At 37.8% G+C, this 57671-nt stretch carries 50 protein-coding genes and 1 CRISPR repeat array (1 of these 51 running past the window's edge); of the genes, 41 read left to right on the forward strand and 9 right to left on the reverse strand.

The window, feature by feature from the left end:
• A partial coding sequence (locus tag B0I26_RS09600; RefSeq protein WP_146612804.1) for a HAMP domain-containing protein occupies positions 1-329 on the reverse strand: 329 nt, incomplete at its 3' end.
• 1048 nt (positions 330-1377) lie between these two features.
• On the opposite strand from B0I26_RS09600, the gene B0I26_RS18845 reads away from it, so the two are divergent.
• The gene (locus tag B0I26_RS18845; RefSeq protein ID WP_281268698.1) at positions 1378-3033 is read left to right on the forward strand and encodes a LuxR C-terminal-related transcriptional regulator; all 1656 of its coding nucleotides are present in this window, start codon (positions 1378-1380) and stop codon (positions 3031-3033) included.
• A 488-nt stretch (positions 3034-3521) separates the two neighbouring features.
• On the opposite strand, the gene B0I26_RS09610 is transcribed toward B0I26_RS18845, so the two are convergent.
• Positions 3522-3863: an STAS domain-containing protein gene (locus tag B0I26_RS09610; protein WP_111645238.1), complete on the reverse strand. Its 342-nt coding sequence runs from the start codon at positions 3861-3863 to the stop codon at positions 3522-3524.
• Between the two features lie 1779 nt (positions 3864-5642).
• Here B0I26_RS09610 and B0I26_RS09620 point away from each other — a divergent pair.
• From B0I26_RS09620 to B0I26_RS09635, 4 genes are all read left to right on the forward strand, one after another.
• The gene (locus B0I26_RS09620) at positions 5643-6836 is read left to right on the forward strand and encodes an MFS transporter (RefSeq protein ID WP_111645240.1); all 1194 of its coding nucleotides are present in this window, start codon (positions 5643-5645) and stop codon (positions 6834-6836) included.
• A gap of 25 nt (positions 6837-6861) precedes the next feature.
• Positions 6862-7248 carry a YvaD family protein gene (locus B0I26_RS09625; RefSeq protein ID WP_111645241.1) on the forward strand — a complete coding sequence of 129 codons (387 nt, stop codon included), beginning with the start codon at positions 6862-6864 and terminating at the stop codon, positions 7246-7248.
• A 61-nt stretch (positions 7249-7309) separates the two neighbouring features.
• The gene (locus tag B0I26_RS09630) at positions 7310-7675 is read left to right on the forward strand and encodes a DUF5367 domain-containing protein (RefSeq protein WP_111645242.1); all 366 of its coding nucleotides are present in this window, start codon (positions 7310-7312) and stop codon (positions 7673-7675) included.
• 11 nt (positions 7676-7686) lie between these two features.
• Complete coding sequence (locus tag B0I26_RS09635; protein WP_146612805.1) at positions 7687-8208, forward strand: HXXEE domain-containing protein; 522 nt, start codon at positions 7687-7689, stop codon at positions 8206-8208.
• Positions 8209-8479: 271 nt separating this feature from the next.
• Here the strand turns inward: B0I26_RS09635 and B0I26_RS09640 are convergent, their stop codons facing one another.
• Complete coding sequence (locus B0I26_RS09640; protein WP_111645244.1) at positions 8480-9265, reverse strand: VOC family protein; 786 nt, start codon at positions 9263-9265, stop codon at positions 8480-8482.
• A gap of 204 nt (positions 9266-9469) precedes the next feature.
• Between B0I26_RS09640 and gatC the strand changes: the two genes are divergently transcribed.
• Genes gatC through gatB form a run of 3 tightly spaced genes read left to right on the forward strand, consistent with a single transcriptional unit; the run spans position 9470 to position 12674 of the window.
• On the forward strand, positions 9470-9760 hold the full coding sequence (gene gatC / locus B0I26_RS09645) for an Asp-tRNA(Asn)/Glu-tRNA(Gln) amidotransferase subunit GatC (RefSeq protein WP_111645245.1): 291 nt from the start codon (positions 9470-9472) through the stop codon (positions 9758-9760).
• 12 nt (positions 9761-9772) lie between these two features.
• Positions 9773-11230, forward strand: a complete 1458-nt coding sequence (gene gatA / locus B0I26_RS09650; RefSeq protein WP_111645246.1) for an Asp-tRNA(Asn)/Glu-tRNA(Gln) amidotransferase subunit GatA — start codon at positions 9773-9775, stop codon at positions 11228-11230.
• Positions 11231-11243: 13 nt separating this feature from the next.
• A complete protein-coding gene (gene gatB / locus B0I26_RS09655) occupies positions 11244-12674 on the forward strand; it encodes an Asp-tRNA(Asn)/Glu-tRNA(Gln) amidotransferase subunit GatB (protein WP_111645247.1) in 1431 nt (476 codons plus the stop codon).
• Between the two features lie 129 nt (positions 12675-12803).
• Here the strand turns inward: gatB and B0I26_RS09660 are convergent, their stop codons facing one another.
• On the reverse strand, positions 12804-13373 hold the full coding sequence (locus B0I26_RS09660) for a Uma2 family endonuclease (protein ID WP_111645248.1): 570 nt from the start codon (positions 13371-13373) through the stop codon (positions 12804-12806).
• Positions 13374-13591: 218 nt separating this feature from the next.
• Positions 13592-13870, reverse strand: coding sequence for a hypothetical protein (locus B0I26_RS09665; RefSeq protein WP_245934752.1), 279 nt, complete (start codon positions 13868-13870; stop codon positions 13592-13594).
• A gap of 264 nt (positions 13871-14134) precedes the next feature.
• On the opposite strand from B0I26_RS09665, the gene B0I26_RS09670 reads away from it, so the two are divergent.
• From B0I26_RS09670 to B0I26_RS09735, 14 genes are all read left to right on the forward strand, one after another.
• Positions 14135-15241, forward strand: coding sequence for an ABC transporter ATP-binding protein (locus tag B0I26_RS09670; protein WP_111645249.1), 1107 nt, complete (start codon positions 14135-14137; stop codon positions 15239-15241).
• Positions 15231-16031 carry an ABC transporter permease gene (locus B0I26_RS09675; protein ID WP_111645250.1) on the forward strand — a complete coding sequence of 267 codons (801 nt, stop codon included), beginning with the start codon at positions 15231-15233 and terminating at the stop codon, positions 16029-16031. The genes B0I26_RS09670 and B0I26_RS09675 overlap by 11 nt, the downstream gene beginning before the upstream one ends.
• On the forward strand, positions 16028-16831 hold the full coding sequence (locus B0I26_RS09680) for an ABC transporter permease (RefSeq protein ID WP_111645251.1): 804 nt from the start codon (positions 16028-16030) through the stop codon (positions 16829-16831). The genes B0I26_RS09675 and B0I26_RS09680 overlap by 4 nt, the downstream gene beginning before the upstream one ends.
• Positions 16828-17901 (forward strand): ABC transporter substrate-binding protein, encoded by a 1074-nt coding sequence (locus B0I26_RS09685; protein WP_111645252.1) that lies wholly within the window; start codon positions 16828-16830, stop codon positions 17899-17901. The genes B0I26_RS09680 and B0I26_RS09685 overlap by 4 nt, the downstream gene beginning before the upstream one ends.
• A gap of 481 nt (positions 17902-18382) precedes the next feature.
• Positions 18383-18829, forward strand: coding sequence for an aminoacyl-tRNA deacylase (locus B0I26_RS09690; RefSeq protein ID WP_111645253.1), 447 nt, complete (start codon positions 18383-18385; stop codon positions 18827-18829).
• A gap of 1043 nt (positions 18830-19872) precedes the next feature.
• Positions 19873-21603, forward strand: coding sequence for a TIGR02556 family CRISPR-associated protein (locus B0I26_RS09695; protein WP_111645254.1), 1731 nt, complete (start codon positions 19873-19875; stop codon positions 21601-21603).
• Positions 21593-22555, forward strand: a complete 963-nt coding sequence (gene cas7b / locus B0I26_RS09700) for a type I-B CRISPR-associated protein Cas7/Csh2 (protein WP_111645255.1) — start codon at positions 21593-21595, stop codon at positions 22553-22555. Before B0I26_RS09695 ends, cas7b begins: the two co-directional genes overlap by 11 nt.
• Before the next feature lie 11 nt (positions 22556-22566).
• Positions 22567-23286 (forward strand): type I-B CRISPR-associated protein Cas5b, encoded by a 720-nt coding sequence (gene cas5b / locus B0I26_RS09705; protein ID WP_111645256.1) that lies wholly within the window; start codon positions 22567-22569, stop codon positions 23284-23286.
• Positions 23287-23340: 54 nt separating this feature from the next.
• Positions 23341-25680 carry a CRISPR-associated helicase Cas3' gene (gene cas3, locus B0I26_RS09710; protein WP_111645257.1) on the forward strand — a complete coding sequence of 780 codons (2340 nt, stop codon included), beginning with the start codon at positions 23341-23343 and terminating at the stop codon, positions 25678-25680.
• A gap of 9 nt (positions 25681-25689) precedes the next feature.
• The gene (cas4, locus tag B0I26_RS09715) at positions 25690-26199 is read left to right on the forward strand and encodes a CRISPR-associated protein Cas4 (protein ID WP_111645258.1); all 510 of its coding nucleotides are present in this window, start codon (positions 25690-25692) and stop codon (positions 26197-26199) included.
• Between the two features lie 2 nt (positions 26200-26201).
• Entirely contained in the window at positions 26202-27203 is a 1002-nt protein-coding gene (gene cas1b / locus B0I26_RS09720) for a type I-B CRISPR-associated endonuclease Cas1b (protein WP_111645259.1), read from the forward strand.
• A 9-nt stretch (positions 27204-27212) separates the two neighbouring features.
• The gene (gene cas2 / locus B0I26_RS09725) at positions 27213-27476 is read left to right on the forward strand and encodes a CRISPR-associated endonuclease Cas2 (RefSeq protein ID WP_044895084.1); all 264 of its coding nucleotides are present in this window, start codon (positions 27213-27215) and stop codon (positions 27474-27476) included.
• A 15-nt stretch (positions 27477-27491) separates the two neighbouring features.
• Positions 27492-28241 carry a CRISPR-associated endoribonuclease Cas6 gene (cas6, locus tag B0I26_RS09730; RefSeq protein WP_111645260.1) on the forward strand — a complete coding sequence of 250 codons (750 nt, stop codon included), beginning with the start codon at positions 27492-27494 and terminating at the stop codon, positions 28239-28241.
• 204 nt (positions 28242-28445) lie between these two features.
• A CRISPR array of direct repeats spans positions 28446-32688; the repeat unit is 30 nt; unit sequence GTTTTTATCTTAACTATGAGGAATTGAAAC.
• A gap of 235 nt (positions 32689-32923) precedes the next feature.
• Positions 32924-33442, forward strand: coding sequence for an IS630 family transposase (locus B0I26_RS09735; protein WP_111645261.1), 519 nt, complete (start codon positions 32924-32926; stop codon positions 33440-33442).
• A 27-nt stretch (positions 33443-33469) separates the two neighbouring features.
• Here the strand turns inward: B0I26_RS09735 and B0I26_RS09740 are convergent, their stop codons facing one another.
• Both B0I26_RS09740 and B0I26_RS09745 read right to left on the reverse strand, forming a co-directional pair.
• Positions 33470-34120 carry a PspA/IM30 family protein gene (locus tag B0I26_RS09740; RefSeq protein ID WP_111645262.1) on the reverse strand — a complete coding sequence of 217 codons (651 nt, stop codon included), beginning with the start codon at positions 34118-34120 and terminating at the stop codon, positions 33470-33472.
• A 3-nt stretch (positions 34121-34123) separates the two neighbouring features.
• Positions 34124-34636, reverse strand: a complete 513-nt coding sequence (locus B0I26_RS09745) for a hypothetical protein (RefSeq protein ID WP_245934753.1) — start codon at positions 34634-34636, stop codon at positions 34124-34126.
• Positions 34637-34830: 194 nt separating this feature from the next.
• Between B0I26_RS09745 and B0I26_RS09750 the strand changes: the two genes are divergently transcribed.
• Positions 34831-35394, forward strand: coding sequence for a Uma2 family endonuclease (locus B0I26_RS09750; protein ID WP_111645264.1), 564 nt, complete (start codon positions 34831-34833; stop codon positions 35392-35394).
• 278 nt (positions 35395-35672) lie between these two features.
• On the opposite strand, the gene B0I26_RS09755 is transcribed toward B0I26_RS09750, so the two are convergent.
• The gene (locus tag B0I26_RS09755; RefSeq protein ID WP_409991423.1) at positions 35673-37010 is read right to left on the reverse strand and encodes a sensor histidine kinase; all 1338 of its coding nucleotides are present in this window, start codon (positions 37008-37010) and stop codon (positions 35673-35675) included.
• 34 nt (positions 37011-37044) lie between these two features.
• Complete coding sequence (locus B0I26_RS09760) at positions 37045-37707, reverse strand: response regulator transcription factor (RefSeq protein WP_111645266.1); 663 nt, start codon at positions 37705-37707, stop codon at positions 37045-37047.
• A gap of 150 nt (positions 37708-37857) precedes the next feature.
• On the opposite strand from B0I26_RS09760, the gene B0I26_RS09765 reads away from it, so the two are divergent.
• From B0I26_RS09765 to B0I26_RS09845, 18 genes are all read left to right on the forward strand, one after another.
• Complete coding sequence (locus tag B0I26_RS09765) at positions 37858-38343, forward strand: PepSY-associated TM helix domain-containing protein (RefSeq protein ID WP_111645267.1); 486 nt, start codon at positions 37858-37860, stop codon at positions 38341-38343.
• Between the two features lie 112 nt (positions 38344-38455).
• Entirely contained in the window at positions 38456-39667 is a 1212-nt protein-coding gene (locus tag B0I26_RS09770) for a S1C family serine protease (RefSeq protein ID WP_111645268.1), read from the forward strand.
• Positions 39668-39996: 329 nt separating this feature from the next.
• On the forward strand, positions 39997-40545 hold the full coding sequence (locus tag B0I26_RS09775) for an NfeD family protein (RefSeq protein ID WP_111645269.1): 549 nt from the start codon (positions 39997-39999) through the stop codon (positions 40543-40545).
• Entirely contained in the window at positions 40542-42068 is a 1527-nt protein-coding gene (locus B0I26_RS09780; protein WP_111645270.1) for a flotillin family protein, read from the forward strand. Before B0I26_RS09775 ends, B0I26_RS09780 begins: the two co-directional genes overlap by 4 nt.
• Positions 42069-42375: 307 nt before the next feature.
• Positions 42376-42645, forward strand: a complete 270-nt coding sequence (locus B0I26_RS09785; RefSeq protein WP_062679305.1) for a hypothetical protein — start codon at positions 42376-42378, stop codon at positions 42643-42645.
• Positions 42646-42792: 147 nt separating this feature from the next.
• Positions 42793-43356, forward strand: a complete 564-nt coding sequence (locus tag B0I26_RS09790; protein WP_111645271.1) for a sigma-70 family RNA polymerase sigma factor — start codon at positions 42793-42795, stop codon at positions 43354-43356.
• Entirely contained in the window at positions 43353-43805 is a 453-nt protein-coding gene (locus tag B0I26_RS09795; protein ID WP_111645272.1) for a hypothetical protein, read from the forward strand. The genes B0I26_RS09790 and B0I26_RS09795 overlap by 4 nt, the downstream gene beginning before the upstream one ends.
• Positions 43802-44875 (forward strand): hypothetical protein, encoded by a 1074-nt coding sequence (locus B0I26_RS09800; RefSeq protein ID WP_111645273.1) that lies wholly within the window; start codon positions 43802-43804, stop codon positions 44873-44875. The genes B0I26_RS09795 and B0I26_RS09800 overlap by 4 nt, the downstream gene beginning before the upstream one ends.
• On the forward strand, positions 44872-45039 hold the full coding sequence (locus B0I26_RS18270) for a LiaF transmembrane domain-containing protein (protein ID WP_181502824.1): 168 nt from the start codon (positions 44872-44874) through the stop codon (positions 45037-45039). Before B0I26_RS09800 ends, B0I26_RS18270 begins: the two co-directional genes overlap by 4 nt.
• A gap of 271 nt (positions 45040-45310) precedes the next feature.
• On the forward strand, positions 45311-46237 hold the full coding sequence (locus tag B0I26_RS09805; RefSeq protein ID WP_111645274.1) for a diacylglycerol kinase: 927 nt from the start codon (positions 45311-45313) through the stop codon (positions 46235-46237).
• 212 nt (positions 46238-46449) lie between these two features.
• A complete protein-coding gene (gene rlmD, locus B0I26_RS09810; RefSeq protein WP_111645275.1) occupies positions 46450-47826 on the forward strand; it encodes a 23S rRNA (uracil(1939)-C(5))-methyltransferase RlmD in 1377 nt (458 codons plus the stop codon).
• Between the two features lie 829 nt (positions 47827-48655).
• Positions 48656-49297, forward strand: coding sequence for a hypothetical protein (locus B0I26_RS09815; protein WP_245934754.1), 642 nt, complete (start codon positions 48656-48658; stop codon positions 49295-49297).
• A gap of 183 nt (positions 49298-49480) precedes the next feature.
• The gene (locus B0I26_RS09820) at positions 49481-50449 is read left to right on the forward strand and encodes a helix-turn-helix transcriptional regulator (RefSeq protein WP_049625163.1); all 969 of its coding nucleotides are present in this window, start codon (positions 49481-49483) and stop codon (positions 50447-50449) included.
• A gap of 17 nt (positions 50450-50466) precedes the next feature.
• Positions 50467-52245: a hypothetical protein gene (locus B0I26_RS09825; protein WP_111645276.1), complete on the forward strand. Its 1779-nt coding sequence runs from the start codon at positions 50467-50469 to the stop codon at positions 52243-52245.
• A gap of 14 nt (positions 52246-52259) precedes the next feature.
• Positions 52260-53759 (forward strand): AAA family ATPase, encoded by a 1500-nt coding sequence (locus tag B0I26_RS09830; RefSeq protein WP_111645277.1) that lies wholly within the window; start codon positions 52260-52262, stop codon positions 53757-53759.
• Positions 53760-53773: 14 nt separating this feature from the next.
• A complete protein-coding gene (locus tag B0I26_RS09835; protein WP_111645278.1) occupies positions 53774-55246 on the forward strand; it encodes a hypothetical protein in 1473 nt (490 codons plus the stop codon).
• A 580-nt stretch (positions 55247-55826) separates the two neighbouring features.
• Entirely contained in the window at positions 55827-56024 is a 198-nt protein-coding gene (locus B0I26_RS09840; protein ID WP_240672282.1) for a hypothetical protein, read from the forward strand.
• A gap of 341 nt (positions 56025-56365) precedes the next feature.
• Positions 56366-57671, forward strand: partial view of a hypothetical protein gene (locus B0I26_RS09845; protein WP_111645279.1) — the 5' portion only. Its footprint extends 446 nt past the window's final position; only the first 1306 of its 1752 coding nucleotides appear in the window; the start codon lies at positions 56366-56368; the stop codon falls past the right edge of the window.

Below are 57671 nucleotides of genomic sequence, written 5' to 3' on the forward strand. Positions count from 1 at the left end.
TTTTGCAGCTTGATAATGAGATTTCGTAAGCTTTCAGTCATATTATTGATGGTTCTCGCCAGCACTTCAAGCTCACCTTTGGCTTCGACTTGCACTGTTTGGCTTACATCCCCATCCATAATCGCTTGCGCCCGTTCCGTTAGTTCGGCAATCGGCTTGACTAAAAAATAACGGAGAATCATAAAGGATATCATGATTGATACCACAGACGTAACGAAAGAAATCATCCTATTGTCCTGAAGAAAGTAATCAAGAAGATAGGAAACGATTTCAAAACCGATTAGCGTGAGCAAAATCACCCAGCTTAAGTATGACATTCTTAATTTCAATTTAATCCTTCCTTTCTAAGCTGTATTAGTTTAGATGTTTTATTTCAGTAATAACAAGTACATCTTGTGTGTTAAATTGTCTTTCGCAAAATAAAAATTGCAGAAAATTGCAAAAAGAATATACATAGAGGCTTTACATGGAGTTGCAGCCATGATAGCCTTTTTTAGTTTTGCCAAAACTGTTGCGGCTGGTGCTTGGCAAAAGAGAACTATAGCAGCTCTATAGCTAAATTCTTAACTGTATTTTTATACAAAATTTTAAGGTTTTTTTATATTTCTTGTAGAAAACATGTTAAATCCCTGCTAAAAAACGGCTTGAGAGAGAATAAAGTAAACATAATAAAACCAACAATCGATAGTATAATAATTAACGAAAATCTATCACTCGATTTGTGACAAATATTTCAACAAATACTGGGATTATAAGAGTTATTTCCTGCGTCATACTCCTGGACACATTTATTTGAATAAACTCATTTTTAACGAAGATCATTGTAATATTAAAAACGAACGAAAATATATCACCTCTTATTCCTATTTATTATGAATATTAGTTGAACAGACGAACAGGCATAGTAATGATGGGATGTGCAAAACGTTTTGAAAAATATAACTTTTTTACGCATCATATATGTATTTAGCCGTTGTCTCACATTAACTCCTAAGGAATTTAGGCAGATATATATAAAGCGGAGAAAATATTCCAATGAAATTGATACTGCAAGCGGTGAAAAAGTATCGAAGTTGAGAATAAAGCATTAGTGGCTAGAGGATATAACCTTGGTTCAAATCTCGTGCAAAAATGGGGAAAGTTTACGAAGAAGGGAAGCAAGGTCATGAATCGTGTAGCAGAAATAAGCTTGAAACTTTAGTTTCATTGCTATTTTTTTGTAAAATACATTATTGAAAAAGTTGAAATCGGAAAATTAAAATAAATGGGAAACAAAATCACGATTGTGCGATTTTTTAATAGTACGTATAACTTTAGGAGGGGGCTAACTCAATTGAGGATGTAATGAATTATAAATGGCAAAGTGAGTGAGTGTCAATGGAGTTAGAAAAATTTCTACAAAGTGTTCAAGAAGCGTATGCTTCATTATTAAAGTCTACACTTGTTATTTTTGATCAATCGTTTATACCGGTTACTAAAATATCAAGAATAAATGATTTAACAGAATTTATATTGTCTACTTTTCGTCTTCCAAGTGATCTTATTTATTTACGCCGCGCCATGTGGGTGGATACGGGGGTGGTTGGCCTCAAAGCTTTGATTGCTCCTGTTGCTGTTCAAAATGAATCCCGTCTCTTTATTTGGGCAGGGGTATTCATTGAAAAAGGAATGAAGCGATGGGCGGAAGTTTCTCTCAGAGAGAACCATTGTTCTCATCTTCTTCATTTGGCAGAAGAAATTTCATTAGAGAGTATGCAAGAAAAGCTTGAATATATAGAACAAATGGCAAATATATGTAAACAATTTCTTCAATCGCATCAATATGAACGTGAATATATTAACCATCTCCAATGGCTAAATGACGCAATACAATCAATTTCTAAAAAACAAACGGATATAGAAAATGGTTTAAAAATGTTTCAAAAAATCGACTCTTCGATTGAATTTGTAGCGTATGCAAAGAAGGTAAATGAACATAAATTTTTAATTCAACATACCGTCGGTGAAGAAATAAAGCGATGGCGTCAATTATCGTTGCATAGTGATGATCCGTTCATTAAATTTTTATCGAAAAATAAACAACCACTTATTATAGAAAATGCAGCAACTCATTTGCTTTTGCCATCGTTTTTTAAACATCCATTTAGGCCTTTACTTTTTTTGGCTTATCCTTTAATGGTCGATAATGAGTTACATGGAATTTTATTTGCCGGCAGTTTCCACAACAAGTATTTTTCTGCGTCTACGGTTAAAGAAATCATGCAGGTAGCTGTTAACGTAACAACTCTTCATTTACAATACGAAAAAATCATATCTTCGATTGATCGGCATTTGATGCGTCTTTCAATTTTAAATGATATGAGTAAAGTCATAGGAACTGTTAACAATATTGAAGAGATGCTCCATATTATTACCGATTTAGTGCAGCATCTTATATCAAGTAGATTAGTTGTTATCTTTATTGGAAAACAATATAGTCATATAAAAAATAATCACTTACTTTCTGAAGAGCAGCTGGAAGACTATATAAAGCATTTAAGAGCTCGTTATGTCCAAGAAAAGAATGAGGGGGAAGGTTTTCTTTTAAAGTTATTTAAAGCACCGTTTGGTTTAATGGTTGAGGCGTTTTTTTCGTTATCCGAAAAAATAAGAGGAGTATTAGCTGTTCATGTTGAAAAAGAGGAGGATTTGAAGGAAGCGGAAGTGTATGTAACTACATTGTTTACTATTAGCCAAGAAAGGTTGAAACAATTATTCATTGCAAATGTCGATGAATTTCTGTTACCTAATGAAGGAAGAGAGCATCTGTCATTACTTGAACGATTAACCAAAAGGGAAATCGAAGTATTAAAGCAGTTAATGCAAGGATATAGTAATCGTGAAATTGCAAAAAATTTATTTATTAGCATTCATACGGTTAAAAATCATGTTACAAACATTTTTCAAAAATTAGGTGTAACCGATCGGGCACAATTGATTGCAATGGTATATAAACTTGATTATATGAATAGTCGAAATAAAGAAGAGCATTAAATGTGTGTAAGGAAATTTATACTTTCGGAATGATGTAGTACCTGATTACTATTTTTGTTTAAAAAATATACGAATAGGAATAAAAGGTGATATATTTATCGCCATTTTTTCATATATAATCGTCTATGGTATAAATCTTCGTTCACAAATAAGAGGGAAGAACATAACGAAGAGGAGAAACATAAACGAGATGTAATTGTTTAAAACGTTTATTTGTTGAATGTAATTCAGGTATTGTCGCAAAAGTAGCAAAAACTTAGATAATCGAACAAAGGAAGTCCTGTTTTGTTATTATATTAATTATATAGTAGATTGATTTTCCAGCATATATAGAACGTCTCAATTGCTCTTTTGCCTGAACCTAAACGCCTTATTTATGCCGGTTTTTCAATCTTCTGAGAATCATTTAAAATAAACATGGAGAATTAGCTCTTAATGTTTGAGGGAGACAGACTCTTATGAGTCAGCCTCACGTTTATCTTAAATGATTATTTCACTTCTAAAGTGTCGTCATTTTTGTTGAAATAGTCAATTGCTTCTTTATCGGAATCGAATAGTTTTGTAAAGATGGGAAGTTTTATGGTCTGAAAAATTTCTTTCAGCGGGCTTCCGATGTTCGTAATCACTATTTCTTTTTTTCGTTCTTTTGCGATTATTGCACATTTAGCGATAATTTCTAAACCTATGCTGTTAATGTATCGTACTTTTTCCATATTTAAAATAATATACTCGTTGTTCCCGTTTATTAATTTAGTCATTGTTCTTTTAAGATATTCAACATTTTTTAATGTAATATCTTCCTTTAAATATAAAATTTTGAATTTTCTCATTGCCCATCTCCTACCTCATTTTGTTATAGTTTTTGCGTTTTGTGTAAACTTTTGTTTCTTTACAGAAAATTATGCTTAAGTAAATTATCTTGCACAATTTTACAAAAGTAAATGACATAAACCGTTTCTTTGGGAGCAATGAAATGCATAAACGAACGAATGTTCTTGTTTCTTTCAGCATAAACATTGCGTTGCTTACCATCCCTTTTAAGGGCTTTATAACGTGTAAAATGAAAGGTTAGTTCAAACTAATTTCAATGATTTTTAACATGACTTAGTGAATTCGATAAGTGATAAATTTCTGTCAAGGAGATGGGCTGTGCAAGAATAGGTGTTCATTAAATATTTATTCATGCGAATAGATTATCTTCATAAATGCAAAAAGTCTAGATTGTCAGGAGCTTTTTTGTATTCGTTTACATGCACGGCTGACTCGAGGCTGTAGCTGTGGGGGGGGTTAGACAGATAAATCTTTTGCAAGGTAATAATCAAATTTAATAATATCGGTTCAATTTTTAATAAAAAATAAAAGAAGTATGCAGCGAGTGTTCTTCTATCCCGGCTCCCTTTTCTGTTTAAAATAAAATAGCGATCTTTTAAATCTTTCCATGGCGTCAACAACGATTTAAAATTCCCTAATTTCATTCAACAAAATGAAATTCCCCGTGATAACTAGGTAGGATGATCCCATAACCATCAAGTTAAGAAAAACTCTTTTCATCATCAGCGATCTTTCATATCCTTTTGCGTTTCAATTTCTTCTCCTAAATTCTAAAAGTTATTTCACTAACTTGAAGTGTATGAGGATAAACCCCTTGCTTTTTGCCTTTCTTGTAGCTTGATTCGCTTTAAATGAGTTAGAGGTGAAAACGATTAGAATGACATGCTCCATCAAGTTTTGCCATCGTTTGTCCATATCACCAAGTTGATGTCAGACGTTTTTGATAGTCTCCTCTTGCCAGTGAGCCGAATAAAACGATTGTCATTTGTCGAACAAGCTCACCGATCAATTTTTGAAATTCCTGTTGAATTCCAATCAGAAGTCATACTTGAACAACCTAGTTTGTCATTAGTACTATCTTCATTTTAGCAGAAATCCTGAATCTGCAGTCACGTGACAATAATTGTGAAAAAATGCATGACACGTTTATTTTATTCAAAATAACAATCTATTGGCTCCCGCACTTCAACACTATCATTCCACCCTCTATGTTTATCCGGTTAAGAACATCTGTAAGCTGACGTCAGTACTCAACAGGCGCCAGTTTGTTTATACGTTACCTATTTCTGTGATTTTTACTCGATTCTAGAAATATGCTAGCTGGATAAAACATGTTCATCACACAGTACATTGTGAAGCTTTTGTTACAGCAAAGGGGTTTTGTTTTAGAGTTTTTATCAATGTGAAGAAGGAATTTTTGGGATTTTGTTAAAATTTATCTATAAGGTGTTGTTGAAATGCTCGAAAAAGAAACAGTGAAGATGCAAATGAAAGAGATCGACGAAGTAAGCAACAAATGCTAAATTCACTTCGGTTGTTTGTTTGCTGGCAGTTTTGAATACCGTACTTGAAGTTGTAAGGTATTGGGCAGGCAAATTACCAAGATGGATTTCTATTGGTGGGACAATCGTTTTTTAAGCAATTGCTATTATTTGTTTGATACATATTTCATTCTTATCATAGTCGATAACAACAATACGAAAAGAACTATTAAAACAGAGCTATAGGCAAAATTTTAGCGTGGTCAACGGTGGTAGAACAAGAAGAGAGGTGAACTTATGGTAAAGCTTAAAGCTATGAGAAAAAAGCCGTTAACGGGATTGATTGTCATTGCGATGGCCGTATTTATTGATATGCTTTTGTACAGTATTGTTGTTCCTATCGTGCCTTTTTACATTTCTAAATTTAGTGCTTCGCAAACAGTTATTGGCATACTGATCAGTTGCTATGCTTTTTCTTTTTTGGTTGCTACTCCTATATTAGGGGGAATCTCTGACAAGTTTGGCAGACGAGGAGTCATGCTATGGGGGATGGCCGTTCTTTTAGCAAGTACTTTCCTATTTGCTTTTGCAAACAGTATGATGCTGTTAATTGTTGCTAGATTGCTGCAAGGGGTGGCAGCAGCGGCGACATGGACGGCGGGATTGGCGCTCATTATGGATATGTATCCGCCTGCTAAAAGGGGAAAGGCTTTAGGAACCGTACTGACTTTTATGTCTGCAGGGACTCTTTTAGGTGCACCTGTAGGTGGGATGTTGTTTGAATGGGGAGGTTATCAGCTGCCGTTTTGGTTTGTTTCATGTTTTATTCTTTTAGATGGTTTCGCGAGGATATTTTTATTAGAGGATCCGCCAAAGGATACAGGTGCTAATAGCGCCGGAATGAAAATTTTCCGGGACCGTATCGTATTAAAAATTTTTGGTGTAGTTTTACTTGGAGCTTCTGCAATAAGCATTTTGGAACCTATTTTACCTATTTATCTTGAAAAACATTTAGAGGCTAATTCCGTGCATATAGGAATTCTATTCGGCATTACAACTCTTTCTTATGGAATGATCAGTCCTTTAGCTGGTTGGTTATCTGATCGATGCGGAACGTTTGTTGTGATGATGTCAGGTCTGCTTATTTTAGCCGTTTCTCTTCCATTGGTTATAATCCCTAAATCGTTAATATTAGCAGGAGCTGTACTTTTTTTGGTAGGGGCAGCTGCTGGTTTTGCCTTAACACCAACCTTGCCGGAATTAGCGAATTCCGTTGATCGGTTGGGAGGTGGTGCGTATGCCGCTGCATTTGCTGTTTTTAATATGGCCTACTCCTTAGGAATGATCCTTGGGCCGATTGCAGGAGGAGGGCTGGCCGATTTATTTGGCATATCAACAGCTCTTTATATCATGTGTTTTGTTTTAATATGTTACAGTCTGTCTTCTCGATTGATGAAACATGAACGAAACGCTACATATGTTAAACAATAGAATAATGAGTGACGTTGGAGGAAAAATGAAGTATTTAAAACCGTTTTTTTTAGTAACTGATATTGGATTTATTGTATACTGGTTCATTACCTTTTTCCATCTTATACCTGAAAGTGTAGCGTTTAAAGACTATGATAATCCAATCATTATAGCATGGAACTGGTCGTTTTTTCCGTTAGATATTTTCATTTCGATAACCGGTCTTTACAGTATATATCAATATAATAAAAATAACCCAGCGTGGATGAATTATGCTTTGATTTCTCTTGTTTTGACTTTTTGTTCGGGCTTACAAGCCATTGCATTTTGGACTTTCAGCAAAGATTTTGACATAACTTGGTGGGCTGTCAACTTGTATTTAATGATTTACCCATTATTTTTTATTAGAACTTTCATTGCCGCAAAGAAATAAGGACAGTTTGTCAAGGGTTGTGATCATCAAGATTGTATCTTTGGAAAGGAGAGAGATGTTCGTGCATTTTCTTATTTGGGGCTTTCTTGTTTGGCTAGGAGCCACCCTCATTTTTCGATTTCTTGGACATTTTTTCTTCAACCCAGAAAATGCTTTACTTCTTCTACTTTCCTATTTGCTTGTTGTTCCGGTCATTTTTTTATTAACCTATCCGCTATACAAGCTTAAAGGTTTAACAAAGGATGAACGCTTAAAAGCTGCTATGTTTATCGCGCTTCCCGGCATGTTCATTGATACGATTGTATTAGTTATCTTTCCAGATGTGTTTACGAATTTATCTGTAGAATCTGATCGATATTTTGGCTCTTGGCTGTTATGGGCATACAGTTTGATTTTAATGACAGGGATTTTCCCTAGAAAAAAGTAGACGCGAAAGTGATGATGAAACGAGAAAAGAAGAAAAGCATCCATCCTTATCAAATTTTATGGCTCCTGCCGGTTGTATTTGCGATTCATAATATAGAGGAGCTTCCATTTCTTCAACGATGGGCGAATGAGTTTTTAGATAAGCGGCCATTTATGTTTTTGGTACGATTATATGAATTTAAGAATCTAGCCATTGCAATGATATTGCTTACTTTAACCGCTAGTATCATTGTCTGGATGGAATATAAGAAACGCAATCGGCTCACGCTTCATCTCACCGTTTTTTGTATCTGTTTATTGCTGGTGAATGGGGTGGTTCATGCCGGTCAGTTTTTTGTGTACAGACATTATGTTCCAGGGCTTATTTCTGCTGTTTTGCTAATGATTCCTTATATGACGTATATCCTTTATCTATTCGTTCAAAACAATCGCATTCAAACGAGGGGAGTCATGAAGTATTTGGTACTTAGTGTGATTGTGATGAATCCTCTTATTGTGATTTTCTTGTTCATATCGAGCTTATTGGCAAGATAGGAGATATATGAAAATAACAAAGAGGCCTCCATTTTTTATGAAGTGATACGGATTTTTGATCCATCACTTGAGGAGATAAGGAACCGGCCAAGCTGACGTACCTGCGGATGCGTAAGCAAGAAATAGTAGATGGGTTGCTCCGCCCGATCGATAGAAAACCGGTATTGTTTACTATATCCACTAAGAAGACAGCCCTCTTCTGCGCTGTCGCTTCTTTGATGGAGTTGGTAAGAAGCCTCCCATCTCTAAACAACGTGTAGGTGGAAGAGGTTCATACGGTAAACTGATATATTCCGTTTTTTACCTGGATGGTCTTATTTTCCGGCATTTTGGTTATTCCGCATAAAAACGGACGATTGATAAGAGCATGGCCGATTGGAGCGGTCTCATACAAGCGGACCGAGATGTTTCCGATAAAAAGCTCGGAATAGGGGCCAAATTCATCCTTGTTTTGCGTTACAGACTGACGAGGCATATCGAATAAATGGCAATATTTTTGCAATGACTTGTCAAGGTCGCTTACATGCATCCCAATATATGAAAGAGACGGCGAGCCGATGCTGTGCTGCATAAGCGGTTCCATTTCCTTCATGCGGGCTTCTTCTGGTTCGCCCCATTGGATGAAAAACGGATAGCGGCATGTATCATCTTGTTCTTCCTCGATAAATAGCATCGACCAACTTAATACTTTACCATCTTCACGTTTTCGGCTTCCAGTAAACGGACCAATCGGCTTTCTCCCTTTTGCCTGAACGTGGTTAATGACAGCATCCATATCATTTGTGCGGAATGCTAATTGCGAAAAGCCTTCCTCTTTATGGAAGTCTGTGACGATTTGCTGGATTAATACGTTGTCAGAAGTTTTCGCTTTATCAAAGTCCGTAAAGCCAATCCATTCAATGTAGCGCAATCCGGTAAAGTAGTTTAGGCAGTTATATGTGCCCCAAGAAGGATGTTTCCCTCCGTCTATCGCATGAAATCCGATAAGCTGAAACGCGGTTTTTGCTTCTTCAGGACTTTTTGTAAAATGAACGAGATGGTCAAATGTAATATTCATTTTTTCATTCCCTCTCCCCTAAAGGTGGTTTAAATAACTATTTATTCCAATTCTAGTCTGCCTGTTCGGATGGATCAAGTAAATGGTTAGTGTGAGAATGTTAGTTTTTGTATTATTAAAGCATGACAAATATTGCTTCAACGGGCGAAAGTTTGGTATCATCATTATATTGTGAAAGGTCGAAACTTTCGGAGGTGAAAGGGAATGTCAAGAATTTCTATTGAACAAGTAAAACACGTGGCGCATTTGGCACGTTTAGCGATTACCGATGAAGAAGCAGAAATGTTTACGAAGCAGTTAGATGCGATTATTACATTTGCCGAGCAATTAAACGAATTAGATACAGAAAACGTTCCGCCAACGTCGCACGTGCTTGATATGAAAAACGTTATGCGCGAGGATATACCGACACCGGGGCTTCCGCGTGAGGAAGTCTTGAAAAATGCTCCAGACCATCAAGACGGGCAATTCCGCGTACCAGCGATTATAGAGTAAGGAGGGAAGACGATGTCATTATTTGACCATAAAATTTCTGAACTACATAACATGCTGCATAAAAAAGAAATCTCTGTTTCTGATTTAGTCAATGAATCATTTAAACGCATTTCTGAAGTAGAAGAAAAAGTGCAAGCGTTTTTAACATTAGACGAAGAAAATGCCCGCGCAAAAGCGAAAGAGCTCGATGAAAAGTTAGCGACAGAAAAAGAATTTGGTTTACTTTTTGGCATGCCGATTGGAATTAAAGACAATATCGTAACAAAAGGGCTGCGCACAACATGCGCAAGTAAAATCCTTTATAACTTTGACCCAATTTACGATGCGACAGTCATGCAGCGCCTGCATGAAGCGGATGCGATTACGATTGGTAAATTAAATATGGACGAGTTTGCGATGGGTTCTTCTACAGAGAACTCCGGCTTTCAATTAACACGCAACCCTTGGGACCTTGAGCGCGTACCGGGCGGTTCAAGCGGCGGTTCCGCAGCAGCCGTTGCCGCAGGGGAAGTACCGTTTGCGTTAGGTTCTGACACAGGCGGTTCGATTCGCCAGCCGGCAGCGTTCTGCGGTGTCGTCGGCTTGAAACCTACATATGGGCGTGTATCCCGCTTTGGTCTTGTCGCCTTCGCGTCTTCACTTGACCAAATTGGACCGATTACGCGCACAGTCGAAGATAACGCTTATCTTTTACAAGTGATCGCAGGCCTTGACCCGATGGATTCTACCTCTGCAAATGTCGATGTTCCTGATTATGTATCGGCATTAACAGGCGATATTAAGGGGTTAAAAATTGCTGTGCCAAAAGAATATTTAGGCGAAGGTGTATCTGAGGAAGTCCGCCAGTCTGTATTAGATGCCTTAAAAGTGTTAGAAGGCCTTGGAGCAACATGGGAAGAAGTTTCGCTTCCGCATTCAAAATATGCGCTTGCAACTTACTATTTACTATCATCTTCAGAAGCATCAGCGAACCTTGCCCGTTTTGACGGTGTCCGCTACGGCTATCGCACCGACAATGCGAAAAATTTAATTGATATGTACAAGCAAACGCGCAGCGAAGGCTTCGGTAACGAAGTAAAACGCCGCATTATGCTTGGCACATTCGCGTTAAGCTCCGGCTATTATGATGCTTACTATAAAAAAGCGCAAAAAGTGCGGACATTAATTAAACAAGACTTTGAAAACGTGTTTGAAAAATACGATGTGATTATCGGGCCAACAACGCCAACGCCTGCGTTTAAAATCGGAGAGAAAACAAGCGATCCGTTAACGATGTATGCAAACGACATTTTAACGATTCCGGTCAACCTTGCCGGCGTACCGGGAATTTCTGTTCCGTGCGGATTCTCTAACGGTTTGCCGCTAGGATTGCAAATCATCGGCAAACACTTCGACGAGAGCACGATTTACCGCGTTGCTCACGCGTTTGAGCAGGCAACCGACTATCATAAACAAAAGCCAGCATTGTAAGGGGGTAAGAAGGATGAACTTTGAAATGGTCATCGGACTTGAAGTCCATGTTGAATTAAAAACAAAGTCGAAAATTTTCTCAAGCAGTCCAACCGACTTCGGAGCACCCCCAAACACACAAACGAGCGTGATTGACTTAGGTTATCCAGGGGTTCTCCCTGTTTTAAACAAACAAGCGGTGGATTTTGCGATGAAAGCAGCGATGGCATTAAACTGTGAAATCGCAACATATACAAAGTTTGACCGTAAAAACTATTTCTATCCAGACAATCCGAAAGCGTACCAAATTTCGCAATATGACCAGCCAATCGGCAAAAACGGCTGGATTGAAATTGAAGTAAACGGCAAAAAGAAAAAAATCGGCATTACGCGCATTCACCTTGAAGAAGATGCCGGCAAGTTAATGCATACAGGTGACGGTTATTCACTAGTCGATTTTAACCGTCAAGGTACACCATTAATCGAGATTGTATCGGAGCCGGATATCCGCTCACCGGAAGAAGCATATGCGTACCTTGAAAAGTTAAAATCGATCATCCAATATACAGGCGTATCCGATTGTAAAATGGAAGAAGGTTCGCTTCGCTGCGACGCAAACATCTCGCTTCGTCCAATCGGTTCGGACAAGTTCGGTACAAAAACAGAGTTGAAAAACTTAAACTCGTTCAACTTCGTACGTGCCGGTCTTGAATATGAAGCAAAGCGTCAAGAGAAAATTCTTCTTTCCGGCGGAGTGATTCAACAAGAAACGCGACGCTTTGATGAAGCAACAAAAACAACGATCTTAATGCGTGTTAAAGAAGGTTCAGAAGACTATCGCTACTTCCCGGAACCGGACCTTGTCGCACTTTACATCGATGATGAGTGGAAAGAGCGCGTCCGCGCGACGATTCCAGAACTGCCGGACCAACGGAAAAAACGCTATGTTGAAGAGCTTGGTCTGCCTGAATATGATGCAAAAGTGTTGACAATAACAAAAGAAATGGCAGACTTCTTTGAGGCGACCGTAGCAAACGGTGCCGATCCGAAGCTTGCTTCCAACTGGCTCATGGTTGAAGTATCAGGATACTTAAATGCAGAACAAAAAGAGCTTCATGAAATCGCCTTAACACCAGAAAGCCTTGCCGGTATGATTAAACTGATTCAAAACGGCACGATTTCTTCAAAAATCGCGAAGAAAGTGTTTAAAGAGCTTGTCGAAAAAGGCGGAGATCCAGAACAAATCGTCAAAGAAAAAGGACTTGTCCAAATCTCTGATGAAGCGACATTGCGCAAAATCGTTCTTGAAGTGCTTGATGCCAACCCGCAATCCGTCGAAGACTTCAAAAACGGAAAAGACCGCGCGATTGGCTTCTTAGTCGGTCAAATTATGAAAGCGACAAAAGGACAAGCGAATCCGCCGCTTGTGAATAAGTTATTATTAGAAGAAATGAATAAACGATAAAAGAGCGAGGCTGTCTCAAACGCCCAAGGTCTGCCCCCGCAACACAATATATAGGACATAAAACTATATATGGTGAAATGCGCGTGGGGTCGGACCTTTACGAGACAGCCTTATATTGTTGACAGGGAGTTATGGAAACACTTTTTCTAATTCAATGATGCATTCTGGGAGAGTATGGGCGGAAATAGAGTTGTCTTTATAATACATGCCTATTTGTTGAAAGCGATCATTTTGCAACACGTAAACTTCAACGGTTGTATGAATCGGATCGACAATCCAATACTCCTTCACACCTGCTTGTTCGTAGCTGCGAAATTTTGTAATACGATCATGTTTGGCGGTAGACGGTGAAAGGATTTCCACGACGAAATCAGGAGCGCCGTAAATTCGCTCACTTCCGATTTTGTTTGGATCACAAACGATAATCAGATCCGGAACGTACCAGTCTTTAATATCATGAAGAGGGGTGTCCTTTGTTGCGAACAGGCATACGTCAATTGGCGCAACAAATACTTCACAAGGATGATTTTGCAAGTGATGAAAAAATAAAGCGGATAATGCTGTCACAATTCGTTGATGCTGCGGTGTCGGCGATGGTGTCATAAACACAATGCCGTCTGTTCCTTCATATCGTCCTTCTTTATTCCAATGCAAATAATCTGCATAAGTGTAACGTTCCTTTTCATTTGGAATGGACATACTCCCGCCACCTTTTTTATTTTCATTTTATGCTATTCTCAACATTCTCACAAATAATAAGGATGAGCGACAGAAAAACGACACCGCTTCATCGGCGATGCCGCCTCTTTCTATTACAAATGGGTTAATTTTTGTAATGTGCTTTCGACCTTAAAGACGCTAAATGCTTGATTCGTGGTCATGAAGGACAGGGAGCACTTTTTGTTCAAGCACGTTTGTCAGGTGGGAAATGCTTCCTTGCGTTTTGTGGAGATCGAGCGAGAGTGATCGTATTTTGCAGTGAGTACTTCTTGGCCGTGGCGAACTGCTTCACAAATCGCTTTTGTTTCGTTCATTGTTTTTTCAAGTACATCCACTTTTGTTTCAAGCGAATCTACCTTTGTTTCGAGTGCATCTATTTTTACTTCGAGCGAACCCACTTTTTCTTCAAGCAACTCCACCTTTTGACGTGTTGCTTTCACTTCTTGCAGGATTTCACGCAACAGTTCCTCTGCCATTTCCATCACCTCCTTCTCGTTTCCATTCTACATCAAACGGCAGATGATTTCTATTTCGACTGAAAATATTGGAGTGGAGTTTTTATTGTTATTTTTTAAACATTTTCATTGCACTTTCCATTCCACCATGTTCTAATAGTGATGATAGGAAACATATGGTTTCACGATCATCGAATAGATTTTCATCGTATAAGAACATGCGGTGATAGGCAGAAGGTGCGATGAAAGCCATCATAATATTTCTATTCAACTAGGGGGGCGCTTATGTCGAAAGATGTCATTATTCGCTTTGAAAATGTGACAAAGCAGTATGATGATGGTCCCGCTGTGCTTGATGACGTAAGTTTTGAAATTGAACGCGGAAAGTTTTATACTCTGCTCGGTCCGTCCGGGTGCGGGAAAACGACGATTCTTCGCCTTATTGCCGGTTTTACGGAACCAACAAAGGGCGCCATTTATTTTAACGGTCAAAAAATCAACAGCGTTCCGGCAAACAAACGGCAAGTGAACACGGTGTTTCAAGATTATGCGTTGTTTCCTCACTTAAATGTATTTGAAAATGTTGCTTTTGGCTTACGCATTAAAAAAATGAAAAACGCCGATATAAAAGAAAAAGTTGCCGAGGCGCTGCGGTTTGTCAACTTAGAAGGTTATGAAAACCGGGAAATTCGCGAAATGTCCGGCGGACAGCGGCAGCGGGTCGCCATCGCCCGGGCGATTGTCAATGAACCGGAAGTGATCCTTCTCGACGAGCCGTTGTCAGCGTTGGACTTGAAGCTTCGGACAGAAATGCAGTATGAATTGCGTGAATTGCAGCGCCGCCTCGGCATTACATTTATTTTTGTCACACATGACCAAGAGGAAGCTCTTGCGATGTCGGATATGATTTTTGTTTTAAATAAAGGGAAAATCCAGCAAAGCGGTACCCCGAAAGACATTTACGATGAGCCAATCAATCGGTTTGTTGCTGATTTTATCGGGGAGTCGAACATCGTCCCTGGTAAAATGATTGCCGACTGCTTAGTCGAATTTGCAGGAAAACGATTTGAATGTGTAGATAAAGGTTTCGAGCCAAATGAACATGTCGATATTGTCATCCGCCCGGAAGACTTAGAGATTACAAGCGTGGAACGAGGAAAACTGCAAGTTCGCGTCGATTCGTTATTGTTCCGCGGCGTTCACTATGAAATTTGCTGTTATGACCAAGATGGAAATGAATGGCTTGTGCATTCAACGAAAAAAGCGGAAGTAGGAGAGAAAATCGGTCTTTATTTCGATCCGGAAGCAATTCATGTTATGCGTTTGAACGAAACAGAAGAAGAGTACGATCGCCGCCTGGAGGCTTACAGCGAGGTTAGCGATGAGAAGTAATGTGCGCAATCTTTATCTTATTCCGTATGCATTATGGATCGTCTTGTTTGTTGTGGCACCGATTTTTCTCATCCTCTATTATTCGTTTTTCGATATTGAAGGGAATTTGACGCTTGCTAATTATAAAAAATTTTTTACGCCGGTTTATTTGAAAATGGCGTTAAGTTCTTTTTGGTATGCTTTTTTAATTACAGCGTTTTCTTTACTGATTGCTTATCCAACCGCCTACTTGCTGACGAAAACGAAACATAAACAATTATGGCTGCTGCTCATTATTTTGCCGACATGGATTAACTTGCTGTTGAAAGCATACGCTTTTCTCGGCATTTTCGGCACTTATGGGCTGGCTAATGCGATTTTAGAGACAATCGGAATTGGTTCAAAACAAATTTTGTTTACTGATTTCAGCTTTGTGTTTGTATCTGTTTATATTTTTATTCCATTTATGATACTGCCAATTTATAACTCTCTTGAACAATTGAATCCATCGCTTGTGGATGCCGCCCGCGATCTCGGCGCTTCCGCCTGGACGACGTTTCGGCGCGTTGTCTTTCCGTTGACGCTTGATGGAGTGAAAGCAGGGTGCCAGGCGGTATTTATTCCTGCGTTATCGCTGTTTATGCTTACCCGTTTGATTGCCGGGAACCGCGTCATCACGCTTGGAACAGCGGTTGAACAGCATTTTCTTGTGACCCAGGATTGGGGAATGGGCGCAACGATTGCCGTCTTTTTGATTATCGCCATGGCGGTGATTATGAGCTTGACGGGAAATCGGAGGGGGAAAGTATGAAAAGAAAAATAAAATGGCCGCATCTATATCTCATCATCGTTTTTATCATCTTGTACACTCCGATTTTCTATTTGCTGTTCTATTCGTTCAACAGCGGAGGCACGATGCATGATTTTGAAGGATTTACTCTTGAATGGTACAAAGAGGTTTTTCAAGATACGCGCCTGCTTATTATCGTGTTAAATACATTAATCATCGCTCTCCTGTCAGCGCTGATTTCGACGATTCTTGGCGTAATGGGCGCTCTGGCGATTTATTATGTGAAAAAGAGGCAAGTAAAAAATGCGCTCCTCACGTTCAATAATGTGTTAATCGTCAGCCCTGATGTCATCATCGGCGCGTCTTTCTTGATTTTGTTTACAATGGCCGGGATTAAGCTCGGATTTACGTCCGTTCTTTTATCGCATATTGCGTTCAGCGTCCCAATCGTTGTTTTGATGGTGCTGCCAAAGCTGCAGGAAATGAGTCCGACGCTGATTGACGCCGCGCGCGACTTAGGGGCAAGTCAATGGGATGTATTGACAAAAGTCATTTTACCGTTTATCACACCGGGAATTTTTGCCGGCTTTTTTATGGCGCTCACCTATTCACTCGATGATTTTGCGGTGACATTTTTTGTAACCGGAAATGGATTTTCGACGTTGTCCGTGGAAATTTACTCGCGGGCACGTCAAGGGATTTCGTTATCCGTCAACGCGCTGTCAACGCTTATTTTCTTGTTTACTATTTTGCTGGTCATCGGCTATTACTTTGTCAGCCAGCGGAACAATCGCCTGAACGGAATGGGGGGACGGAAATGAAAAAACTTATTCAAGCGTTTGCCGCCGTTTTTTTGACAGCGATGGCTCTGTTATATTTCGTCTCCTATCTCAATTCGTCTCAAGGATATTCAGGCGATAATACGCTGACGGTTTACAACTGGGGAGATTATATCGATCCTGAACTTATTGAAAAATTTGAAAAAGAGACAGGCATCAAAGTCATTTATCAAACATTTGATTCGAATGAAGCGATGATGACGAAAATCGCTCAAGGGGGAACGACATTTGATGTGGCTGTTCCTTCTGAATATGCCGTCAGTAAAATGAAGGAAGAAGGCTTGCTTGTACCGCTTGATCATTCGAAGCTGCCGAATTTGAAGTATATCAATCCGCGTTTTCTCAATTTATCGTTTGACCCGGAAAATCAATATTCGATTCCCTATTTTTGGGGAACGGTAGGCATTGTTTACAACCCTGACATGCTTGGCGGCAAAAAAATTACAAGTTGGAACGACTTATGGGATAAAGATTTGCGCAATCAAATTTTGCTCGTGGACGGTGCGCGCGAAGTCATCGGCATGGGACTAAACAGCCTTCATTATTCATTAAACGATACGAACAAAGCGCATTTGCAGGAAGCAAAGCAAAAGCTTGATGCCCTTACGCCAAATGTCAAGGCGATTGTCGGCGATGAGATTAAAATGCTGATCGCCAATGAAGAAGCGGCAATCGGCGTAGTCTGGTCCGGAGATGCGGCAGAAATGATCTGGGAAAATGAAAAGCTCGATTATGTCGTGCCAAAGGAAGGCTCGAACTTATGGTTTGACAACATGGTCATTCCGAAAACGGCGAAAAACATTGAAGGCGCCCACAAATTCATTAATTTTATGCTCGATCCAAAAAACGCCGCGCAAAATGCCGAATATGTCGGTTATTCTACCCCGAACGAAAAGGCGCTTGAATACTTGCCGAAGGAAATCGCCAATGACGAGCGGTTTTATCCTGATCTCGATTCCATCGACAACCTCGAAGTATATGAAAACCTCGGCAAACGGATGCTTGCCTACTACAATGAGCTCTTTTTAGAGTTTAAAATGCATCGGAAATAGCAGTAAAACGATATATGGTTTAACAAGTGCTCGTTTTATAAAAAAGTTGTCGTCGACCTCTAATAGCGTATCCATCCCGGAGGATCGACGACATTTTATTTTCTCAAGCAATAACGTAAAAAACGATGAAAATAAAAGAAAAATAAAAAATTGATAAAACCTGCCACTTCCGCTAAAATAGCAATAACTAAATTTCTTTTTTGTAAGAATCTTACTTGATTAGTAGGTTTTGGTTTTTTTATCTTAACTACGAGGGATTGAAACTGCTTTGCAACTGCCCATGCACCAATAATTTTGCCATTTTTATCTTAATCTATAGGGAACTGAAAATTATATATGCTTGCATATGTGTTTGCGTCTATACTTGTCCTTTTAGTATTTACAAAGGGGAATTGGATTAGTATGTGGAAGTAATAAGATGTCGACAATTCAACTGTAGTAGAATTCATTTTAAAAAAACTTTAAAAGGGGACATCTACTTATGGATAATTTAAAAACGATTTTGCAGGAAAATGAAGTTCCATTTGAAATCATTCATCACGAAAATCCCATTCGTACAGCGAAGGAAGGCGCGGATTATTTTGCGATTGAAATAGGCCAGACAGCACCCACATTGGTTCTTAAGTCAGAAAAAGGTTATTTTGCGATGATTGTTTCCGGAGGACGTGGGCGTGTAAATTTGGAAGAAGTGTCAGAACTTTTGGGAGGTAATCAATTAAAAATGGCAACTCCAAAAGAAGTCCAGAAGATAACAGGGTACACTGTCGGCAGTGTTCCTTTGGTAGGTTTTTCTTTGCCTTGTATAGTAGATAAGGAACTTTTTCGTTATCCGTTTATTTACGGAGGAACGGGAGACCCAACTTCGACATTGAAAATGCCTCCTCATGCTTTGGAAAAACTAAATCAAGTTGTTGCTTTATTGGGTTAAAGTGTTGCTGCTGGAAGTCAATTCCCTCGTCTCATATGATAATTTCGATATTCTCTGCAATTTGAAGAGCAAAATAAGATTTTTTAAAGAGTAACAATCGAATGATAGATATCCAGTAGATTCGATTTAATATGACAAAATCTCTCTTCATGGCATACGATAATCTTAAAAGCTTTTTAGGTAGGAAAGGAGAAGGGCATGATTGTGGCAGCAAAGCTAATTGATAAAACATTAACAAGAGAGAAGAAAAAAGGGTGGATCAGCACTAGCTCCAATTTTAAATAAGATACGTGAATGGATGAAAATTTATATTGGATTTGATAAAAGCAAAGATATTCTGTAGATACTATCTAGAGTATTGTTCGCTTTTTATAGTGAACATAATGCTTGTCATACGTGTATTCAACCATGACCAAGCTCTTTTCTGTCAATATAACTCGTTCATTCATAATAAATTAAAAAACTTTTGTTTCTGCTGAATGAATTGAATTAAAAATGCATTACATATTCAAATATATCCAAAAATTTATTTGCATGTAGAAATAAAATGAGATGATGAAAATTTTAGAAGGCGTGAAGCCCAAAAAATTATTCGTGTTTTTGAATAAAATGTTAAATCATACCGGAAAATATGGAAATAAAAGTTAAATATTGATAAAATCTAAATAGATATTACATTTTTCTTTAAAGGCTATATAATGACTATCTTCTGTTTGTATCTTAAACTATGAGGATTAAAACTGCAAAAAATGTGCTAGTTCAAAATCATGAATCGAAGTTTTTATCTTAACTATTAGAAATATAGCCATTTTCGAATTATATAGATTGAAAAGACGACAAGACGTTTAAGATAGGCAAAAGAATAGTCTGAATGCTTTATGAATATGTCGGAAAATTAATCTGCACTTATGTAGGGTTGTTAATTGTCAAATAATTTTAAATATTTTATTATTTAAACTTATTTCTTAATATGTAAAAATATAGTTATAATCTTATTTTTATGTGTTTTATGCAAGGTGAATTTATTTTATAGGGGTGAGAATTTGATAGAAGCGGTTGCGCAAATAGGAAAATTGGCGTTGGAAAGTAAGCGAAAATCAACGGTTGATCAGTTAATTGAAGACCCTGGTTACCCTTACTCTCTGAACATTTTACTTAGTGAGAAAAATGGTGAATTTTTTTGGGAAGGAACTGAGATCGAAGAAACAAGTGATGATTTTAGACAATACCTTTTTAGAAATGGTTCTTCTCGAGGAACGAACTATTCCCCTACAGCACGGATTACCACATTATCCAACACATTTCAGCAAAAGGTGCTTGGTTGGTTTAAAAAGACTCAACGAAGTGGTAATAGTACGAATCCTTATTTTTCTGCTATTTATCAACTGCTTATTGATAGGCAAGATAGCATTTTAACTGAGCTTGAAGAGAAATTTACACAATTAAACGACCGAGCCATTATATCCTTGAAGATTAATGGGCAATTCTTATATGATATTCCCGCATTTGTTGACGCGTTTTTATTTCTTGTAAATGAAAAGGATTTAGAATTATCTGCATCTAATCAAGTTTGTTCTATATGTGGCCAAAGAAAAGATATAGTGATTGGAAAGATGTCGGTATTTCGTTTTTACACACTTGATAAACCAGGATTTGTTGCAGGCGGCTTTGATGAGCAGCAAGCATGGCGTAATTATCCGGTTTGTCTTACTTGCAAAACATTTATTGAAGAAGGTAGGAGAATTATAGAAGATCGTCTACGTTTCAATTTCTATGGATTATCCTATTTGTTAGTTCCGAAATTTATTCTTTCACCAAACTTAGATGATGAAGATTATCAGTCAATATTTGAGTTTCTATATTCACAAGATAAAGAAGTTCGCTTACAACATAAGAAAGCGCAGTCATTTATGACAACCGAGGAAGATATTTTAGAAACTCTAGCAGATGTTAATAATACATTGGCGATTAATTTAATGTTTTTACAGAAGATTCAGAGTGCTGAACGGATATTACTATTGATTGAAGATGTATTGCCGTCAAGACTAAAAGAGTTATTTAAAGCGAAAATTCATGTTGAGAAATTATTATATTCAGAAGGAACTCACCCTTTCCATTTTGGATTTATACGAACCTTTTTTAGCGGTTCTGTTGACAAATATTTCTTAGATATTGTTGAAAGCGTTTTTAGAGAGCGTTCGTTGCATTTTCCGTTTTTGCTTAAATTTATTATGCAAGAAATTCGCAAAGACTTTTACGAAGCTGAATCTAATTCATCATTTTTTTATAAGGTGCGACAGGCAATTGCAGTTATTCTATTTTTAGAACAGTCGGGCGTACTAGGAACGAAAGGAGGAAATACAATGGGAAGCCGATTCGACTCCTTGTTTGAAGTATTTGGGCAACAAATGGATACGAATGAGAAAAAAGCCATCTTTTTGCTTGGAGCATTAACACAAATGTTATTAGATGTGCAGCAAAGCAAGCGGAATAGTAAGCCATTTTTGAAGCAGTTGATGAGCCTAAAAATGGACGAACGAACAATGAAAGGGTTGCTTCCGAAAGTGATTAATAAGTTACAAGAATATGAGGCGTATCAACGAAGTCACCAGCAACTGGCCGAAGAGATTTCGACTTTGTTTATGACAGCACAAAAAAATTGGAAAATGTCTATTGATGAGTTGAACTTTTATTTTGTTTGCGGTATGAACCTTGTTTCAAAGGTAAAAGAAAATTTATTTACTAAAGAGGAGGCGGCTATCGATGCTGAATAATCGTTCTGAATTGTTATTTTTGTATGATATCCAATGGGCCAATCCGAACGGTGACCCTGTTGATGAAAATAAACCGCGCATTGATGAAGAAACTGGAAAAAACATTGTGACTGATGTGCGATTAAAACGTACGATTCGCGATTATTTACATCAATATTTTGGACAGGAAATTTTTGTTCGTGAAATTGCTGATGAGAATGAGCATATTCAAGATGCGAAAATGCGGGCGGAAGACTTTTTAATACAAAATGGTGAAAAAGTAAACAAGTCAAAAGTATCGTTGGTCGAGATGAAATCGATCATCAACGAGCAAGTATTGAGCAATTGCATCGATGTTCGCCTCTTTGGTGTAACATTGCCAATTGAAAAAAGTAATAAAGAAAAAAGTTCCATCACTCATACAGGTCCTGTTCAATTTAAAATGGGTCAATCATTGCATGCAGTGAAACTTGAATATATAAAAGGCACAGGCGCGTTTGCTTCCGGAAGCAAGATGTCCCAAAAAACATTCCGTGAAGAATATGTATTGCCATATTCTCTTATCTCGTTTTACGGCATTATTAATGAATCCGCTGCTAAGTATACACGTTTAACCGAAGAAGATATTCAGCTTATGTTAGAAGCAATGTGGAATGGAACGAAAAGCCTCATTTCGCGTTCAAAAGTTGGACAAACTCCTCGTTTGTTGATGAGAGTTGTATATAAAGAAAAACATTTCCAAATTGGCGAGTTAGATAAGTATGTATCTTTACATTCTGAAAAAGCAGATGAAGAGATTCGCGATGTTGCTGATTATGTGTTAGATGTAACCGCACTTATTCAATTGCTAGAGAAGTATAAAGATAGAATTGAGCGGGTAGAATTAGTGCAAGATGAACGTTTAGTATGCAGTGAAAATTTATTTGAAAGTTTGACAAGCAAAGGGCTTACTGTAGAGAGAAAAGAATTTTAAGGGTGAAGCATATGAATGTACTAACTTTTGATATCAGTGCAGATTTTGGGCATTTTCGCAAAATTTATTCGACTTCTTCACCCTTAACATATTCGATGATTCCGCCAACCTCTTTTTATGGAATCATAGGCGCTATTATTGGATTAGAAAAAGAGGAGAACAAGTATTTACAATATATTAATCATGAAACAACAAAAGTAGCAATACAGTTGATAAACTCTGTTAAAAAAATACGCCTCGGGTTGAATCATATTAACACAAAAGGGAATGTATGGATACCGAAACAAAGAAGAGAAGGAGCCCGTACGCAAATTCGTACAGAGTTTTTACGTTTTCCGCGATTTCGGTGCTATGTTCATTTACATAATGGGGAACTGTTTCAGCAGCTGGTTCACTATGTAAAAGAACATAAGAACGTTTACACCGTATCTATGGGGTTAAGTGAGTGCATTGCTAATATCGAGTTTGTATCTCTAGAAACATTTAAGAATCGAACGGATAAGGAAGCTGTTGAGATTGTAACAGCAATTCCTGAGAGTTTACTGCAAACATTGAAAATTGAAGCCGGAAAAGAATATTTAAAAGAACGGTTACCTATCGAAATGAACAGTGAACGGATTGTATCGCGTTATGATGAAGTATTATTCGAAGCAAACGGTCAACCGCTTACAGCTTCCGTTTCTTCATACTGGACAAATGAGCAAGGTAAAAATATTGTCTTTCTCAACTAGAAAAAGCACGTATGTTCACTCATACGTGCTTTGTTTACAGATGGAGGAAATTTTATGAATGAATTATATTCACACCCTGACTATCCACTGCAACAGCATATTGACGGAGTACGTTCCTTGTCATCTTTATTTCTTAACGAGAAAAAATTACCTCTTACCGAACAAAAATGGTTTCAAACATTGAATGAATACATTGCATTATTTCATGACATTGGAAAGGCACATCGTTATTTTCAAGATTATATTCGTCAATTTGAAGCACCGCAGAAATTAAGAAGTCATGCGTTGCTTTCCGCTTTTTTGCTGGCTCAATTTATAGCTCAAAGTGAGGAAATTGAACCGATTTGGAGATGGTTTGCGTTTTTAATTGTTAAACGCCACCATGGCAATTTAGATGATTGGTTAGAAGAGTTTAAGCAGTTTAGTGATGAAATGGAACAACAGTTGCTTAAACAAATTGAAGCAATAAATTTTGAAACATTAAACGAAGTGTACCAACCGTTTATCCCTGCATTATCAGAAAAACCATTTACAAAATCACAGTTCCAGCAGTGGGTTCACGATATGTTTACACAAGGCCGTAAGATTCGCCGCAGCATTATGAAGTGGAATGATGAAAATGAGTCACTTGCACCTTATATCCAATTGTTATTTATGTTTTCTCTTCTCTTAGATGCCGATAAATCGGAAGCAGGGATTATGCAAAAGGAAACATGGTCGTTTTCAGATCGACTTGATCTTCCGGTACAAATGATTCAAGTCTATAAAGAAAAACAACAATGGGAAAATAATTCGATGAACGAGCTACGAGAGCAAGCATTTAGAGAAGTAGTAAACTATGAAATTGATTTAAGTAACCACTTTTATTCTTTGCAGTTGCCAACAGGCATGGGAAAAACTCTTACTTCGTTTCAATTTGCGTTAAATTTAAGAAAAGAAATTGAAAAGAAAAAAGGAGTTTGTTCCCGCATTATATATAGCTTGCCGTTTTTAAGTATTATTGACCAAACAAGCGCAGTACTAACAAATATCTTTCAGGCTAACGGACTTTCTGTTGATCATCGTCTCTTTTTAGCACATCATCATTTAGCGGAGATGAGTTACTCAGTAGAACGAGAGGAAGAACAGTATAATGTTGAGTATGATGTTGCGAAGCTGCTTATAGAAGGATGGAATTCAGAAATCGTATTAACAACATTTGTACAGCTTTTTCATACAATCTTTAGCAATCAAAATAAGGCGTTACGAAAATTCCATCGCTTAGCCAATTCAATCATCATTATCGATGAAATTCAGGCCATTCCACATCGATATTGGTTAGTTGTAAAAGAAATGTTTGAGGTGCTCGCTAAAGAGTTGAATTGTTACTTTTTATTTAGTTCGGCCACAACACCTGCTATTTTTGATCAGAATAAAGTAATACAGCTTGTAAATCCAAATGATTACTTTCAAGCATTATCAAGAGTGGAACTTTTTCCGCATGTAGAAGAAAATTTAACAATTGAGTCGTTTGTAGACAGATTAGAACTAGATACGGAGAAGAGTTATTTATTTATTGTCAATACGATCGATTGTGCAAAAAAGCTGTATGAGCAATTAGCGGAAGTTGTTAATAAAGAAGAAATGACTTTTTTATCTACCCATATTCCACCAAAAGAGAGACTACGCCGCATTGATGAAATTAAAAAAGGAACATATCGGTTCGTTGTCAGTACGCAGCTAGTAGAAGCGGGTGTTGATATTGATTTCGACGTAGTTTATCGCGATCTTGCCCCGCTTGACTCTATTCACCAAGCGGCTGGAAGATGTAATCGCCACGGACAAAGAAGAGGGGAAGTGCACGTTATTTCATTAACTGACGGAAAGCGGAGATATGCAAGCTATATTTATGATTTAGTCCGCATCGATTTAACGCAATCCATGTTAAAAAATTATGAGATAGTTGAAGAAAAAGAGTTTTTCCATTTAATAGAACATTATTTTCAACATTTAACTAGTAAAATGAGCAATCGGGAGTCTAAACAACTATTAAAGGGAATCAAAACACTTTACTTTGATGGAGAAGCAACGAATGAGCGCATACCTGTTTCACAATTTCGTCTCATTGAATCAGGAGAAGATAAATTTGATGTTTTCATTGAATTAAATGAGGAAGCGGCCGAATTATTTAGATGTTTTGAAGACATTATTCGAATAAAGAACCCTTTAGAACGGCAAAAAGCATTTGCGTCTATTAAAGCTTCTTTTTATCAATATATGATTTCTATTCCAAGAAAAGTAGATCATAAACCTCCGATAGTCCATGGGATTGGTTATGTCAATATGGATTCATTGAGTGATTTTTATGACGAAACTCTTGGATATAAAACAAAAAGTCAAGGGCTCATATGGTAGGTGTGAAAAATGGATTACCAAATGCCTATAACTGGAACTGATATTTGGTATTACTACATTTGTAAGCGAGAAGTATGGCTGATGAAGCATCAAATCGCTCCTGATCAAGAAGATGAGTCGTTAGATATTGGCCGTTTTATTTCAGAAACCTATTATCAACGAAATAAAAAGGAGATTTCAATTGGCAATATTGTTGTAGACCGTGTAAGACAGGAAGATGGTCAATTAGTGATTGGAGAAGTGAAAAAATCATCGCGATATATGAAAAGTGCCAAAATGCAATTACTCTACTATTTAGACACACTTCGTCAAATGGGGATTGAAGCAAAAGGGGAGTTGCTATTTCCGGAAGAAAGGAAAAAAGAAACGGTGGAATGGACGGAAGAAGCGAAGCAGGAGCTGAAGCGGGCAATGGAAGATATTCGTCGCATTGCGCGCATGCCGGTACCGCCTGCATCGGAGAAAATTCATTTTTGCGGGAAATGTGCATACCGTGAATATTGTTGGGCGGAGGAATAAATATGAAAAAAACGTTATACATTTTTCAAAGTGGTGAGCTTCGCCGAAAAGATAATAGTTTATATTTTGAAACAGAGGAGAGAAAACGCTACATACCAGTCGAAAATACAAATGATATCTATATTTTCGGTGAAGTCGATGTTTCGAAAAAATTTTTGGAGTTTGCGGAGCAAAAAGAGATTATTGTCCATTATTTTAATCATCATGGATATTATGTTGGGTCTTTTTATCCCCGCGAGCACTTAAATGCTGGACACGTTATTTTAAAACAAGCGGAGCACTATCTTGATGAAGGGAAGCGGCTCGATTTGGCGCGGCGATTTATTGAAGGCTCTATCCAACAGATGAGCCGCGTCTTGAAATATTATCGTTCTCGCTTGGAAGAGAAAGCTATTTTTGATGAAGTGCTAGAAGACTTTCAAAAAGAGCTGCTAAAGTTGCCAACAGCTCAATCAGTTGAACAATTAATGGCATCGGAAGGACATATACGCGAAAAGTACTACAGTACCTTTGATACGATTATTCGTCATCCCGATTTTATTTTTGAAAAAAGGACAAAACGCCCGCCGCACAATCGATTAAATGCACTAATTAGCTTCGGTAATTCCATTGTGTATACGATGTGTTTAAGCGAGATTTATAAAACGTATCTTGATCCCCGCATTGGTTTTTTACATAGTACGAATTTTCGACGCTTTTCTTTAAATCTGGACATTGCTGAAATTTTTAAACCTATTATCGTGGATCGGTTAATTTTTTCCCTTGTAAATAAAAAAATGCTGACAAAAAAGCATTTTGAAAAACTGACCGATGGAATTTTGCTATCAGAGGAAGGAAGAAAAATTTTTGTAAGTGAATTGGATAAGAAAATGCAAACAACTGTCCAGCATCGTCATCTAGGCAAGTCTGTGTCATATCGGCGATTAATTCGCTTAGAATTGTATAAATTACAAAAGCATTTACTTGGTGAAAAGCCATATGAACCATATGCAGCAAAATGGTAGGGGATTTTCATGTTTGTCATACTTGTGTATGATTTTAATGAGAAACGTGTAGCGAAAGCGCTAAAAATTGCCCGTAAGTATCTTCATTGGGTGCAAAATTCTGTTTTTGAAGGAGAAATTTCACAGGCAAATTATAAAAAACTAAAAGTAGAATTGCAAAATATTATGAATCCGGACGAGGATTCGGTTATCTTTTATACATTTCGAACGCAAAAATATTGGTTACGTGAGGAGTTTGGATTAAAAAAAGGCGGCGACGAATTTATTTTGTAGAAAGAAGGACAAGCTATGCGACTAACGGTAACAATGAAGCCAAAAAATAATGTTGTTATACTGCCATTACATTATCAGTATTTATTACAGGGCTTACTTTATCGCTCTTTAAAGGATAAGAGTTTCGCTTCATTTTTACATGAAATTGGGTTTCGAAAAGGGAAAAGGACATATAAATTATTTACATTTAGTCGTCTTTTCGGTCAGCACAAAATTCAATTGAATACGAAAACGATTGTATTCTATGATGAAATTTCTTGGCATGTTTCTACCGTTTTGCCTGAATTGACGCAGCAGTTAGGAGAGTATTTTTTACTACAGAAGGAAGTTTATTTAGGTGATCAATCGGTAAAGATACAAAGCATAAAAATGGAGGAATGTGAAGTAAAAAGCTCTGAAATTGAAATTGAGATGCTTTCACCGGTAACGGTCTATAGCACATATGAAACGGTGGATGGTACACAGAAAACACAGTTTTTTCACCCATATGATGAAGTGTTTCCACATTTAATTGAAGTTAATTTTCGCAATAAGTATGAAGCTTATTACGGAGCTCCGCCACAAGAGAGATTGTTTATTGAACCTTTGCATGTTACTAAGAAACATAAAGTTGTAACGACTTTTAAAAATTACTATATCACTGCTTGGCAAGGGAGATATCGTTTACGATCTGCCCCGAAGAATCTAACTTTCCTTTTGCAAACCGGAATAGGTGGACGAAACTCACAAGGGTTTGGGATGTTCCATATTATTCGAGAACTGTAGCTTAATAGATCATTTGTCGTCGACCCCTAATCGTGCGAAAATCCCCGGGGATCGACGACATTTTATTTTTTAGAGTAACGACGCAAAAACTCCAGAAAATAAACGCTAAACAGAGAATTGATAAAATTTACTGTTTACGCTAAAATGAAAATAACAAAATTTCCATTATTATCAAAACCTTGTATTACTAACGATTTTTTGGGGGTTTTTATCTTAACTATGAGGAATTGAAACGAAAAAATGGGGAAAAAAAAGGGAAAAGATAGAAAAGTTTTTATCTTAACTATGAGGAATTGAAACCGTACAATACAGTGACGATATCAATGCTCATGCGAGTTTTTATCTTAACTATGAGGAATTGAAACCACCAGATAGTAGATTGAACAATCAGAATGTAGAAGAAGTTTTTATCTTAACTATGAGGAATTGAAACAACTTTACGAGCCTGTCAAGAGCGACGCCTGTTGCTGTAGTTTTTATCTTAACTATGAGGAATTGAAACTTTCACACTTTTTTTATGATCTCACAAGCTGCAATCCGTTTTTATCTTAACTATGAGGAATTGAAACTACTCTTGTCACTGGTATAATTTTAAATAGATAAAGCAAGTTTTTATCTTAACTATGAGGAATTGAAACCAGACATAATGGTACATATATAATATACAATAAAATAGGTTTTTATCTTAACTATGAGGAATTGAAACTGAGAATTTTAAATTTGAAATACTTGAGCATGTACAGTTTTTATCTTAACTATGAGGAATTGAAACCTTCTTCCCATTCTCCTTTTTCGTTTTTGTAGTAGCTTTGTTTTTATCTTAACTATGAGGAATTGAAACAATAAAAAACAAAGCTAGCATATAGCTAGCCTTTTTTAGTTTTTATCTTAACTATGAGGAATTGAAACCAGTTTATGAAAGGGGGGGTTTAGGGTGACTGGTTGTTTTTATCTTAACTATGAGGAATTGAAACATATGCCAGAACAAGAACAACAACAAGAACAACAACAAGTTTTTATCTTAACTATGAGGAATTGAAACTTTAGCTTTTTGTGCACGACCTCATACTCACATAAAGCGTTTTTATCTTAACTATGAGGAATTGAAACATGTGTCGCGCTGCGATCGGGAAAGTCTGTCCAATTTGTTTTTATCTTAACTATGAGGAATTGAAACATTTCCATTTGTTTCACCTCTGCTTGTCCAATTTTCTGTTTTTATCTTAACTATGAGGAATTGAAACAGCCTAGAGCGTTGCCAATCGGAAACGGTTGGCAGTTTTTATCTTAACTATGAGGAATTGAAACTAATTGTATCTACTTTCGTTGGCGCAATGGTAGGCTTGTTTTTATCTTAACTATGAGGAATTGAAACTCCGAACTTTCAATCATATCAAAATGATGACGGACAACCGTTTTTATCTTAACTATGAGGAATTGAAACTGATGAATGGCTGGACGAAGAAACCCTTGGTAATTGTTTTTATCTTAACTATGAGGAATTGAAACTATTACGAGGATATTCAAATTTCTCAAAGTCTTTGTTTTTATCTTAACTATGAGGAATTGAAACTATTCAATACGATGAAATCACGGAATATTGGCACAAGTTTTTATCTTAACTATGAGGAATTGAAACTCCGAACTTTCAATCATATCAAAATGATGACGGACGTTTTTATCTTAACTATGAGGAATTGAAACTACTATACTCAACAGAACAAAAACAAAAAGGAGTGTTGAGTTTTTATCTTAACTATGAGGAATTGAAACCGAGAACTGCAACGGAAAACTCTTTCCAGCTATCTCAAGTTTTTATCTTAACTATGAGGAATTGAAACAGTTGATTGTAGTAATAGTCAATAGTCATATATAAAGCGTTTTTATCTTAACTATGAGGAATTGAAACATGATGTTTTTTGTAGAGTCCCGACCATTTGTACTTCGAGTTTTTATCTTAACTATGAGGAATTGAAACCTTTTTCAGCTATATTACTTTTTTGTAACAAAAAAGCTAGTTTTTATCTTAACTATGAGGAATTGAAACAACGCTGGAATTTTCGTGATGAAATATCGGTCGAGTATGTTTTTATCTTAACTATGAGGAATTGAAACTCACAACATATTCAGAAAAAGTGGAAGAATTGAAACGTTTTTATCTTAACTATGAGGAATTGAAACTTGTCAAAGTTTCTTCTATTCTAGGTGTTAATGTGTTTTTATCTTAACTATGAGGAATTGAAACTTGAAACACCTTGCTATTTTCCCTGTTGACAACGGTTTTTATCTTAACTATGAGGAATTGAAACATTTCTGAATCCACAGTAGATTTTTCACAGGCTCACATGTTTTTATCTTAACTATGAGGAATTGAAACACCTGTTCATTCGCCGAATACCAAACCCTTTTCGCGTTTTTATCTTAACTATGAGGAATTGAAACAAATAGTACTAGTTCGCAGCATAGTATTAGTTCGCAGCGTTTTTATCTTAACTATGAGGAATTGAAACTAAAATGTTTTGAATTCGTTACACATATATTGTATGTTTTTATCTTAACTATGAGGAATTGAAACTAGAAAGCAAAATAAGAAGCGAGGGTGCCCCTCTATGTTTTTATCTTAACTATGAGGAATTGAAACCTTCGCACATGTTACACCCTCGCTTTCGCCACGCGGTTTTTATCTTAACTATGAGGAATTGAAACAAGAAGCCTGAAGGCACAGACATCGTCAACATCGAGTTTTTATCTTAACTATGAGGAATTGAAACAACATTTGCTTCCTGGTCTAATTCGTCATCTTTCAGAACGTTTTTATCTTAACTATGAGGAATTGAAACTCGGATGCCACAAGTGATTCGCGTCATTTCTGATGTTGGTTTTTATCTTAACTATGAGGAATTGAAACCGTTATAACTGGAAGATTACTTGCTGAATACGATCATAAGTTTTTATCTTAACTATGAGGAATTGAAACATCAAACTATTTTGCACACCGACCACCCCAAACAAAAAGAGTTTTTATCTTAACTATGAGGAATTGAAACATACGTTCTGGTTCAATATTGACGCGACGAACTACGGTTTTTATCTTAACTATGAGGAATTGAAACAAAGGAATTGGCTATATAAAAAATCTCCTGCCTTGGTTTTTATCTTAACTATGAGGAATTGAAACTATGTTATTTTTGTTTCTTGTGTTTTTGGTATTGTTGTTTTTATCTTAACTATGAGGAATTGAAACCATTCTGGACAAATTTCATATCCTCCATCATTATACGGGTTTTTATCTTAACTATGAGGAATTGAAACGCAACAAGTTGGCCGTCAGTGAGACGCAATTCGGCATGTTTTTATCTTAACTATGAGGAATTGAAACTCAGTCTGGCTGATCAATATGAAATCGTACCCGAGCTTCGTTTTTATCTTAACTATGAGGAATTGAAACTATGATACAACGAAAAAAAACAACCAAACAGACCAAGTTTTTATCTTAACTATGAGGAATTGAAACCGCCCAATCGCTGCCCATTTCCGACGCTCTTTTTCGTTTTTATCTTAACTATGAGGAATTGAAACATTTTTTTTACGATTTTTTCAAAAAAAATAACGCGTTTTTATCTTAACTATGAGGAATTGAAACCCACTGTAATGCTTATCGGTGTTGGTGTTACGGTTTGGTGTTTTTATCTTAACTATGAGGAATTGAAACTTTCCCTTGCGGACAATATCAATTTGAGCTTTCTTGTTTTTATCTTAACTATGAGGAATTGAAACAACTTAACAGCCGATCAAATTAAAGTCATTGATAGCGTTTTTATCTTAACTATGAGGAATTGAAACCTTCAATGTTTACTCGGTGCTTGCCATCTGGCAGAACAGTTTTTATCTTAACTATGAGGAATTGAAACTAAAATGATTTCGCAAAATCCTTAGCCATTTATATCGTTTTTATCTTAACTATGAGGAATTGAAACTTCTTCTGTCGAAACGCGGATGTAGAGTGCAACTCGGTTTTTATCTTAACTATGAGGAATTGAAACTTTCCGGTGCACCGAACGTCCCACACCCAGCATTCATCGGTTTTTATCTTAACTATGAGGAATTGAAACAACCAAACCGTAACATGCAATTTTTGTTTCATGTACGGAGTTTTTATCTTAACTATGAGGAATTGAAACGCGATAGTTTACAAACGTTTGAAGGAAAAGAAGCATGTGTTTTTATCTTAACTATGAGGAATTGAAACCAACAATTTCGAAGCCATTGCACCTCAATATTTTGGTTTTTATCTTAACTATGAGGAATTGAAACCCTCGATATATATCAAATCTGAAGATATAATCCACTAGGTTTTTATCTTAACTATGAGGAATTGAAACATGGATGATGGTATTTATTTCATCTAGGAAAACTTGTTTTTATCTTAACTATGAGGAATTGAAACATTTAATTTCTGCTACATATTCTGCTTGAGTTTGGTGTTTTTATCTTAACTATGAAATCGAACTGATAAAAAAACTTGTCCAACAACATGGTCATAATTTATGAAGATGAAAGTCATATTCGCGACTACCAAGCTCTTCGTACCACATGGAGTGTCAAAGGGCGTCAAAAACAAATCCCTACGTATGGACACCACGCGACAGTGAGCTTATTCGGCGGTCAGTGAATTTCTCTGTATGGAAACGAATCCATGCCATGCACAGGCTTTTCTGCGATTTCTTCAATATACATTAGCTCAGTATCCAAATCAACATGTAGTGATGGTCTTGGATAATGCAAAAATTCATCATTCGAAAATTCTTCAGCCTTTTTTACAGGAGCACGAAGAACAGTTAACTTTGGTATTCTTACCCCCTTATTCGCCGAATTTAAATTTAGTGGAACGAATTTGGGGGTGGCTCAAAGAGAGCGTGATTGCCAATCGGTTCCATCCTACTCGAAAAGAGTTGAGAGAATCGATTGTTTCGTTCTTAGAGTACCTTTCTGAATTTCCAGAAAGAGTGCTCCAACGCATCGGACAGGTAGTGATGTCGGGAACCTATACATATTGCCGCTCACCTAAATATACGAAGAATCTGAGGCTGTCTCATAAGGGGATGACCTCACAATATATCGTTCATCGTTCTAACATTATGTCCTATATATTGTGTTGTGGATCTGACTCTGGACTTTTGAGACAGCCTCGAATTATATAAAAAGGGAGATGGGTGATGATTAGGCAACTATTGGGCTGCTTTTAGCTGGGCTAGTTCTTGTTCGACTTCCTCTTGCAGCAGAGGGTCGACGTGAAACGGTTTCGTTGATTCGTATACATAGCTGCTTGCCTTTGCTTCGGCTTCCAAGGCAAGAATGCGTTCTTCCATTCTCGCGAAGCCTTTAAGGGCACGGTCCGGGCTGAAAGAGACAAGCGCTGCATTGATATCTTTAATCGCTTTAGCCGCATGGGCGCGGGCGATTAAGTCGAGCTGCTTCGCTTTAAGCTCTTCATACTTTTCTTTCAGCTGCTTCAATTGCTCGGTTAAGTATGTTGTTTTTTCTTTTAATGCTTCATATTGCTGTTGGTAGGAAGAAAGCTTTTTCTCATAAGCCATCTTTTCCTGCAGCGCCATTTTCGCGATTGTTTCTTCATCCTGTTTTACGGCCAGTTTCGCCTGGCGAGTTCTTTTCTCAACCATTTCTTTCGCTTGTTGAATCAGCTGTTCATAGCGCTGTTCAACGGCAAATTGCTGTGATAAGGCAGATTGTGCTTTTTCGATTTCGTCTTCGAGCTCGCGAAGGTATTGTTTTGTCATGCTGATCGGATCTTCTAATTTATCGACAAAGTCATGTAAATCGGCGAGCATAACGTTTTTGATCCGTTTAAAAAGACCCATTTGTTATTCCTCCTTTTGAATTTTCTTTTCCCATTCATCTAAAAAATCGCGTTGCTGCATTGCTGGCGTTGTAACTGATGGCAGCTCTTCATTTAACACTGGGCGTTTCGTTTGTTTATACATGAAGTAGGCAGCGAATAGTGCTAATGGAATGAGCAAGATTTTTGGTAAAAGCGCCGCGAATCCAATGATCATGAGCGCTATGCCTGCCCATTTCCAAACGCGGGAACGGTTCGCTGTTTTCCAGATTATCCAGCCGATTATAATCATCGCCAGCTGGAAAAGAAGCGGGATCAATCCGAACATCATCCAGCCGTTTGGATGCATCATTCCACCTTTATGCGGAAAACGGTGATGTTCGAATGCGCCATGTCCGTGATGAGGATGCATGTCCATCATCGGCATTCCAGCATGGCGTCCAGTAAATCCCATGTTCATGAAAAATCCGCTGCGAACGGTGACATAAGCAATAATGGCGAAAAGCAAAAGCCATAAGATCATTGTTCTCTTTTTCATTCGTATTTCACCTCCTTTTTTCTTGGTGGGCTTGTTTACACTTTGCATTGTAGGGAAGAAAAGAGAAAATTAGGTGAAAAAGCAGCGGATTTGAAACATTTTTTGCATGTTTCTGTTAAAAATAGATGTTGATATATAATGAAAAGTAGTTGGAAAGGTATGTCTATTTTTAGAGCGGGAAGGTGGGTGTCCCTATGACTGTGCCAAAAGAAAATTTGATAACCATTGAAGAATTTTACAAAATGAGGGAGTCTACAGAGCAATTGCTGGAATATGTTGATGGGATTGTGTTTATGTCTCCTTCTCCTTCTACGAAACACCAACGGGTATCAGGCCGGCTGCATGCCCAATTGTTTAATTTTTTGGAAGGAAAAGATTGCGAAGTATTTCATGCGCCATTTGATGTGGAATTGCATCGGGAAGGTTTGGAAAGGACAAACATTGTCATTCCTGATTTATCGGTAATTTGTGACAAGGACGGGTTGATGGAGAACAAATATGTTGGCGTTCCGACTCTTATTATCGAAATTTTAAGCCCATCTAATCAGGCGAATGATTTAGTATTTAAATTGAATCTTTACATGCAGTATGGTGTCAAAGAATATTGGATTGTCAATCCGATGTTAAACATCGTGCAAATTTATACCTTAAATCGGGAAGGTCAATACGAACAAGCGGATGTGTTAAAAGAAAAAGGGATTGCACATTCAGAAATCTTACCGGGTTTCAGTGTGGATATAGAAAAACTTTTTCAATAAGCGGGATAGGGCTTCTTCGTTAGCATTGAAAGTATTTAACGGGTGTCTCGTAAGTGCCTGATTTCACGCATATACTACAAGTAATTATATATTGCGGTGCAGTCTGATATTTTGTTTTTTATACGAAAATGTCCCAAAGCAATAATGGTTATGCCTCCAAAAAGAAAACGGCCTGTGATCTGCTTCATCATTAAGCAAGTCACAGACCCATCCATTTTCATTCATCGTGGTGGCTGGCAAGTCATAGATGTTTGGGACAACCTCTTGCATGCGAAAGATTACTGCAGCGAAAAAGGAATTTTTACAATGAACTCCGTGCCTTTGCCTACTTCACTATGGACATCGATTTGTCCTTTATGGGCGTCGACGATCCATTTGGCGATTGATAAGCCGAGACCGTGTCCGCCGTGCTGGCGTGTGCGCGCTTTGTCGGCACGGTAAAACCGTTCAAAAATTCTTCCGGCATCTTCAGGCGGGATGCCGATTCCGGTATCTTTGACAGAGATGATGAGCAAATGCCGCTGTTTGTATGATTCGATATGAAGCTTGACGGAAACTTCGCCGCCGTTTGGCGTGTATTTAATGGCGTTATCTAAGAGAATGTATAATAGCTGTGTTAATTTATCAGCATCTCCGGAAACGATGACATCTTCAGGAGAGTCGAAATGAAGGCGTATTTCCTTTTTCACAGCCAGCTCTGCTAACGATTGGAGCGTTTGCTCGGCATGAGGGCGGAAATCAAACGTTTCCTTCATCAACTCAAGCGACGCATGTTCCGAATCGGCACGGGCAAGCGTCAGCAAGTCGTTAATCAGTTTTTTCATTCGTTTTACTTCGTCCCGCAAGCGGCGCAAGATTTTTTTACTAAAGTCATTTGTCATGATGTCTTCTTCCATTTCCAACGCTTCGACCGATGAGAAAATGACACTTAACGGCGTCCGCAGCTCATGGGAAGCATTCGCAATGAACTCACGCTGGCGATTGTACGCTTCTTGAATCGGCACGAGCGCTCGTTTTGACATCAAATGACTTAGGAAAACGGCAAAACCGATAAATAACACCGCAAGCCCAACGAGAAGGATCAACAGCCACTGGGAAATTTTCGAAAAAGACGTAACGTCCATCCCAATATATAGCATGCCGACGAAATGGTTCTTCATGATAATCGGACGGGCGGCGGTAAGCAGCTTTAAGTCACCGGAGCGAAACCGTGAAAATTCATGCATATGCCGCGGGATAGGAACCTCTACGTATTTAAGTTCATTTCCTTTTGGCGTCCAATTGTTCAGCGCCTCAAGAAGAAACGGACGCAATCCTTTATTCACTTCATCACCCATAATGAGCTCCCCGCGCGAATTGGTAACATAAAAAAAGAATTGGTCTTCGCTTAAAAATATGACATTTTGATTTTCGATAAAGCCGGGAGCGGTTTGTTGAATAAGAATGTCTTTAATCGCTTTCGTTTCCTGCTCGGCAAGGCTTATAATTCTCCGCTCTTGGTCATTCGTTATAATCATGTAAAAAAGGGAGTAGACGATAATGATAAAAACAGTTAGAAAAATCATCAGCATCCCGCTGTAAAGTGCGGTTAAACGCCAATGGGTGAGGCGGAACATATCCTGCTTGTTTCTGAAAATGAACGAAAGAAATTTATTCTTCAATTTTATACCCCACCCCGCGCACTGTTTTAATGATGTCATCATCCAGTTTTTTCCGAAGCAGTTTGACCGTTGCGTCAATCGTTTTCATCGAAACGTCCGCGTCATATCCCCAAATGCGATCGAGAAGAACATCCCGGGATAATACATGCCCTTTATTTTGTAAAAGCAAATCAAGAAGCTGAAACTCGCGCGGCGTCAGAAAGATTTCTTGATCGCCGCGATGGAGGGTATGGCTTGTCCGATTGAGGACAAAGTTTTTAAAACACACCGTTTCTTCTTGAATCGGCACAAACGTGCGGCGGGACAATGCTTTCAAGCGTGCCATGAGCTCGTCGATTTCAAACGGTTTGACGAGATAATCGTCCGCTCCGGCTTCTAGTCCTTCAACGCGGTCTTGAACGGCATCTTTCGCGGTGAGCATTAAAATTGCTCCCGAATAGCCTTTTTGGCGGAGACGCTTGCATATCGTTACACCGTCGCCATTTGGCAGCATCCAGTCTAAAATGATGACATCGTAAAAGGAAGCAAGTGCATAATCGTATGCGTCTTCGCCTTCCTCCACCCAATCGACTTTATCGACCCCTTTTTTCTTTAGCATATGCACAATCAGTTCTCCTAAATATAAATCATCTTCTGCCAGAAGAATTTTCATTCGTTCATTCTCCCTTTCTTTCTACTTCTTATTAACCATCATAACAAATGTTCGTGAAAAATAAGTGAAAATCGCTGATTTGTTTTTCACCTTATTTTCACTTTTTTGCTTTAAAGTCGTGCCCAAGAAGTATACAAGGAGGCATAGATTATGAAGAAAATGAGACAAGCACATTTATGGATTGGATTAATTACATCTGTTTTCTTGCTTATGGAAGCTGTTACAGGGCTATTATTAGCGGAACCCTGGTTGATCGGGCAGCAGCCTAAAGGTGAGCCTATGTTGATGCAAGGTGCAGAACAAGGGCAAATTTCAGCAGGCATGGCTCAACAAGGGCCATCTTCGGCAGGGAATTTTGCAGAAGGAGAAAGTTCATCAAGTCCAGACTTCGAACAAAGAAGCTTCGGACCGAGAGAAGGCTTTAGAGGAGAAAGAGGTGGAAATTCATTAGCGGGAATCATCCGCGGTCTCCATGAGGGGCGATTAGGAAACATCGATATCAGATGGGCGATTGATATTGCCGCCATCAGCATGATTTTCCTAACGTTATCGGGCATCTATTTGTCCGTGAAATTGTTGCGGGCACAGAGAAAAAGCCGAAAGAAACGCTCGTTAAAGATAGCAGAAGGACAGTAATCGATATTTGAGCGTAAGAGCTGAAAAGCATGTACTTTTCACCGTGATTTCACCGTTCTTTTTTAGACTGAGGCTAGATAAATCAAAACGAATGAAAGAGGTGGAGATTAGGATGAGTTTACAAGAATATGAAAATACAAACGTTCAACGTAAAAAAAGAAGATTGTTCCCATTTTTGTTTGGAGTGGTTTTCGGAAGTGCCGCGGTTCTTTATTTTGCTCCTGTTCTAGAAGGAAGTGAGCTTATTTCATTGATTGACAATATGAAAAAGGAAAAAGCAGCTGTCGTAGCGGAAGCAGAAACTTCGGAAAAGACGCTGCCGGTTCAGGAAGTTTCAAGCAGTTCGGACAGCATGGTAGAGGCGATTGCCAATGTAACAGAAGCCGTTGTCGGCATTATTAACATTCAGCAGCAAATGAATGTTTATTCATCTCAGCCTCAAGAACAGGAAGCCGGCACGGGCTCAGGGGTGATTTTTAAAAAATCAGGAAATGTTGCTTACGTCGTCACAAATCACCATGTGATTGCAGGGGCGAATAAGGTAGAAGTATCTTTAGCAAGCGGAGAGAGAATCCCGGCAGAAATTGTAGGTGCCGATCCATTAACAGACTTGGCTGTATTAAAAATAGCCGGCCAATATGTGAAAAAGACAGCGAGTTTCGGAGATTCAGAGAAGCTGCGCGTCGGTGAACCGGTAGCGGCGATTGGCAACCCATTAGGGCTGGATTTAGCAAGTACGGTGACGCAAGGGATTGTCAGCGGCAAAAGAACGATTTCCGTCTCTACTTCAGAAGGAGAGTGGGATTTAAATGTCATCCAAACCGATGCGGCGATTAACCCGGGAAACAGTGGCGGAGCATTGATTAATAGCGCTGGACAAGTTGTTGGAATTAATAGTCTCAAAATTTCAGAAGATGGTGTAGAGGGATTAGGTTTTGCGATTCCGAGTGAAGATGTGAAGCCTATTGTGGAAGATTTATTGCAATACGGAGAAGTGAAACGGCCCTATCTTGGGGTAGGATTGCGGAATGTAAGCGATTTTTCAGCAGCGATTCGCCTTGAACAGTTAAATTTACCGGAAAATGTAACGGAAGGCGTCGTCATTACAGCTGTCGAACCTTCTTCTCCGGCAGCGGAAGCAGGACTCGAAGAAAAAGATGTCATCGTATCTATAAATGGTACGAAGATTGATAGCATCAGTGCATTGCGGAAATATCTTTATACGGAAACAAAAGTTGGCGAGAAAATTAGTATAGAAATTTTCCGAAGCGGCAAACAAATGAATGTCTCCCTTCAATTGAGCGAACGCCGGGGGAGTCAGTAATGTCTGTAAGAAGGGGCTGTCTCATCAGGGTCTGACCTCACGCGAATATCGTTCATTTCTCCCGTGTGATGTCCTATATATGGTGTTGGGAAGATTGACCCTGGACGTTTGAGAAAGCCTCTTTATTTTTTATTAACAATGATTAGGAAATGTGGCGATTTTTCGAAACAAAAATTTTTATTTTTGGCGTTTGACAGCATTTTGCTCATTCTTGTCCTATCAACTAAAAATATATTTAATATTTTTTCCTGAAATAGAAAAAATTACGAAACATCTTTTCGTTCAGTTCGTATTATTAATTGAATACGGGCTGAAAGGGGGGGATGGAGGTGTTCGGATATCCGATGGAAACGGTTTATTTATGGACTCTTATTGTCAGCGGCAGTTTGACGCTTATTTATCTTGTGTTAAGCGATGTGTTAGATGGAATGTTTGATTTGCCCTTTTTAAGCCCGCAATTGATTTTATCTTTTCTTACTGTTTTCAGCGCCTCAGGGTTTTTGTTCGAAAAATATACTGAATTTTCTGTTGTTTTAATCAACCTTGTCAGTGCTGGAATCGGCTTGATTATTGTAACGATTTTGCATTTTTTCGTATTCATTCCGCTAAAGTCGGCAGAAACATCGCTGAATTATTCAGAATCGGATTTGGAAGGACGTATTGCGAAAGTGATTGTGACGCTTCCTAAAGATGGATTTGGTGAGATTTTAATTGAAAATAAAAGCGGTGTCATTTCCAAGCCGGCACAAAGCATTCAAAATGAAGAAATTCCGTCCGGGGCAGAAGTAGTGATTGTGAAAATGAAAAACGGCGTAGCAAAAGTATCAACCTATGATCCTTATAATCTACAATTCAATTACAAGGGGGAATTCCAATGATGCCATTGCTTATTGTCATTGGTGTTGTCGTCTTTTTACTTATCGGTCTTGTGGCGCTTTTTATATTACGTTACCGTACAGTCGGTCCGGATGAAGCGCTCATTGTCACCGGAAGCTATCTTGGCAGTAAAAATGTTCATGTAGATGAATCGGGAAACAAAATAAAAATCGTGCGCGGCGGCGGCACGTTTGTATTGCCGATTTTCCAGCAGGCCGAACCGCTAAGTTTGTTGTCGATAAAACTCGATGTGCAAACGCCGGAAGTGTATACAGAACAGGGCGTTCCCGTTATGGCGGACGGTGTGGCAATTATTAAAGTCGGCAGCTCCATCGGTGAAATTGCCACAGCCGCTGAGCAATTTTTAGGAAAATCACGTGAAGACATGGAAAACGAAGCAAAAGAAGTTTTGGAAGGGCATCTTCGTTCGATTCTCGGTTCGATGACCGTTGAGGAAATTTATAAAAACCGCGATAAATTTTCACAGGAAGTCCAGCGTGTCGCCTCACAAGACTTAGCGAAAATGGGACTTATGATTGTATCGTTTACCATTAAAGATGTGCGCGACAAAAACGGCTATCTCGATGCGTTAGGCAAGCCGCGCATTGCTCAAGTGAGACGTGATGCGGATATTGCGACGGCGGAAGCGGAAAAAGAAACGCGCATTAAGCGTGCCGAAGCAGATAAAGAAGCAAGAAAAGCCGAATTGGAACGCTTGACGGAAATTGCGGAAGCAGAAAAAGTCAACCAGCTTAAGCTGGCTGAATTCCGCCGTGAGCAGGATATCGCGAAAGCCCGCGCGGACCAGGCGTATCATTTAGAAGAGGCAAAAGCAAAACAAGAAGTCACTGAGCAGCAAATGCAAATTAAAATTATTGAGCGGCAAAAGCAGATTGAGCTCGAAGAAAAAGAGATTTTGCGCCGTGAGCGTCAGTACGATTCCGAAGTGAAAAAGAAAGCCGATGCCGATCGCTATGCGGTAGAACAGGCGGCTGCCGCGGAAAAAGCGAAACAAATGGCCGAAGCCGATGCACAAAAATACCGCATCGAAGCGATGGCGAAAGCTGAAGCAGAAAAGGTGCGCATCGATGGACTGGCCAAAGCCGAAGCAGAAAAAGCAAAAGGGGAAGCGGAAGCCGATGTGATCCGCCTAAAAGGTTTGGCGGAGGCAGAAGCGAAGCAAAAGATTGCCGAAGCGTTCGAACAATATGGCAAAGCAGCGATTCTCGACATGATCTTAAAAATGCTTCCTGAATATGCAAAACAAGTGGCAAGCCCGCTTGCGAATATTGATAAGATTACGATCGTTGATACAGGTTCAAGCGATGCAAATGGTGGAGCCAACAAAGTCACCGGCTATGCGACAAATTTAATGGCGATGCTACAGGAGTCGCTTAAAGCGTCTTCCGGCATCGATGTGAAAGAACTGCTTGAGAACTTCTCAGGAAAAGGCAATGTGAAAAACAGCATCGATCAGTTGACGCAGGAAATTGCGGAGCAAAAGAAAACAAACGGAGAATCATAAATTTATAACAATGAAAAGCTGTTCTTGATCAAACGTCAAGGCGGCTTTTTTTATTTTGGAAGAAATTACGTTATCTTTATAGCGAAAAAGAGAAATGACGGTTGCAAGCAATCGTCATCATCCATTATTGGTGAATCATGTTTTTCTCTTAAAACAAGAAGGATTTTCTATGACAACATTAGAATTAAGTTTACAAACATGGATTCCATAAAATAGATGATTGTTTTCATAAATCCTTACGACGATTACATATTTTTGTGAGGAGGGCTTCTAACTCTTATCTAAATTTGTTTATTGGAGGGATTAAATGACGGAGAATCAGTTAAAATGGACCGGTTTTTTTGTAACCGTAATAGGAGTTGTTGGATTGGTTCTCATTTTTTTTAGTGTTGATTTTGGAACGTCCTTGGCAGACTCATGGGTAGCAAAGCAAGGCGGAGCGAGTACGGAGCGTTATCATATCATATTAGAAAGTTATATTCATAGCTTTCTCATTGCTGGAAGCATACTATTTGGATTCAGTCTCTTATTCGCTATTTTTACTTATTTTGCGTTTATGTTGTTACCCAAAAGGTAGAAATTTACTGAACGAACGATTGGTTTGGTTTTAAGGAGAAAAAGATGGAGCGCCTGTTTCCTAGGCGTTTTTTTATTTCACAAAAACTGACACGAAAAAAATTACAAAAAAGTGTAGGGCAAACGGCTAATGATTTCGTCTATATAAGTGAAGACAGATAGAAAGGGGGAGAGTGAGATTCAGGACGAAGCATTAATCGCGAAAGCAAGGAAAGGAGACGAGCATGCCTTTCGCCTGTTAATCGAGAAATACCGTGATTATTTATTTAAAACGGTGTACTCGATTATTCGCAACGAAAAAGATGCCGAGGATGTTACGCAGGAAGTATTTGTGCGGATTTATCTTTCACTCCCCCGATATCAGTCACAAGGCTTTAAAACATGGATGACGCGCATTGCTGTGAACTACGCGATTGATGTCAAGCGGAAAATGCAGCGGCAGCGTGAAGAAGTAATGGAATCCATTGAGGCCGAAGCCGATGAAAGGGTTGAAGTTTCGGTTATGAAAAAAGAGGAGCGAGAGCGAATCCGCCGACGTCTTGAGGAAATTCCCCCTAACTATCGGGATGTGCTTTATGCATATTACATTGATGAAAAATCGTATCAACAAATTGCGAAAGAACAAAATGTCGAAGTGAAAACGGTCGAGACAAAGCTTTACAGAGCACGCAGCTGGCTAAGAAAGCATTGGAAGGAGGAGGATTTTCAATGAGTCATTACACGAACGAAGAATGGCGGCAGTTCATTTGTGATGTACTGCCAGAAGAAAAAAGAGAGGAAATGGAGAGCCACCTTTATAGTTGTGATCAATGCTTAGCGGTATATATGGAGCTCATTGAAGAAAATGCTTCCGACTTGCCGAATCCTTCCGATGAAGCTGTTTCAGCTGATGTCATCCTTGCACAAGTTGAACCATATGCAAAGCCAAAGCGTACGAAGCAGTCACAGACGAAGCAAAAAATGCTTCATTACGGAATTGCCGCGGCGATTACGATCGGGTTTATGTCTTCGGGAATTTTTCAATCAGTCACAAATGCCGGCGTTGTTGGAACAGATTTATCAGAAAACAGGCCGGCCTATACGGAACAATGGATGGATAAAACATTATCATTTCTCGATTGGCTAAAGGCAAATCAAAAGGAGGAAGGGAATAATCGATGAACAAAAATTCGTTAGTTGCGTTCTTTTTATCATTTATCCCTGGTGCTGGGCATTTTTATTTAAATAAAAAAGCAAGGGGAGTGTTTTATAGCTTTGCCTTTTTTGCGCCGATTGTGCTCGCGGTCGGTCTTGTCTTTTTGACACATAATAGTGAACCGCTGGCGATCGTCCTCTTTTCTTTATTGATTTGGTTGATCAGTATTTTAGATATGATTCTTACACTCATCAAAAGACAGCCGGAGCATACACTTGTCCAAGGAGAGGGTTTACAGGCAAATCAGGACAACGAGAAGTTTTACACGATTCTTCTTTCCTTCATTCCCGGGCTCGGGCATTTCCAGCTCGGCTTGATGAACCGAGGGTTAACGTTATTAATCAGCTTCTTTGGGCTTATGATCATGATATTTTTTGTAACGGTATTGATGCATGAAGGCAGCTTCTTAGTTTTTTTAGGAATTTTGCCGATCGTTTGGATTTACAACATGTTTGATATTGTTCAACAGCTCAATCGAAAACAAAACGGCGAGTCACTGGTCGATCGAACGATTTTCGAAGATTTTGAAGCGAAACGCGAGGATGGAAGGAAAAGCAAAACACTTGCGACTCTCCTTTCGATTTTTCCGGGTGCGGGTCATATGTACTTAGGATTACAGCGCAGAGGCTTGCAGTTAATGGCTGCCTTTTTGCTGGCGATTTATGTGATGGATGTGTTAAGACTGTCTGCCTTTTTCTTCCTTATTCCGCTCATTTGGTTTTACAGCTTTTTTGACGCATTGCAGAAGGCGTCGAAGTATGGCGAAGAAGAGCTTGAGGATCAGCCGATCGTTTCCTACTTTATCAATCATCAAAGATGGGTTGGATTCGGATTATTGTTGTTAGGTCTTTATTATTTGCTTGACAGCATCCTGCTTCCAGCATTTGCTTCGCATCTATCAAAGCTATTACAAATCGATATTTATTACTGGTACAATCAATTTTTCCAAACAACGATCGTTTGCATTTTGTTAATTGGCGGCGGCTTCAAGCTGCTTTTAGGCAGTAAAGAGAAGAAAGGAGAGGAGAGGAAATGAGAAAATGGCGCGTTGGGACGGTGTCAATGGGCGCCTCCCTTATTTTGCTTGGCATCGTGTTGTTTATTTCTCAATGGGAAGGAATGGGAGCTGCAGACATTTTTGCGAGCTGGTGGCCGTTTCTCTTAGTGTTGCTTGGCGTTGAAATTCTTGCGTATCTTTAAAGGCAAGGTTCAATTAGGGGACGGAACTCATCATATTTATGTTTTTGATTCACAGCATGCAGCGGTGCATGTGTCAAATTAAGTAACTAAGAACCACCGAGGTGTCAGCGTATTTTTAATGAAAACTTTTGCCCGTTTTTGATATAATATTTCAGCTATAACATCTTTCCTTTTTAAAGACGAAAAAATTGCAACAACCTTTTTCTTGCGATATCATGTTAAATAGTGGAAAATATATATTTAATCTTGGGATAAATAGGATGATGGGGATATGAAAAGAGCGAGAATTATTTACAATCCAACATCAGGACGTGAGTTGTTTAAAAAGCATTTGCCTGATGTATTAATTCAGCTGGAACAAGCCGGTTATGAAACGTCTTGTCATGCGACAACGGGAGCGGGGGATGCGACAAAGGCGGCACGGGCAGCGGTCGAGCGCAAATTTGACCTTGTCATCGCTGCCGGCGGAGATGGGACAATTAACGAAGTAGTGAATGGAATTGCCAATCAAACATATCGTCCGAAGCTTGGCATTATTCCGGTTGGCACGACGAACGATTTTGCCCGGGCGATTGGTGTGCCGCGCACAATTGAAGGAGCATGCGATGTCATTATTAACGGTGAAGCGGTGCCGATTGATATCGGCTGTGTGACGAATGAAGGAAAGACGCGTTACTTTATTAACATTGCCGGAGGCGGCCGTTTAACCGAGTTAACGTATGAAGTGCCGAGCAAATTAAAAACGATGCTCGGTCAGCTGGCGTATTATTTAAAAGGAATTGAAATGCTGCCGTCGATTAAAGCGACTGAGGCACGGATTGAGTATGACGGCAAGGTGTATGAAGGCGAAATTATGCTGTTTTTAGTTTCGCTGACGAATTCTGTCGGCGGGTTTGAAAAGTTGGCGCCAGACTCCTCGCTGAATGACGGCATGTTTGATTTAATTATTTTAAAGAAAACAAATCTTGCGGAATTTATCCGCATTGCCACGCTTGCCGCAAGAGGTGAGCACATTAACGATCCGCATTTAATTTATACGAAGGCGAACCGCATTAAAGTCACCTCGCCAAACAAAATCCAGCTTAATTTAGATGGCGAGTACGGCGGACTGTTGCCTGGCGAGTTCGTCAACTTGTATCAACATCTTGAAGTATTTGTACCAAAGGAAAAAGCAGAACAAATGAGAGCAGGATATTAGCGCGGAGCACATAGTGGTGCTGGAGCTGCCTGATAAGTGTCTGACCTCACATCCATTTCACGATATATGATGTTGCGGGGTCTGACACTTTGCTTTTGGTCAGCCTCGGGCACCCTATATGGTAACAGCGCTGTGACCTGTTCTCTTTTTGTGTCCGAAGCGATTGTATGATACAATCAGTGCAGCATTTTCACGAAAAGGAAGTAGGAACGATGACAAAAGTAGAAGCTCCAGTTGCGAAAAATGAATACTATGACGTCACTTTTGAAGATTTAACGCATGACGGCGCCGGTGTTGCGAAAATCGACGGATTTCCGATTTTCGTTGCCAACGGGCTGCCGGGGGAAAAGGCAAAAATTAAAGTCATTAAACTGAAAAAAGGATATGGCTATGGCCGCTTAATTGAGCTGTATGAACCGAGCCCGGATCGCGTTGACGCGCCGTGTCCGATTTATAAACAATGCGGCGGATGCCAGCTTCAGCATTTAAGCTATGAAGGACAGCTAAAGGCAAAGCACAAGCATGTGAAAGAAGTGCTTGCGCGCATCGGGAAGATTGAAAATGTCATTGTTCATCCTGTGCTTGGCATGAGCAATCCGTGGCGCTATCGCAATAAGGCGCAAGTGCCGGTCGGCGAGCGCGAAGGTGGACTTGTCGCCGGCTTCTACCAGCAGCGCAGCCATGAAATCATCGATATGGAAGCTTGTCTCATCCAGCAGGAAATGAACGATGTTGTTGTGCAAACGGTGAAAAAGATTTGCGAAAAATATGGCGTGAAGGCGTACAACGAACAAACACACAAAGGTGTGCTCCGCCACATTATGGCGCGTTACGGGGCAGTGACAAAAGAGGTAATGGTTGTCCTGATTACGCGTACGGAAGATTTGCCGCATAAAAAGAAAATCGTTCAAGAAATTATCGAAGCGGTACCAAATGTGAAGTCCATTATTCAAAACATCAATCCGAAACGGACAAATGTCATTATGGGCGACGAGACGAAAGTGTTGTGGGGAGCGGAGTATATATACGATTACATCAGTGATATTCAATTCGCGATCTCCGCCCGTTCCTTCTATCAAGTGAACCCGGAACAGACGAAAGTGCTGTATGAAAAGGCGCTCGAATATGCGGAGTTAACAGGTGAAGAAACCGTCATTGACGCTTACTGCGGCATTGGCACGATTTCGCTCTTTTTAGCGAAGAAAGCGAAAAAAGTATACGGTGTGGAAGTGGTGCCGGAAGCGATTGAGGATGCCAAACGGAACGCGAAGCTGAACGGCATCGACAACGCCGAATTTGCCGTCGGTGAAGCGGAAGTCGTCATTCCGAAATGGTACGAACAAGGCATCGAAGCCGACTGCATCGTCGTCGACCCGCCGCGCAAAGGCTGCGACGAAGCCTTGCTGCAAACGATTATCGCCATGAAGCCAAAGCGGGTGGTGTACGTATCCTGTAACCCGGCCACACTCGCACGTGATTTGCGCATCCTCGAAGATGGCGGGTATAAGACACTCGAAGTGCAGCCGGTCGACATGTTTCCGCATACGAATCACGTCGAGTGTTGCGCGTTGCTTATAAAAAAATTGTAGAGCATAAATAAACTCTTGCCATTCACAATAAACTCCTGCAAAAATCAAAACAAAGTTGTGCAAAAGGGCAGGAGCAAGGCAGGGAAAAGGAGAGAGGAGAAAAGGGAAACCCTTAATCCTCAAGCCTTTTCCCTGTCTTTCTATCACGACTTTATTTTCAAACGTAATAAAGTTCTGCGAGAAAAAGTCGAAGAAAAAATCGGGAAAACGAGCGATTCGTGAACGACTTTATTATGAATGGAAAATATAGGGGGCGCAGGAATGAGGGATGAAGGGGTGTGGAGTAGCAAGGGTTTATTATTACTGAGCATTGATGTTGTAGATAAAAAATAAACATTTGCGATTAAAAATAAACTCTTGCGAAAATGAAAATAAAGTTGTGCGAAAAAATCGGGCAAAAAATTGAATCAAAAATCGAGAAAATGCGGGATTTGTAGCAAGACTTTATTTTAACTGTGAGCGAAAGAATGCGGGTTGGAGCGTGGAATTTTAGCAAAAGTTTATTTTGACTGAACATAGTTAGGATGAAAATAAGGGAGTAGGGAAAAGGAAAGAGACAAAGAAGTATGAAAGAAATATAAATATAGCAAGGAGTTTAAGGTCAGTTCTTTCTCCCTCTTTCCCTTTATATGGAATATAATACCTATTAAGGATGGAGAACATGGAAGAAAGACCAGTTGAGATTTGATCGGAAGGACTATGAGATTGATAAATATCCGCATGAAGCATACAGAAGATTGGAATGGGTAGATAATTTTGAACAAATTAGACCATACATCGATTTAGCGTATCACTTGCGATAATAAAAAGCTAAGAAAGAGGATGAATAATGATGTTGGAAAAACAATATTTCAATCTGATGCAATTTTTTGAGGGCTATGTACGAAATTACCGAAGAATGAACTTATCACATTTACATAATCGATCCATGTTCACCAAAAGAGAAATCGATTATTTTGCTAATTTAGGGGAAATGCTTGGCTTTGATGTATTCATAGAAGATTCTAAATTTGATAAGCTGAAAGGGCGTTCCAGACCGATGGATTTATCTTGGTGGAAGTGGGATGCACGAATTGATGATGAAAACTTCTTGTACCTCGCCCTTCATTTAGAACGAGAAAACGTCTGGAATAAAGATGTTGACACGATTGAAAAACTTTTTTCTCTAACAGAAGAAGGTTATGTTCCTCATAATGTGATAGGAATACAATACATAGAATCGCCTGAAAGAATTGATTTTCTTAACGATTTAGTTATTCAAAAGAATGCGGTTCAAAAGTCGAATGCTTTAATGATTTATCGTTACTATGATAACGAACTGCATTTAGAACGAGTTTGTGCCTATTATTTTACGCCAACGGGATTAAATGAAGTAAGAACTGCTATTTGCACACAAGATGAGTCGGGCTACTGGTTTATGTGTTTTGATGAGGAGTACGCTCCATTTCAGGAAAAAAGGGGAGGTCACTAAATCGAAAGTGATTGATTAATTTAATATAATCTCCAGGACGAGTGAAACACCCATGTGTCGCTTGTCCTTTTTTATTTGATATAAACTCGGACTTTTAAAAAATATTTTGGTATGACAGATTCTGTCTAACCTATTTGATAATATAAGTATAAAGAATTAATTGGAAATTCTAAGGGTGATACGGTGGACAAAGAGAAAGAGGCGAAAATAAGTAGGGTGCTTAAATTGTATGATACGTTCCGAAAAGGGGGAGTTATCAATAAGAAGAGAACTGCTGATGAATTAGGTGTAAACGAAAGAACCGTTCAGAGAGATATTGATGACATAAGAATGTTTTTATCTAATAACTGTGCTGGTGAGGAAATACTATACGACTTTTCTAAAAAAGGATATTACCTAAGTGGATTTGTTAAAAATCCTTTAACTGGGGTCGAATTGCTAAGCATCATAAAGATAATTTTGGAGAGCAGAGCTTTTTGTAAATCAGAGATGAATGGGTTAATTGATGCTCTCCTTAGTCAGGCAACTGAAGAGGATAGAAAATTTATAAAAGCTATCATTGGAAATGAGTTAATTCATTTTCAACCATTACAGCATAACAAACCCCTTCTGAAGATGATTTGGGATATTGGTTTTAGCATTAGAAACAAACAAATGATAGAGATAACTTATGAAAGAATGGATGGAAAAGAGTCAGTAAGAATTGTAAAACCCGTTTCGATAATTTTTTCCGAATATTATTTCTACTTAATTGCGTTTATAAAGGATAGTGAATATCAATCACCAGCTTTTTTTAGAGTGGACAGAATTAAGCATTTTAAGCTGTTACAAGAGAAATTCAAATACTCCGAAAAAGACAGGATAGAAGAAGGGGAGCTTAGAAAACGTATTCAATTTATGTATGCAGGAGACCTAATGACCATTAGATTTAAATTTTTTGGTCTTTCGCTTTCTGCTGTATTGGACAGGTTTCCTAATGCTAAAGTCATTGAAAAGCTTCCAGAAGGATGGTTAATTGAAGCGGAGGTTTACGGAAAAGGATGCATGATGTGGCTATTGAGCCAAGGAGAGCGTGTAGAGGTTATCAGTCCTCAAAGCTTAAGAGATGAAATGAAAAGAACCATTCAATTAATGGCTGATAAATATAATTAAAAGAAAGGGGTTGGGCCATGCTTAAGAGAAGTATTAAATTTCCTTTGATAATGAAGTCAGGTGCAAAGGTGCGAACTATAGAAGAGTTAAGAGCAAATTTTGACTTGGAATCAGTGATGGAGCTATTTTTTGATGGCAGGTTAAAGGTATGGTTAGAACAGAGATTTTATAAAAACGAACTTGAACAATTAGAAAGAATTAAGGATATACCTATTGAAGAAGCGAAAACTATTGCAAAAAGATTATTTGAAATTTTCAACATCCCTTTTTCTGAAGACCATTTGGATGTTAATCACATAATTAAAAGAAGACAGAAGATAGAAATGTTAAAGCAATTCACAAATGAACAAATTAAAAATGTAGACCAGGTAGCAACATCGCAAGAGGAACTATGCAAGATTTTGGAGAACAGCGTGTTAAATAATGAAACAACAGTGTATTTATTGGGGGATACTTTTGAGGTCAGCGATAAATATTCACATGTTCAATACATTGGTTTAAATAATCCCAAAGTAAAATTGTTGTCTGAAGGGATTTTTAATGCAAAACAAAAAGGCATCTCTTTCGCTAATTTAGTTCTAACTTCAGATACAGATATTAAATTCAAGCCAGGTGCGAACTTTAATGTTACATATGAAGGAAAAAATATAACGTTGCAAAAAGGTGATTTTAATAATCTTATAGGAAGTATAAAGATTGATTACAGTCAGTTTGGAGATTCGGGTTTTTCTGATGGTCATAGAAATATTTTTGTATATGAAAATACGATTGTAGTTAGAAAAGGAAAATGTTTTGTTTTTTATGATTTAAATAGTGGAAAGGGGATTAATCAATTCAAATCGAATTTTTTTGGTTATGATGATATAAAAGCATTTAGAGAAAAGCATATGTTTTATATTTTAGATTATGAAAAAGTAGATGGTCCAGGTAATCGATATAAGAGTGTGTTATACATCTTTGATTTAAATAATCCATATAAAATGAAAAAACAAGAATTGGATTTAATTTGGAACGAGGGAGATGTAAATGCGTTCGGAAATATAACTATTGAAGATAATAAATTATTTATCAATGAAATTTCTAATGGTTTTCTGGGAACAGGGGATGTTAGCTATTATTCATATTCCATTAATTTAAATAACTTCAGCATTATAAGCAGTAAGTCATACAGAAAAATTAACATGAAGTTAAAAGAGCTGAGACCATTTTTAAAAAATGAAAACGATTGTTTTTCAATTTATAGACAACAACTTTATTATATTCCCTCTTACGGTGCGGGAGAATTATTTAATCCAAAATCATCTTATCCAATGTTTAAAATAGGAATGAAAAGTATTAAGATTGCATCGGATAAGATATTTGCTATTCCGTCAAAAGGGAATCAGGTAAATGTAGATGGAGGGTTATATTTCGATAATCCTTTTCGTCGAGAAAATATTGTTTTTTCTCGAGGAAATTTTTTCACTTTTTTTAACAATGATAAAAATGATAAAGATGAAGAAGGAGAAATTGCTGTTTTTGACTTGAATACAGGTAATAAGATAGCAGATTTACCAACACCTCCATTTCATTTCATGAATGTGGTTGATAGATATTTAGTGACTGCAAGAGTTGGTTCAAAAAGAGAAGATGGTACAGAAAAACCAGGAGAAATTAGTATTTGGGATACTGATACATTAGAAAAGTTAAGCACAATACATGTACCAGAATTGTTTGATAAATATATTGATATTGATATTAGTGGCGATAGAATGGCGATTCTTTGCAAGGACCAAGTGTTTGTTTATGAATCATAAGGGAGGGGGAGCAAATGCTTTTAGAACAGGTAAAAGAAAAGGTATTGCATTACGTTGATGCACAATTTCCTATTCTTTATTTAAATACATTTGAAGAAACAAAAGCTGATGAAATAATAAAGAAATCTGCTTATGGAAGAGAAATTTTAGAATGGAATGCATCAAGAGGGTTTGTTGATTTCCGAACAAAACTTCCTCTTCTGGAGGGCATGGATCGATTAGAAGTTACTTTATCGTTTTTGAATAATAATGATGAACTAAGAGGGAAAATCCTCGTAATAAAAGACGTGCATCACTTTATTGACAATCCTTATGTCATTAGCATGTTAAAAGACATTTCTCTTCGTATTCATAATGGGTTGGAAACAATAATATTTCTGGTTTCGCCAGTTTTGAAGATTCCTATTGAGTTAGAAAAGTACACAACCATTATTGAAATTGACTATACGGGTGAAAAAGAAATAAAAAGCTTGATTAAACAGTTTATAGAGGCTAATGAACTACCCGATATATCTGACTCTTTGTTAGAGGAGTTTACCACTGCCTTTAAGGGGTTGACTGAATATGAGATTATCAATATTTTATCTCTTGCCTACTCAAAAGATGGTAATCTAAATCGTAAAGATTTAGAAATTGTATATGAGCAGAAATTCCAAATGATTAAGAAGTCAGGAATTCTTGAGATGATTCCTCTAAAGGAAAGCTTCGATGAAATCGGAGGGCTTGATAATTTAAAAAAATGGCTTTCCAACAAATCCATCGTCTTTAAAAATATGAACAAGGCAATTGAATACGGAGTTGATATTCCAAAAGGAGTATTAGTTGTAGGGATGCCTGGCTGTGGAAAATCATTAAACGCTAAAGCAACAGCTCACCTTTTTGGTATTCCTTTACTTCGATTAGACATGGGAAGATTAATGGGGAAATACGTTGGAGAGTCTGAAGCGAATATGAGAAAGGCGATTAAGTTAGCGGAAGCGATTTCTCCTTGCGTTCTTTGGATTGATGAGCTTGAAAAAGCCTTTGCAGGTATCGGGAACAGCGGGAACACAGAGGTAGCCAGTCGATTGTTTGGTCATTTTTTAACATGGATGCAAGAAAAACAGAGCCCAACTTTTGTAGTCGCTACTGCAAATGATATTTCCAACTTACCACCCGAATTATTAAGAAAAGGTCGTTTTGATGAGATATTTTATGTAGATTTGCCTACAGAAGATGAAAGAAAAAAAATTTTTGAAATTCATATTGGAAAACGAAGAAAAGAAGATTTGGAGAAAATCGATGTAGCTAAACTGAGCAAAAAAACAGATGGATATAGTGGGGCAGATATTGAAGGAGTCGTAAAGGAAAGCATAGAGAAAGCGTTTGTTGCTGGTAAAGAGTATGTCACAACAGAAGATATTCTTACTGTGATAGAAAATACTCGTCCACTATCAGAACTATTAAAAGATAAGATAAAGCTCTTAGCAGAAATTTATAAAAATAATCATTTTAAACCTGCATCTGAAAAATAAGGGAGGTGCAAAGAATGAGTTATAGGGAAGACAATCAGAAGGCAGTAGAACTTATCGAGCTTATTCAAGATACTATTGAGAGTTATTCAAAAAAAGAAAAAAGTTTAACAGACGAAGCTTGGATTAAAAATGAGTTACGGAACAGCAATTTAAAGATTGATGAGAAAGAGATTGAGGCATTCAGTAAAGAAATATTAGAAACTATAGAATTGAACAATCGGAACATTGAAAGTATCGGTACAGCAATTGAAAATGGTGTTTCTAAAGAAGCGTGGTTTCAACAGAAAGTGCAGGAAGCTTCTGTTGGAATGTCGGTGAACCAAGTTGGGCAATATTTGCAAGGAATTGATAATGCAATTAACAATGCAAATGATTTAATGAATCAAGTAATCCTCAATAATGATGGTACTATTAATCGTAATCTCAACCTCGATGGTTTTATTTTTGAACAACATCACGCCAATTCCTTCAATTTAGACGTCGCATTAAAAGGTGGAGATTATAAAGCCGAGGCTTTGAAGCCAAATCCTGGGGAAACTTATAAAAGAAATTCTGTGGATTTAGTTATTAAGGATAATCAAGGTAGAATAGTAAAGAAATATCAAGCAAAGTTTTCCTCAGATTATAAAAATGCAACCATAGCCTTTAAGAAAGGGCATTATAAATTTCAAGGAAAATTGGTTGCAAAGGGTCAAGTCGAAAATGTGGCAAATAGCACAGACACGATAAGCATTAAAAACTATAAAAGCACACCTTTAAGTAAACAAGAGGGAAAAGAGCTTCAGAAACTTGCACAAAGCGGAAAACAAATAGAGGTTGATTGGAACTACTATAAATTAAAAGACTTAACGAGTTATATGACAAAAAATGTAGCATTAGCTGGTGTGCAATCAGCAGCCATTGCAGTTGGGTACGATTTAGTTTATAAATCAATGATCAATAAAAATATTGAAATAAATGAAGTGGTGGAGTTAGCGCTTAAAACAGGGGCGGATTCAGGTTTGAAGAATTCAGTAACGGTTGCTTTAAAAATAGCCTCAGAAAAAGGGCTTTTAAAAGCAATCCCACCTGGAACACCCCCAGCGATAATTGCTAATATTGCAACTGTATCCATCGAAAACGTGAAAGTTTTAAATAAAGTGGCTAATGGTGAATTGAGTGTTACTCAGGGACTTCAACAAATGGAAAGAGTAACGGTTGCTACTGTTGCTGGATTGGTAAGTGCAGAGTTAGGAACCGTAAAAGGAGCGGCATTAGGTTCATTAGCTTTAAGTTGGATACCGATTGTGGGTAGTCCAATAGGGGCTGTAATAGGGGGAATTGTTGGAGGTACAGTTGCTTACATGGCTGGTTCAACAATTGGTGGAAAGATATGTGAGACTGCCCAAAAGGTTAGGAAAACGGTCGTTGCTTCATTAAAGGCAGGAGCAAGGGCAGTTGGAACAGCGGTTAACAAAGCAAAAAATTTTGTTAAATCACTTTTTTAGTTTGAGTGAGTATTTTTCCATTATCTCTTAACCCTATAACCTGCCCTTCTATGTTATCGAAAAAAATAATTATTCCCTCGGCAAAATAACTTGTTCGCTGGGTAAAAATAAATGTTTCCTGACACGAGTGGAAATTGGGTGGAATCCCCAGTTTCACTCGTGTTTTTTTAAAATTAGGGATAAGGTTAGAAAGAGCGGATAACAATTTGGCGTTATGTCAAGAAAATGAACACGATAAACAGAAAGAAGTAGCTGTGCTTAGATACCTACTTTTCTTTGGTTAGCATAGTAAGTGGTTTCAAATTCGTACGATGCTGCATAATGAAGTGATGAATGGATTCTTTTTTAATTGTAAAAACATTCAATATGCATGGATTTTTTTGCGAAGGCTGCAGCACAAAAGGAGTTCACAGAGGCAACAAGCTTACCATGCACGTTACTCTATGTAAAGTCGTGTCTCTGAAATTATATTTTGTGAGGAAACTGACCTGTTTCGTTTTCAAATTTAGTGCTTAATTTTTATCTTGCATTTTGCTAAAGTTTTATTTTGCACTAAACACTCTCAGGTTTCATTAATTGGTTGCAATCACAGCTGCAAGGTCAAAATGAAGTAGATTTATTTACATTAAATTTTGATTTGCTACTTGAAACTATACTATTAAGAATAGTAGGAACTGATGAGTTTACTGATTTTCATGTTAAAAGAGGTAAATGGGAAGGTAAGGATAAATTCAACTTTGATCCTCAACAAACATTGTTAGACTTTGGTAATATATAAATGCAGCTTGATTTTCCGGCATATGTATAAACCTTTTTCCTCTAATCGGAACATTTTACTTATGTCGATTTTTCAACGTGAACTTATATAGATAAATTTTTGTCGAATTTATTATAAAAACAGGTTATACTTAAAGTTGTTTACAAATAAATCCATGAAAACATATAAAAAGGAGTTACTCATTGGGTCGGAACACTGTTCTCGAATCCGCAATGGAACTCCTGTGTACTCAATATTATTGTATTCAAAAGACATTGATTTTATTAATTAAATTGTAATCATACTATATTATATAAATAAATGTTAAAAAAGTCAACAATTCATTTAAAAAGGTGATTGTTATGGATAAAAGAAGCAATAATTTGGTTATAGATCCAAAGAAAACCTTGAGTGAAGGTGAGATTTTCTTTGCACAAAGATGGTGGGAACTTCTTGATGTTTCAACACACGATAATCATTATGTAAACTGTTTAAACCTACATATAGCCTTAGTTGAGTTACGGAATACATGCAAGGATATATTAGAAGGAGAAACTTATAAATGGCATTTAGATAGTGTAGTAAAAGAAACCAGAGAGATTGCAAAAAATGATCCAGTAATCCAATTGCATGCACCTCACTATTATAATATTCTTATTAAGTCTTTACAGAATACACCTCAACAAGATAAGGAAATTTACAAATTATACTTACAGTTAAATCTTATTGTTAAGTATATTGAAAGCAGATATATAAAATGGCTCATTGTCCAACTAAATAAAGAAATAAAGAATACAAATTTTTCTAAAATCGATTCATTAGTTAATTGTTTAATAAGTGAATTAATTTATAGAGGTTGGTCAATTAATACACTTTTTAACTTAATTAAAAAAGAGGATTTTTATAAAAAGAATTACTGGAGAAGTGTTTTTGTTAATTTTTTAAAGAGTAAACAAAAATATATATGTTTGATAAAAATAAATACCGAAATAAACGAAAAATTTATTGATGCTTGTTCGTATGTAGGCTTAAATATATTAGACGGTAACAATATAGTTAGAAAATATCCAATTCCTGGTTTAGAAAATGTAATTTCAAATAATTCTAAATATTATATAGAAGAAGTTGAAGCGTATGAACGAAATTCAGCTATAAACAGATACATTGAACAATTTGTTAGAAAAGAAGATATTTTGAGATTTTATGGCTATAAATCACCAAAGGTTGCTCAAAATGCTACAATTATCTCAGAAAAAGAATTGAAATTTGTAACGGGAGTTCAGATACCTAAATTTAGCAGTTCATTATCTCCAGTAGCATTAGAAAAACCGTTAGAATTTGCAAGTAAACTACCACCTGAACCTATGAATTTAATGCAAAAAGTATATAGACAGTGTAGGCAAGCAGAAGAATCACCTTCTGCGGAATCTTGTTTTTTGAATATATGGGTAGCATTAGAATCATTCACAAAAACTGATGAGTATAGTGAAAAGGAAAGTGATTTTGTTCGTATAAGGGATAACGTATCTTCTGCTGTTGCAATGGGGTATATATTTAACTTAGTAAGGTATTTTTTAGCAGATTGTAAAAGATGTCAAGTGGATTTACAAGGTATCATGACTTTATCAGACAACACACATTTAGATACTACTAAATTAGTAAAAGTAT

The organism is Paranoxybacillus vitaminiphilus (genome assembly GCF_003259935.1).
GTDB classification, from domain to species: domain Bacteria; phylum Bacillota; class Bacilli; order Bacillales; family Anoxybacillaceae; genus Paranoxybacillus; species Paranoxybacillus vitaminiphilus.

Excerpts from the sequence above, each read along its gene's own strand:
- B0I26_RS09740 (WP_111645262.1), bottom strand. The coding sequence starts at position 34,120 with ATGGGTCTTTTTAAACGGATCAAAAACGTTATGCTCGCCGATTTACAT.
- B0I26_RS09735 (WP_111645261.1), top strand. The coding sequence starts at position 32,924 with ATGGAAACGAATCCATGCCATGCACAGGCTTTTCTGCGATTTCTTCAA.
- B0I26_RS09680 (WP_111645251.1), top strand. The coding sequence starts at position 16,028 with ATGAAAAGAAAAATAAAATGGCCGCATCTATATCTCATCATCGTTTTT.
- B0I26_RS09670 (WP_111645249.1), top strand. The coding sequence starts at position 14,135 with ATGTCGAAAGATGTCATTATTCGCTTTGAAAATGTGACAAAGCAGTAT.
- gatB (WP_111645247.1), top strand. The coding sequence starts at position 11,244 with ATGAACTTTGAAATGGTCATCGGACTTGAAGTCCATGTTGAATTAAAA.
- B0I26_RS09825 (WP_111645276.1), top strand. The coding sequence starts at position 50,467 with ATGCTTAAGAGAAGTATTAAATTTCCTTTGATAATGAAGTCAGGTGCA.
- B0I26_RS09640 (WP_111645244.1), bottom strand. The coding sequence starts at position 9,265 with ATGAATATTACATTTGACCATCTCGTTCATTTTACAAAAAGTCCTGAA.
- B0I26_RS09745 (WP_245934753.1), bottom strand. The coding sequence starts at position 34,636 with ATGAAAAAGAGAACAATGATCTTATGGCTTTTGCTTTTCGCCATTATT.
- B0I26_RS09835 (WP_111645278.1), top strand. The coding sequence starts at position 53,774 with ATGAGTTATAGGGAAGACAATCAGAAGGCAGTAGAACTTATCGAGCTT.
- B0I26_RS09685 (WP_111645252.1), top strand. The coding sequence starts at position 16,828 with ATGAAAAAACTTATTCAAGCGTTTGCCGCCGTTTTTTTGACAGCGATG.
- B0I26_RS09830 (WP_111645277.1), top strand. The coding sequence starts at position 52,260 with ATGCTTTTAGAACAGGTAAAAGAAAAGGTATTGCATTACGTTGATGCA.
- cas3 (WP_111645257.1), top strand. The coding sequence starts at position 23,341 with ATGAATGAATTATATTCACACCCTGACTATCCACTGCAACAGCATATT.
- B0I26_RS09660 (WP_111645248.1), bottom strand. The coding sequence starts at position 13,373 with ATGTCCATTCCAAATGAAAAGGAACGTTACACTTATGCAGATTATTTG.
- B0I26_RS09690 (WP_111645253.1), top strand. The coding sequence starts at position 18,383 with ATGGATAATTTAAAAACGATTTTGCAGGAAAATGAAGTTCCATTTGAA.
- B0I26_RS09770 (WP_111645268.1), top strand. The coding sequence starts at position 38,456 with ATGAGTTTACAAGAATATGAAAATACAAACGTTCAACGTAAAAAAAGA.
- cas7b (WP_111645255.1), top strand. The coding sequence starts at position 21,593 with ATGCTGAATAATCGTTCTGAATTGTTATTTTTGTATGATATCCAATGG.
- B0I26_RS09675 (WP_111645250.1), top strand. The coding sequence starts at position 15,231 with ATGAGAAGTAATGTGCGCAATCTTTATCTTATTCCGTATGCATTATGG.
- B0I26_RS09620 (WP_111645240.1), top strand. The coding sequence starts at position 5,643 with ATGGTAAAGCTTAAAGCTATGAGAAAAAAGCCGTTAACGGGATTGATT.
- cas6 (WP_111645260.1), top strand. The coding sequence starts at position 27,492 with ATGCGACTAACGGTAACAATGAAGCCAAAAAATAATGTTGTTATACTG.
- B0I26_RS09625 (WP_111645241.1), top strand. The coding sequence starts at position 6,862 with ATGAAGTATTTAAAACCGTTTTTTTTAGTAACTGATATTGGATTTATT.
- B0I26_RS18270 (WP_181502824.1), top strand. The coding sequence starts at position 44,872 with ATGAGAAAATGGCGCGTTGGGACGGTGTCAATGGGCGCCTCCCTTATT.
- B0I26_RS09785 (WP_062679305.1), top strand. The coding sequence starts at position 42,376 with ATGACGGAGAATCAGTTAAAATGGACCGGTTTTTTTGTAACCGTAATA.
- B0I26_RS09800 (WP_111645273.1), top strand. The coding sequence starts at position 43,802 with ATGAACAAAAATTCGTTAGTTGCGTTCTTTTTATCATTTATCCCTGGT.
- B0I26_RS09765 (WP_111645267.1), top strand. The coding sequence starts at position 37,858 with ATGAAGAAAATGAGACAAGCACATTTATGGATTGGATTAATTACATCT.
- cas5b (WP_111645256.1), top strand. The coding sequence starts at position 22,567 with ATGAATGTACTAACTTTTGATATCAGTGCAGATTTTGGGCATTTTCGC.
- B0I26_RS09635 (WP_146612805.1), top strand. The coding sequence starts at position 7,687 with ATGATGAAACGAGAAAAGAAGAAAAGCATCCATCCTTATCAAATTTTA.
- B0I26_RS09780 (WP_111645270.1), top strand. The coding sequence starts at position 40,542 with ATGATGCCATTGCTTATTGTCATTGGTGTTGTCGTCTTTTTACTTATC.
- B0I26_RS09815 (WP_245934754.1), top strand. The coding sequence starts at position 48,656 with ATGATGTTGGAAAAACAATATTTCAATCTGATGCAATTTTTTGAGGGC.
- B0I26_RS09750 (WP_111645264.1), top strand. The coding sequence starts at position 34,831 with ATGACTGTGCCAAAAGAAAATTTGATAACCATTGAAGAATTTTACAAA.
- B0I26_RS09665 (WP_245934752.1), bottom strand. The coding sequence starts at position 13,870 with ATGGCAGAGGAACTGTTGCGTGAAATCCTGCAAGAAGTGAAAGCAACA.
- B0I26_RS18845 (WP_281268698.1), top strand. The coding sequence starts at position 1,378 with ATGGAGTTAGAAAAATTTCTACAAAGTGTTCAAGAAGCGTATGCTTCA.
- B0I26_RS09755 (WP_409991423.1), bottom strand. The coding sequence starts at position 37,010 with ATGTTCCGCCTCACCCATTGGCGTTTAACCGCACTTTACAGCGGGATG.
- gatA (WP_111645246.1), top strand. The coding sequence starts at position 9,773 with ATGTCATTATTTGACCATAAAATTTCTGAACTACATAACATGCTGCAT.
- B0I26_RS09760 (WP_111645266.1), bottom strand. The coding sequence starts at position 37,707 with ATGAAAATTCTTCTGGCAGAAGATGATTTATATTTAGGAGAACTGATT.
- cas4 (WP_111645258.1), top strand. The coding sequence starts at position 25,690 with ATGGATTACCAAATGCCTATAACTGGAACTGATATTTGGTATTACTAC.
- B0I26_RS09610 (WP_111645238.1), bottom strand. The coding sequence starts at position 3,863 with ATGAGAAAATTCAAAATTTTATATTTAAAGGAAGATATTACATTAAAA.
- gatC (WP_111645245.1), top strand. The coding sequence starts at position 9,470 with ATGTCAAGAATTTCTATTGAACAAGTAAAACACGTGGCGCATTTGGCA.
- rlmD (WP_111645275.1), top strand. The coding sequence starts at position 46,450 with ATGACAAAAGTAGAAGCTCCAGTTGCGAAAAATGAATACTATGACGTC.
- cas2 (WP_044895084.1), top strand. The coding sequence starts at position 27,213 with ATGTTTGTCATACTTGTGTATGATTTTAATGAGAAACGTGTAGCGAAA.
- cas1b (WP_111645259.1), top strand. The coding sequence starts at position 26,202 with ATGAAAAAAACGTTATACATTTTTCAAAGTGGTGAGCTTCGCCGAAAA.
- B0I26_RS09795 (WP_111645272.1), top strand. The coding sequence starts at position 43,353 with ATGAGTCATTACACGAACGAAGAATGGCGGCAGTTCATTTGTGATGTA.
- B0I26_RS09805 (WP_111645274.1), top strand. The coding sequence starts at position 45,311 with ATGAAAAGAGCGAGAATTATTTACAATCCAACATCAGGACGTGAGTTG.